Here is a 54254-nt window from a genome sequence, read left to right on the forward strand (position 1 = left end):
TCTCTTATCTGGAGATACAGCTACTGTCTGGTGTTTCAGGGGGCTACATCATACGTGATGAAACCAGCGCCAACAACCGATTGATTGTATTCTGCACGGATTCCGGTAAATAAGGTAAAAAGAAATAACCATCTTTATCAAGAAGACCAACAGTGTTTTTCTCACTGTCATGAATTTCAACAATATTTTCGCCTTCAGATTCAGAAATGCGATTATCAATTTTAGCGACGAGTTCTCCTGATGCCATTGTCCGGCCGGTAGTGGTCAGCGTCCCGCCAACGTTCATGACCTCGATAGCGAGCGCACTGTCGTCCGGGCTGCGGTAATACGTGGTGCTACCCTCTGGAATATTTGCGATATCCGCCTGGGCCGCCTCGAGCGTCATGTACTGCTTACTCAGCGGAATGATGTTCTGCCGGACTTCATCATTTTTCGCCATCATCTGACGCCAGGTATCCAGCGGTTCCCCGCCGCGATCGTTTACCGTTTCCTCCGGCCCGTTCACTAACCGATCGGCCCGCTTAACGTTATCTAAAAAGATTTCAGGCGTCGTCGTTCCCAAAGGTGGGCTAAGTTCGGCCATGTTTTTTGCTCCAAAAAGAGGCTTCGCGCAAACGAGGGTTTGTGCGAAAAGAGTTAATAAGGGGTTTTTATGGGGTATTAAGCGACGTCGCCGGGGTAGCTGGCGTCATCGTAGGCGTAGAACGATTCGAGATATTCGTTGGCGGTCACCTGGCAGGTTCCGTCCGCCTGCGGGGCAATTTCTGCCACCAGCGCATCATAGACATGCCGCGTTGAGCCGCAGAACACCAGCCTGATCGGCTCAATGGTTGCAGACGATAAATTGATTTTCAGCAGGTCATCAAACTCACTCAGATGCGGGACCGAAAGTTGATAATCCCCTGCTCTGGTCGCCACCATCAGCCCGGAGGCCGAGCCATCCTGGTAACGGATCAGCGCGCGAGGGTTTTCAAAAGACCAGTCCAGCGGCTCCGTGACGGTGAAGGTCGTTACACCGCCAGCCGTTGTCATCTCCTCAACAAGACAGGAAATCGTGTTATTCCCCGGTATATCGTCGGTCAGCACAATACGATCGCCAACGTTGTAGCAGAGTGCGTCCAGTTCGGTCGTCGTCTGGAACGTTACGCGCTGCTGCAGGTATTTCATCAGGCGCCGCATACCAATTTGATAGGCGTGATCCTGACTCAGTACCCCGTCGAGTTTGTAATCCTCGATTTTCACCGGTGTAGGGTTATCGGGAGTGCGGCATTTAACCGTCTCTTCCGCCCAGGTGGTCCCGTTGACGTAGGTCACATCAACCCCGTCGTAATCATCGTCAGATGGAGCAGTGAAACCGCTCTGCAGCTCTTCGACCATCTCATGCGGGGTGATCACACCTGTCCAGGGCTTAATCCCCTCCCTGTTTACGGTAGCCAGCCCATCACTCAACAGAAAACGGGACCTCCCGGCGTTGGCGATCTTTTGCAGCATTTCCAGCGCTGAGATACTGTCGCCGGTAGCGTAATCGAAATACTCGCCCCGTGGCGTCCAGTACGCGGATTCCAGCGCAGTGATGGTGTCGACGTCCATCTCCAGCCCCATCGAGTTCCCGACATGCAGCAGCGCCCCAGAAATAGTTCTGGCCGTTCCGGTTTCATATGCTCGCGTCCCAACAACGTTTACGCGGCGGTCAGACTGCGCTGCCAGTTTACCGCCCGTCTCGACGGTCGCCGCCATCAGCGACACACCGGGATAGGATGCTGGGCGAGCCAGCAGTCGTCCGCGCAGTGCCTGCCAGTACATCGAATCCCTGGCATTATTGGAGCCCTGTTCATTGCGCCGTCGACAGCGAACCTCTACAAGTCCCGGAGAACCGAGTGAGATCCGCTCAGTAAAGCCCAGACCGTTGACGTTTTTCAGCGCGTACTCGCCCTGTTTACTGACCCACCCTGAGCCGGAGCCGTAAATCCGGTACTGAATTTCCCACTCAACATGCCGGAGTCGTTTTTTGCCCTTGCTGTCAAAACCGCAGATGCCGTTCGGAAAGGAAAAATTCACTTCGAACATATCCACCACTTCATTTTCAGGGCAGACCAGAAACGGCCCCAGCCAGTTCAGCGTGTCGTTAAGGCCAGTGGCCTCATAGTCGATCATCGTCCTGGTGGTGAATCCCGGCCATGACTCATCAACTGCACCGTTAACCAGACGCGCCACCGTCGCCGTCGTGCCGTCAGCGGACACAATCCTGTACTCATTCCCGCGGTGAGCAAGTGAAAGCCGTTGCACGCCTTCAGGCATGCCCGAAAATGCGGTTCCCGTGGCGCTGTTATAGGCAAGCGTCAAATTTGCCGTTACCGCCGGGCTGCCGCCGGTTGATGCCGTGCCGGCGGTGTAAACAGGGGCATCACCGAAAACAGTAGCTGGCAGCGAAGATGATGTGATTGCTCCTCCCGCGAACGGACTGGCCGCCTCGGTTATCAGTACGGTGCCGCCGTTATCCTGCGCGACCAGGCCGGAGCCAGTCAGCCCTTCGGTGATGGCCGCCAGAAGTCCAGACATCGACACATAGTTCGCCACCAGCGACACCGCGTAAGCGATCCCCTGCCACGTGATCGTGAACGTGCTGGAGCTGGTCGAAAAGTCGTAGGTGGTAGGTGCTGCGCTGGCCTGAACTTTTGCCGCACTTCCCCCGGTGCCCGGCACCGCAGCCTGGCCAGGGGTATATGACGCGATAAACAAATCGTAATCGACTGAGTTAAACCCCAGCGTCACAGGCATACCAACCACCGGCGCGATCTCCGTCAGCAGCGGACTCGCGATAACGCTGTACCCGGCCGCCGTTGATATCTGGTAGTTGGCGGGAGCCTTTATCTCAACAATCGCGCCTTCTACCCAACTATCCGGCAGAGAATTGTCGTTCTCGTCGTCATCATTGCCGTCATCCGAGTCCAGCCCGGTAAATGTTACGTCAGCTCCGGCCACGGTCATGCTGTCTGCGATAATGTCGTCCGCATCCGGCGACGTCTGGGCCATGTCCAGCCCGGTGCCGGATGACGTCCCGCCGACCTCCGTACTGTTGAACCAGTTTTCACTGCGCTCATCGCCGGAAACGTCCGCACCAGGTGGATAATCCGTGCTGCTGAATCCTGGCAGGGTCGATGCCGGGGTGCTGCCAACGCGGATATCGCCATTGGTATAATCCAGAGCTCCGACACCAAGGCACAGCAGCATATGTACGCGCATTTTCGTGGGATCGTCAGCATCGAACCGGGTAACAGGCTGCACAACATAATCCGGATAAATACGCACGCGCCCAAAAACTTCACGAATCGCATCACCGAGTTTCGCCGTATTCGCCTTTGCTGGGTTCAGGTCGAGGCTTCGTCCGGTGGATGACGTGTAGCCACCAGCATCAATATTACCCATCATGAACAATGAGTAGGCTGCCGTTGCCACGGCGATACCAACCCCTATCCATGCGATCGTAGCTACTTCAAGCCCGAAAGGAACCGGGTACATGCGGACATCGCTTTCCGGCCGGATGATGCGAAACGCCCATTCGCCAGGTGATACCGGCTGACCCTCAAGCTCAATGGCCAGCGGTGGAACATCCCGATCCTCATAGTCTTTGACATTGGCAACCAGCCAGCTGCGAATGCTGGTAACGCCATGCTCATGCGTTTCGAGTGGTTCACCGGGCAGCCGCGACGGGTAAAAACGAATGGTCATTGCCAGAACTCCACTTTGACAAATCGCCGCTTAAATCGCGGCAAAGGCAGAATGGTGACGTTTGTTCCCGGATTGCATTCCGCCACGTGCAGCATGCCACCGATATTAACGACGATACCGACATGGATGACGGTGGATCCGGAATAACAGGCCACACCGGCACCTTCGCACGGTTCGCAGCGCTCCAGAGAAAGCATCATCCGGCGCGCTTCACGGTCGAGCCCGCCGTCGTCTTTGATCACCCCGGCGAACTCAGGCCAGAGAGGCAGTCCAAGGTCCGCCCGTATTTCGTTCACGATCCCGAAGCAGTCGAGCTGCGGATACACTCTGCCGCCCTTCAGCCAGGTGACTGAAAGGTACTTTTCAGGATGAAACATGTAATTACCTCGTTGATGCGAAATCAATACACTGTTGTTGCTTCCAGGTTTTCCGATGCTGCTGATTGGTGTACGCTTTTCAGAGCACAGCGATACCTCTAAAAGGAACAATAAATGTCAATCAGCTCAAACAGGACAGCGATAAGCAGGATTCAAAGAGAATTGGCTGATCTGCGAAAAAAAATAGCGGATGAAAGCAAAAAGGAAGCACAACTACTAAGCAGTATTAATCAGTTACAGAGAAGTATCACCAGTTCAACTTCCCCATCGACTGTTTCCTCCAAAATGTCTCAAATATCCCGATATACAAGCGACATATCCAAATGCAATGCAAAAAACGCCGAGTTATCAAAAAAAATTGCTGATAAAACTGCTGAACTTCATCGTTATGAGACACAATTGACTAAAGATGAAGAGTCCGAGCGCAAAAAGCTGGAAATGGCGCAAAAAAAACGTGAAAAAGAACAACAGGATTTACACAAAAAACTTAAAGAAAAAATGGACTCGCAAATACGGACCCTTCATAGTCGTATGTTCTCCAGTAAAACTGGTATCCACGATGCCATTAATGATGAAGATGAATCTCCGCAATATGATGTTTTTATTTCTCACGCCAGTGAAGATAAAGACTTGTTCGTAAGGCCATTTGCGGAGTACCTGAAATCTCAGGGCGTGAAGGTCTGGTACGACGAATTCTCTCTCGCATGGGGCGACAGCCTCAGAAAGAAAATCGACAAAGGACTCGCGAATTCACGTTTCGGAATAGTTGTTATATCTAAAAATTTCATTAAAAAGCAATGGACAGAATATGAACTAAACGGATTAATCGCATCTGAAATTGAAGGAACAAAAAGGGTATTGCCAATCTGGCACGAAATATCTAAATCAGAAGTCATAAAATTTAGTCCATCTTTAGCTGATAAGGTAGCAATGAATACCGCAATACAGACATATGAGGAAATAGCGGATCAGTTAGTGACCCTCCTCCGATAAAACCCCAATTTTACAAAGTAATTCGAGCAGACGACACATATCGTATCCCTCACCATAGGGTGAGGGTGTTAGCCCCTCAGAATAGGCAATATCTTTCGCAAGTAGAGCCCATACCGGAGTTTTATCTGGAATAAGTAGTTTTTTTATTACGGCAAGTTCATAGCGAACTTGTAATAGTTCAGATTCAAGTCTTTTTATTCTTTCTTCAGTCATACCACCTCCGGTTAAGACGAATAACGCAGACCGGGGAATAAAGGGAGGGTATAACGGTATCGCGGCCAGGCTGTATCGAGGACATTCATATAGCCCGCGGTGATCTGCACCTCTGTCGCTGTCCAGTAGCCAGATTTGACCTGCAGCGTATACGGTACCGCTGCAGGCGCCGCTAAATCTGTGGAGATATAACTCCGGTAAGTCAGCGACGCCGAAAGGCGGTTCGCCAGCGCATTGCGGATCGCCGTGGACACAACGCCGTCGATATTACACAGAGCAAATTTCAGGTCCTGCGTTCCGTCCTCGTTACGCGCCGGCAGCGCAAAATCCATCGCGCATGCGGTAAACGTTACGGTCTCGCCGTTCTCCGTCGTCGCGGTAATATCCTCATAACCCTGACACAGATAGTGAACATCTGAACCGATGGTTATCTGCAGCGTTTCAATGATCACCTCCGGCCCGCTGCTGGCATAAAGGCGGTTAATCTGCGTCATGCTTTGGCCACTCCTTATTCAGCGCAATATCGAGCAGCGAGCTACCGACTATCCATTCCGGATAATGTCCCCATCCAGCCGGAGGCAATGGGCGCTCCCATAGCTCAACAGGTGCCGTATATCTCCAGTAATACCCACCCTCCGGAGTGGGTCCCTTATAAATGTCCGTGAAGCGACATACATAATTTTTAAGCCCTACAGGAGTTAATAACGGTATGTTGAACCAGGCCGCCCCGTCAGATAGCACATCGCGAAACCACGCCTCGAAGGCCTGAGCTTGCGCATCATTAAATATCCATGCCAGATCTGTTTGGGTTGGTGTCGAGGTATAAGCACGCCGCTGCCGCGCGCGACCAGTAACCATCGAGGTTCGTTTCAGCGGAGAAACCGGAGTTAGACCAAAACTATCTTTAAGAGGCCCTGGCAGGTAATCGGAGGGATAGTAAAGCGTTGAGGTGATAGCCATCAGCCGATTTTCCTCCCAGAGTTAGTTTTGCTGGTTAATGCTCGGTGCAAATCACCCTGCCCACTTGCAACTGAGTTCACCGCCTTTCTATATCCCCGTTCAGCACCCTCATCTGCGGCTTTACGCACCAGCGCCAAAGTTGCATCGGATGGGTTCCCATTTATTGGGATATTGATAGTAGGCGAATAAATAGCGCCGCTACCGGTTGATTGAGTCGCGACCCTATCCAGGGTAGCATCCAGCTTTGCGCTGGTTTTAGCAGTAGTAACTCGCTCGCCTTTTTGCAGGAGCCATGTACCCGTCTCTGGGACACTATCAAGCCCATCGTGGGCCATCCCCACAGCAGAAATGTTGGATACGATACTCGCTGTTGAGGCTGCAACACTAGCCATAGCTGCAAGGTTGTAGGGAAATGGGTTTGCGGCCGCCATAGCGATCCCTTGCTGAATAGCAATAATTGATTGAGCTATAGCTGCAGCTTTTTGAACAGCAAATGCTGCTTTATATATGCCTGATTGCTCCCCAAAAGCAGTACGAGTCATATCAACCATTGATCCCAGACCATCAACAACACTACTTAACATCAGTTGATTGCGGGCATCGTCGAGCCTGTTCATTTCATCCTGGTGTTTTTTCTTTAACTCAAGTTCTCTGGCGTCCCATTCTTCATTAAGGTCAGAGCGTGCTTGTCGGTTCTGTTCAAGCAAATCAAGTTGGTTCTGATACCACTTTTCCTGCTCTTTCTGCGCATCATCGACTTTTCTTAGCTCACCGAGTTGCCCACCAAACATGGGGTCTATACCAGTAAAGTTAGGCATATCGGCAAATGAATCTTCGGTGATAGCTTTGGTTGCTTTTTTTACTTCTTCCTTGCTGACTCCGGGCAATCCCTGAATATCTTTCAGGACTTTAAAGCGTTCTTTCGTGGTTTTAAGGAGCTTTTCTTCAGGTGTTAATAACTCATCCTGTAAATCACGGAATTTTGACAGGGCATTGTATTTATCAATTTCAGATGCAAGCCCTTCCAGCCTAATCTGTTGCTCTTTATTAATACCTACAAGTTTTCCAGTAGATAAATCGAATCGCAGTTTTTCAAGCTCTGTGACTTCTTTCGTTTTACCAGTAAGTTGATCGGTTAATACAATCTGACGTAGATAGCTCTGCTCCACAGCTTTATACGCATTATCAAGTTTATTTACTGGTATTTTAGCAGGCTTACCATTCGTACTTCCCGCAGGTAGTGCAAACGGATTGTCAGTTCCTACTGTTGCAGCCTGAAGAGGTAGATCTACCCTGCTGGTATTAGAAAGTTTATCCCTTGTTTCTATAAGAGAAAGTAACTCATCATTGAGGGCTTTTGCGCTGTCATCTACTCCGGTAAGCCAACCAAACATCGACTCACCTTTAGAGTAAAAACCATTTCTTCCCTCAAGGCTTTTTTGCAAATAAGTAATACGTTCATTGACCTGGTCAATATTCGAGAGGTCAATTTTACCGCTAAGTGCCGCGAAACGGTTACCAGTGCTAGAGGCAAGTTGGCCAGCTCCCGCAGCCGCTTTTACAAGCCATCCGGCAAGCTTGGCAACTTCTGATACAAGATCAGAAATACCTTGAAGAACAACAGGATCAGTCAGTACATCGTGAAGTTTATCAAGTGAACTCTGTAAAGGGTTTAGATCGACTTTAGCTAACCCTGCCGAAATCTCAATTTTGAGCCCAGCGACTTGAGCCTCCATATCTTCAAAGAGCTGGTTTACCTTCACTAAATCATCAATAGAGGATGGATCGGGAGCAACACCATAATCTTTAGCAAGATCAATAAACTGTTTAAGTTTTTTATTATTGTTATCAAACAAAGGAAGCAATTTTGAAAGGTCATTACCCAAACTTTCAAGAATCGTTGTTTTCTCGGCATTAGTACTAATTTTCTCTAGAGATTCACCTATAGCGAGCAATTGTTTATCCGGACTAACTTTTGATAGTTTTTCAGCTGATAATCCAAGGGCATTAAGTGCATCTACAGCTTCACCAGATTTATTTAATACTGCATCGCCAATTTTATCGCCAATATCCTTAAAGATATCAGCCATTTGATCACCCGATACACCAGCCTTTTCAGCGGCAAACTGCCAAGCGAGAAGCTCTTGAGTAGATAGTTGTAATGATTTAGCCCAGCGATCAGTTTCTGATATTTGCCTTGATGTTGATTTAAGCAATTGAAATCCGGAGGCACCTACAGCCAGCCCAGCAGCAATAGCAGCAGCCCCTATCCCTGTAAGCGCTGCACTAGATTTTGCCACATCATCTTGTACCTGCTTACTCCACTTGGCTGATGCACGTTCAGCTTTATCCATCCCTGAAACAAATCCACCAACTTTTGCAATCAAGTCGATAGTAAGAGTACCTAGTGACTTGCCAGCCATAAATTCTCCAAGAGAAAAAAAACCGCTAAAAGCGGGCTTTATTTTAACAATTATCCTTTAACCTCCTTTTAAGGGTGGATACAAAATCTTTCCTTAATGAATCCGGGAGATCTCGTTCCAACCTATCGATTAAAGGCATGTTCATCAAAAGGATATCATTAACGCTACTTGAACCATGTTTTTTCAAAAACATAAGAGCTAGATTATCTACAGCCAATATATTTAGGCATAGCTCACCATCCTTTGAAGAAATAAAATCATTTACAGAGCACGATTCTATTTTTGTGAAGTCTATTTCTGGTAATGAACGTTTTTTCCCTGAAAAAGATATAAAAATACCAGCAAGAAAAAGCACAATAGCAATTAATAAATAATTTTGCTGTTGTGCCATTAGCCCAAGGTTATTCACCCTTGAACCATCACCAACATCAACACTCACATCCATAAAGAACAATGAATATACTGCAAGAACTACGCCAACCAGAGATAACAACTGTCCTGAACTCTTCATATCATTCCCTCGTGATAATAGTTATCAAAAGGGTAGCAGGATTTTTAAAATCCCAAAACTACAATCATTCCCACGTTTTCATCGCGTCCTCAAGCGATACAGCGGATTCATTGATATGTGGGGCGAAGTCGCTGACCTTGTATGGCGGTATGTTCGTAGACTTATTGATATTTGCCAGAACGGAAGCAACCAACGCTGCGCCCCACTCAGTACGCATCATAATGTTAAGCGGACCATACTTATCGCGGTACTTTACCCACACCTGAAACTCACGAAGACTTATTCGCTCCTGAGCCTCCGCGATCGTTCGCCCACCGATGCCGTTCATGACTAACTCACACCAGAACTCGTCTTCTCCTGTGAGTTCGTAGTCTTTCCCAGCTCGTTGACTTCCTGCATAGCCAATAGCAAAGCAACGACAATCGGGCCATCCAGTGCACCACGTTCTTCAGATGCAGTTCCAAGGATATCAGCCGCCGTGAAAATTGGCTTACCTTCTTCATCGCAAATGTTACCAGCGATGCGCTCTGCAACCGGATCGGACTTCCCGTTATAAGCCAGCAGATCGGCTTTTGTGGTATGGTAACCCATAGGACGCACAAAGACGGTTGCGATATGTTCTTTCCCGTCACGACCTTTCCATTTGATTTCTTTCTCTACCGGGCGGCCAGTGAATGCCCCGGACTCTTTTAATGTGTCGAGAGTAAGTTTCATTTCTTCTCCTGAATAGGAAAGCCCGGCAGACCGGGCAAATCATTACGCTGCTGCTTTAGGTACCCAGACCGCCGATCCGGAGCGCTGGATAGTTGCGGAGGTGGTAACCACGGCATTTGCCTGAAAATCGAACGGGAAATCGGAAACGTAGCCCTGAAAGATAAACCAGGTGCGATCAGACGGAAGCACCAGACCATCAACAGCATCTTCATCGCCGGAAGCTGCAACGGTCGGGGCGCTGGTACCATCTGACCAGCCGATAGCAAAGGTTAGCGGTGTCTGATCATCAGTTTCAGAAAGCCCATGAAGCATAATGTGGCTGGCGTTTTTCGGGTCGGCATTCAGCCCGACAGTTGCTGAAGCTGGCGTTTTCAGTCCTTTTTTATAGGTTCTGGAGTCCCGCTCACTCAGACAGGTATCTTCAATCTGATCGGCCGGGTTGCCGCCAGGGTTGAAGCTGGTGATACATTCAACCTCGCTGACCACGCCAGATTTCAGCACAAAGAGCTGCGTGCCTTGCGTTAATACAGACATTTTTTAGTCTCCATAAATAGAAAAACCCGCGTGTAGCGGGTCAGTTTGGGGTTGTTGGTTACCTGGTCGTTATCCAGTCAACGTCGAAGGAATAGCGGTATTTCATCGTGGAATCATTACGGCTTTGCTCTCCCCACCGGCTGATATAGGCTTTCCCCTCAATTGCATCACGCAATGCGCGGGCCACGGCAATTACATCTGCATCGGTATCACCGTGAACATCAACCTGAAGAGAGTAGTGATCGGCATCTGGCCGCTGGTTCAGGTAATTTTCAGGAGAGCCGCCAATGTTTTGCCAGACCGCGTAGGGGTAAACGATATTGTCATCCTGCATCCCGAAGGGATAGAGCCTGACGGGGTTGGTACCCAATAAATCCTTTACAGCCTGGCTTGCCGCGCAGACAGAGAATATTGGAGCTATCATACGGACGTTCCTTTTTTGGCTGCGCTACGGACGGCACGATCGATAGCCTTTTCCAGTTCCACAGCGAAAATATTAATTACGTCAGTATCCACGCCATTCATTGCCGGGCGTAGTATTGGCCTCGCGGCCATATGCTCGGTCCCGAATTCCAGAAATCGCCAGTACCAGGTATCACCACCGGGATTGCCTTTATCTCCGGCTGTATTATAACTTTTACCCGCCCTGCCTTTTCGCACATTGGCCTTTGTATTGGCATATTGCCTTGCTCCGCCCATTACCCCTACACGAAAGGTTGGGTCGCCCGTTCTGCGAAAGGCTTTGCTGCTGAAACTGACGACAATATTTTTATAGATGGCTTCTTTAGTAAGAAAGTCATCAACACGAGCGGCATTACTGCGGGCCCTGTCCCGGATGACGTTTGCTGCTTTACGCAGTGCTGCACGCCCGGTTTTATTGCGGGTCACCTGTGAGACAGCATCCATCTTGCCCAGCACCGACTCAAGCCCGGTAAGGTTAACCTCTACACCATCAGCCATCATTCACCCCTTCTGAGCAGGGCAGCGTCAGATATTCCCTGCCGCTGCGCGGGTCTGGTAAAACGCCTTCAATGTTGTAAATGCCATCGCGATACAGAATCCTGTGCTTTCTGGTGACGCCCGCCCGGTAGCGAATCGTTATACGCGTTGTTATCTCGCACTGTGATGCCTGGGCCGCGATAAACTCCCGCGCAGATAAGGGGGAGATTTCGGCCCAGATGGTTGCGACATCGCGCCAGGTATTGATTACGGCGCCCGTTGTCGGGCTCTGCTCTTTTACCGGCTCCTGCAGGATAACCCTGTGACGCAATTTCCCGGCCTGCATATCACCCCCTGGGTTTTCCGCTGAGATAGGTTGTCGGCTCTGCCTGCACATCCTCTTCACCGGCCAGAGACTGAATGATCACATCACACAGAGCCATGTTTGATTCAGCCAGGCGGTTTATCGCTTCCGTCTGCTCTCTCTGTGCTGCTGTTTGTTCGCTCAGCGCTGCTATCAGCGCGTTTACCTGTTGCTCGTTCATAGGAAATTTTCGTCCACTTTTTTAACCATTCACGCCGACGGCGGCACCCTTCGCAGGCCATATTTTTATACCCCCATATCGATGCGATAGGGATTAAGCAACCAACGCGCAGGGCCAGGGATATCATGACCCAGGTCATCCCCACGGTTTTCATACAGCCAGCCCACTATAAGAAGAACCGCACTCTGAATAGAGGGCGTGATAATAATTGGGCGATCGCCGGCGCCTTCATTTTCAATTGCGTTATCCAGCGCGGCCTGGTCAGCAAAAAAGCGTCGGTTAAGAAACTGCATAGCAGCATCCTCCGCAGCGGCAAGATACCCGCCCACTATCGTTTTATCGATTTCATCATCCAGCCTGAGATGTTCCATGGCTGTTTCAGTGTTGATTACCGTCATAACCATTACCCTTTGGTTTCGGGGGCGCGGTTCATTTTGTTATCAGGGACTTCACTAACTATCGTCACCAGCCCGTTACCTTTGAGCTCGGCAGCACGTAAGCGAGAGACATGAAAAGGATCATCGGCAGGCGTCCTGAAAATGTCGCCATCCATAAAACGCCGGACAGGCTGAACCTGAATAGTCCCGGACTCAGTGGGTTCTGGCGCCACATTTTTACCGTCGGATACAGACGGTTCAGCCACATTTTTTCTGGCCATCACAATCTCCTCAGAAAGAGAGGGCCGCTAAGCGGCCCTGAATTGTCAGCCGCCAGAAGCGGTTACATTACCGGTGACAAATGCTTCCGGACGATAAACTGCTAATGCCAGACGCTCTTCCGCACGAATGGTGACCATGTTTTTAATAAAGTCATCTTCGTTCTCAGTGGAGAGCAGCACTTCGATATCCATGCGATCGAAGATTTGCGCAGCCATGTTGAAGGCTCCAGTCAGGAAGTTGTTCTGCGCCATAGCCTGAGTTTCCACAACAGGAAGCCCCCAGATACGTGGAACACCACCATTGACCGGCTGCGCAATGATGTAGCGGCCTTCGTTATCTTTGGTCAACTCGATGCCTGCCCAGTCAATCGGGTTCAGTACAAAACCAGACGCCGGATATTCTGCAAGAACGGCCTGCAGAACAGCCAGGCGAAGACGGTCGATCGGCGTGGCGTTGGACAGGGTAAGCGCTGGAGCAAATTCTGTTGCCTGCGGCAGAATACCGAGGATATTCGCGCCGGTGCCATCGCCGCTCAGCAACTGCTGCTCCTCTTTAAAGCGAAGACCATACTGAGCACGGCCATCGATATAACTGGCCAGACCGGGCGCATCGTCCAGGATCTGACGGGACGCTTTAAAATAATGCGCAATGGTACGTACCGGCGCACTTTTCAGCTCAAACTTAATGTCTGATTTTGGCTTGAGGGCACCTTCCGCCACAGCTGCAGCATTATTGGTAAACCCCGTTTCCTGAACGAATTCAATACCGTTAGATGCGGTATTGCCGGGGATCAGCAGGTTACGGATGGTCAGAGTGCGTTCCGGTGGTGCGATAATGCCCTGAACACGATCGGATACAACCAGACTGTTTGTTGCGCTCACGCCAGTGCCCGTAGTCGCCGGCACGTTCATAATATCTTTCTGTTCCAGCTTGACGCGGATGCTCTTACGGGCCGAACTGTCCATGCCTTTGAACTCTTCACTTTCGACCACCAGCTCACCGAGCGATTTTCGCTGTGCAGGTGCATCGTTCGGGCGGCGTGCACCTTTTTTCTCCAGCTCAGTGAGACGTTCTTTCAGCTCGTTCATCTGATTAATGCTTTCGTCCGTTCTTTGTTTCAGTTCCAGCGAAACGGTTTCTCCTGCCTCCATTTTTCTCTTCACGTCTTCGCCGAAGTTTTTGACCTGATCAATCACCATGGTGAGCTGGGAGGAGATTTCGCCAATACTTTGTGGCTGATCGTCAGCCGATTTTTTCTGGTACATATAAATCCCTTAGAGAATTTTGGGGAGAGAAAACTGGCTCAGTTGCTGGCGCATCGCCGCAATAGCCGCTTTGGTTTCGCCGTCTTCGCCCCCGGACTCACTCCGGTCAAGCAGATAGGACAGTCCGCGGGAGGCGACCGCGGCGGACTGACTTTTCGAGAAACCTGCCTCTCGCAGGAACTTCTCAAATTCAGGTAAGGAAGGAAGATCACCGTGTGACAGCTTCGACTTAATGACGTCAATACGCGCATCATCATTGGCCGGCACGGTAACAATGGAGATTTCAACCAGGTCGAGCTTCGTTAAGGTGCGGATCCGGGTTTTCTCATCGTAATTTGACTCACGGACGTAATAGCCAATGGAAAGGCCGGTAATGGCACGGGTTTTCATGCCCCGCCAGGCGGTTTTCGCGTAGGCCGCGTCTTCAAGCCACAGGGCCCCTTCACCAAAAAGCCCATGTTTATCTTCTTTCAGGGTCGAGATGTCCCAGTTCCCGATGGGTTCGCCGGTGCGATGCTGCCAGAGAACCGGGAACGTTCTCCCCTTCGCCCGTGTTTCCTCGATGCTTTCGAGGAAAGCACCCGGCGCCACGACTTCGTTGTAGCTATCCACCACATCGAAGACAGAACCGTACCCAGAAAAAAGGCCGTCATCGTTGACGGCCTTAATGTCGAAGTCGAATGCCTTTACTTTCATGGCTGCGTTTTTCCGGTACATTCCGGCGTCTCCTCTGATTTAATGCCAAGCCATTCCCGCAATGCGTTTTTGGCCGATTCACTGTCGCCGGACTTGCCAAGCTGATCTATCGGCAGCAGGTTGGATTGAACGGTTAGTTGGTCAGCGCCGGGTTTTGGCTGAAGGTTTTCTTTTTGCCGTGCTTCATTGCGGGTCATCAGACCGTTCTGGGTCATCGTTGAGTAAAAAGCGGCACGGGCGGCGCTGTCGGCACGTAAGAGACCTTCGAGGGAAAACTCCGCGAAGTACTTATTTCTTTCTCCCGGCGCCAGGAGACTTTTACGAATCGCCTGCTCAATACGGGTCAGCCATGGACGAAGTGAAAACGTTAAAAAGCCAATCAGCATCTGTTCGACGCCACTTCCCCACATCGTCTGCCCCTGGGCGCTGTGTCCAATCAATCCCGGCCATACTCTGAACCACCGACAAATCTCTTCGATATTGAATGCTCTGGACTGCAGCATCTGGGCGTCTTCCGGGTTGAGGTCAACAGGCTGAAACTTCATTCCCGCCTCAAGAACCATCATTTTCCCGGTATTCATGGATCCAGAAAATTGTTCGACCATGCTTTCACGTACTTCATTGCGCTGCTCTTTTTTCAGGATCTGATCCATTGAGAGAACGCCGCTGGGCCGCATACCGTTTTTAAAAACTTTGGCGCTGGCTTCATCTGTTGCCATTGCCAGACCAAGTGTCTGCCGGGCATAACTGACAGGTGACAGGCCCATGACACCATTGGTGCTGAACGCACGGATGTGCATGATGTCCCGTTCATCAATGTTTCGGGATGTACCTGAAGGCCAGTCACGGTAGGTATAAATTGGATCTCCGCTCTTGCTTAAATCAACCTTCATCCTTTCTGGCCTGAGCGGTACAAGCGAGGTAATACGCTTTCCGGTACGGTCGATTTCCGCGTAAGCATTCCCCCATAAAAGAAGGCTGGCCATGATCATTTCCCAGAACTCCACAGCGGTCATGTCAGCATTCGGTTGATTATGTAGGAGCTCATAAAGCGGGTGATCATTTGCACTCTGGCGACCATCAGCTGTTTTTTCGTAAAAACCAACAGGCAACGTCGCGATGGTTTCGGATAACAGCCTTACGCATGACCACACTGCCGATAACTGCAGGGCTTTATCAACCGTAACGGATTTGCCTGCTGCGGACTGCCCACCAGCATAAGCAGCCCAGAATTCACCGTCTGTAAGTGAGATGGGTACGCCGAGCCACCGGCGAACGGCGCTTTTTATCCGGCCTGGCTTCTTATCTTTATTCATGGTGACTCACACAATGATGGGATTACTGAAAAAGTCGTCGATATCGCCAGAATCATCCTCATAGCCTTCGGAGGCACCGATTGCCATAGCGCCCGCTACAATGCCGTCGATACGCCCGGTACTTTTTTTCTTGGCAAAAATTCGGTTTTCTTTCTGATCAGCCTCCGTCACTGCTGAAGCCGCATTCCAGCGAAGACAAGGGTTCGTCCTGATGATAATGACGCTGTCATCAAGCAACTCTTCAAACAATTCGATGGAGTGAGGCATCCACAGCCCGGAATCTTTCGCTTTGTAATACCCTTGCCCATGAGGGATTAAGGGAACAGAAACAGATGCTTCCTCAAGCTCCGGCTCAAGATATTTAATGCGATACTGGTCAAAGGCGATGGCCTTGATATCAAACTTCTGAGTCAGATCTGCAATGCGCTGGGCAACAAAGCCGTATTTCACTGCTTTGCCAGGTGTGGTGTGGATGTGACCATCTCGCTCCCAGGCGTCATAAGGTACCCGGTCCGTTTTGGCCCGTTCCAGTAACGTATCTTTCGGGGTCCAGAACTCCACCAGCAACTTACGTTGTTTTGGAAAAAACAACGCCAGTGCCGTCAAATCACGCGATCCGGACAGGTCTAAACCGCCATAGCATTCCTCACCTTCCAGTTCATCTGGATCAAAGCTCTCCTCACAACCCATCCAGACATCACTGCTCATCCACGGATTAGCCGCGTCAACCCACTGACAGAAGTTAAGACGTCTGACGATGCTCTCTTTCGAAGGCATCCCGCGGGCCTGAGTCACCTGCTCACGAAGATAGCTTTCTTCAAAGGTGTGACCCAGCGAAGGGTTAGCTTTTTTCCAGCAGGACTCATCCTTGAAAGGATCGTCTCCTTCATCCAGAGAACAAATGAAGGCAAAAAAGCTGTCATCTTCTATCGAACCGGCAGAAACCTTTCGGCCGTATTCGTGATAGTCATAGCAGACGCTCGTTTTATCGTGCCCACTGTTGGTGATCATGAAAATCAGCGCCTGCCGACGACCTTTGGTACCGGCACGCATCATTTCAACAACCTGATTGCTTTTATGCTCGTGAACTTCATCAATAAGAGCGCAATGCGGTCGCGGGCCGGACTGTCCGTCATCTGAACTGATTGGACGAAAGAAGGAACCAGACTGAAGAAAAGCCAGGTTCCATTCCTTCCCGGCACCACCTGATTTCTGAATACGTGCGGAAAGAGCTGGAGACTGATCGACCATCGCCACCGCATCACGGAAAAGGACCATTGCCTGGTCTTTCTTCGTGGCAGCGGCATAAACTTCAGCGCGTGCTTCTTTATCCGCAGTGAGACAGTAAAGCCCTATACCCGCAGACAGAGGGGATTTACCGGATCCCTTCCCGGACTCCACATAGACCATTCGGAACCGGCGAAAACCTCTGGCGTTTTTCCAGCCAAAAATCGAACCGACGATGAAGCACTGCCATGGCAGCAACACGAAAGGCTCGCCTTCGAAATCACCACCATTGAGCTTCAGAACTTTCGCAAAATAGTCAATCGAGCGTTGCGCCGCCTCAACATCCCAGTGCAGACCACGGGCATGACATGACTGCAGATCGTTAAGGTGGCGCTGGCATGAGTTACGTATGTCAGGACCAGCCAGTTCTTTGCCCGAGGTTACATCCATCGCATATTGGGTTGCAGGATCAACCGAAGAACTTGTCGAGCGTGTCCTCTTCGGGGTCTTCGCCATTCACTTTCACCTTCGTCCTTGCCGCTGGCGTCAGACCGAATTCAACCAGGTAACTTTTAAAACGGCGGTCGGCATCGGCCAGCATCGAAACGGCCGGGTTAGCTTTGATAAGAAAACCACCCTCGGTCTGGACGGTATAGGTTCTTCCCTCTACTGCGATGGTGTCGCGCAACTGAAGGATATCAGCGTAAATATCGCATAGCCGTTCAAGGGCTAAGGTGTCGGCAACTGTCAACACCCCCATCCCGTCAAGGAGAACAGTCAACCTTCCCCAGGCAACCTTTCCCCAGTCGGTCAGGTGCGCCGGCGGGCTTGGAATTTCTCGCGCCGGAGTCGGTTCTTTATCGTTGAGTTTACGTTTGCCCGGGTTGCCGGAGACCACTTTGAGGTGGGTCGGTTTCGGGCGTCGTCCTGCCATCGGAACCTCCCGGAAAAAAACTTTTCATTTCGCGGTTGTGCATAAAAAGGATGGGCGGCGGTCATTTCGGGTCAGAGTTCTGAACTTTTGACCCGCCCCTCCCCTAGGGAATTGACGTCATCTGAACCAGTGAGAATTTGGATCAAGCGGAATACCGTTTTCATCGCAGCCGATAACGGTGCCGCGCTTCTCCATTCGCTGCTTCGTTGAGTCATGGTGCTGCTTACACAGCCCTTGCCAGTTCTTCCGGCTCCAGAAAAGCTTTTGCGCTTTCGCTATTGCCTGGCTGTCACCAGAGCGCAGAGCCTCTTTCAGTTTGTGCTGGATGATGTGGTCAACCACCGTGGCCGCTGTCACCCTGCCTTGCTCGTGGCACATGACGCATAAGGGGTGCGTACGAAGGAATAGAAGACGCTCACGGTCCCATTTGCTTCCGTAGATGCGGGGATCTTTGTTCATGCTCTGGTCCTATTGCTTGGATGGGCGTACGATCCTCACCTGACCGAACAGCGTCTGCCGCTTAATCTCGCCCTTTTCTGCAGTTAAATGACCACGATTATCGCGCGCTGCAACAATCAATTCGCCTTTATCATCATCAGCAGAAAAGACGTCCTTTACCTCAACGCCATTGAGATAAACCGTGATACGTTCGCGACCGGGTTCGATGCGTTCGCCCGGATCGTCGTCGAGAACAGTCAGCCGCATATTGCCTTCCAAAAAAAGCCACCCTTTAAATAGTGGCTTTCATAAATAACAGAGGGATTCTATAGAAGGTTTTGCTTTGCCATTTTTAGCTTATGTTCTAGATTACTTATTGTTATTCCTAACTCATTGACTTTCTGCTTTGTATATCGTTCTGAATATATCCAGTAGTCTGATTTCCTCTCGCATATCTCAGACAACTCAGGAGAAATATCTTGAAACAAGAGACCTACGCGTCTCCACTCCTTTGCAAGTTCAAGTTCCCTTTGAACGTCTTTAACCTCTTGGTGTGAGAAGTCCCTCAGGTAAGCCCGATTATCTATCAATAAATTTGATAGCGCTTCTAACTTGGATATTGTTAATTCCTTTTTCTGTTTTGACCATGACAAATAGCATTCCCATAATCCTGTAATGGCAGCAGTTATGTATTCACCCATATTTAACAACCTGGTTGTGTACAAGTAGTTAAACATTATCACAGGCACTCAGTTAATGCCTGCTGTAATGCCTAGCTGGACTGCTCAGCGCTGGTATCAAAGAGCGGCAGCGCTTCAGTTGCTTCCTGTACTGCTTTCATCGTCTTTGCCACCACTTCAGTCTCTGATGTGACACGGCTGTATTGCTGGATGAATAACTGGTACTTAAGCGGACTGTCCTGAACAAACTCTACAGCGATTTTTGCCGCCGCAGTGTCGTAGTCAGGGTGGAAAGTAGGTTAAGACGAATCTGCTGGGCGTCGGTGATTTCTGCCATACAAAACCTCTGTAAAGATCTTTTCAATGAATGATATGACACTGAGAATTTTCTGAATAATTACCGCTTACGCTTGTCGGGATTCTGCTGGTTTCTATACTCAAATCGATTTTGCTTCTCACGAAGCGAGGTCACTACCCGAACGGCTCAAGGATGAGCCAATCCTGTCACTAAGATTAATCGTATTACCTGCTGAATTTGCATACAGTCCAGGTTAATGCCTGTACCATCAAGTTCATTAGCTGTTAATTCAGCGCCCCGTCGCATTCTTGGATTTCCCTCCTCGGGGTTTTTTATCAGATTTCAACTCGATTTTTCGGTTTAGCATTATCGAAGCTCTTTGCTAAAAAGTTTCTGTAATGTAATGAAAAAGCCACCCGAAGGTGGCCTCTGCTATGGCAAAGAATGAAGTAGCTCTCGATGCTCACTATCACATGATTACTCAGCTATCGAGTTTAGCCTGACGGAGCTTGTAGTTTGAAAAATATTGTTTTTGTCAGGCCCTGACTGGGTTTATTGGTTTCGTAACGCCATTGTGACATTGCCGCAATGACTGCTGAGTCAAAGAGGTGCTGCGGTTCTGATCTGAGTATCCATACCTTTGATACCTTTCCATCGGCCCCTACGTTATATCTGACCCTGACATCTCCTTCAATCCTGTTAGCCAGTGCGTAATACGGGTATGCCGGAGTTGGTGAATATAGCAGTTTTGGATGCGAATTTTTAGCGGGGCTGGCACACCCCATAAGTATGCTACACAGAAGAATCGTACCCAGAAGTCCCTTTTTCATAATCACACCAGTATCGTGAATGATAATCAACCTTATCAAGGTACAGCCTTCACCTCTAGATGAGAACACCTATTAATGGTAAACATCGAAGCCTTTATCCTCTGAAAAGCTCCTGAAAAACCCAGGACATCCACTGGAAATGATAATGTCCTTGTTAATCCGGGTCTTTAGCCTAAGCTTAAAGCAGGCGCTGTCCTGCCCATATTTGGTTGTCTTTCTGTTTCTACCCGTAGGCTCAAGGATGAGCCACACCTCTGATTTACACACCCAATCGACCCTCTTTTTGATCTGCAACCTGGCGGAGTGCTGAATCGAGTGAGTATGATTTGTTCATTAGCTGTCAATTCAGCACCCCGTTAAATTAAGGATTTCCTCCTCGGGGTTTTTTATTGAGCTGCTTGTCGGTACCTCGATTCAGCATTATCGAAGCCCCTTTGCTCAGGAGCTTCTGTAATGCCTTTTGCTTAATTATTTCTTAACACTGTCCGGCATTACCGCCCCCACAACGCCAGCCAGCGCCACACCGCCAGCGATGACAGTTTCCTGAATGCCCGGCGGCATCTGATAACCAAATATGCCAGCAACAACAAGAATGATGCCGCGCCAGGTGGACGGCTCTTTCAGTCGATTAATGAAATAGTTCATAGTTCCACTCTTTCCTTTATCCAGCCATAGAGAAAATCTTCATTTGCCGCCCTGGCTTCAGCAAGCTCAAGATAGCGGGCACCCTGACTACAATTCAGCCCCTTCAGCAGCGTGTTTTCACCATCTTTGCCACGAACGGTGAGATAACTTTTCAGGGCAGCGATGGTGATGTTGCCGATCGCGCCGTCCGTCTTCAGATCCGGATATAGCTTGCCCTGCATATTCAGCGCCGATAACCAGCGCTGCAGGAATGTACTGGCGACACGCGGCCCCATGTTCACGCCGGTATCACATAACTCCTGCGCAATGGCTGGCGACAACTCAGCTACTCGGTCAAACTTCGGTTCGGTCCAGTATTGCGACAGGTAAATGGCTTTGGCTGTGTCCCGTGGTAACGCCTTCATATCGCCGCTATAGCCATATGCGCGGGCGGTGGTCTGCGTGATGCCCCAGCGCGTAGGACCGCCTTTGTCATTCGGGTTATTTACGTAACCCCCTTCTTTACCGAGAATGCCCTCGATAATGTGATCAACTGTCATGGTGCCTTAACTCCGGTGATGCGCTCCCAGAAATAGGTCAAAGCGACAGAACCCATTGCCCCGCTTATTCCGGAAGTGGCCAGTATCATGTAAATGCTCAGTCCGCTTTCAATGCTCACCAGGCCAGCAATAACGCCGGTAAACCCTGAAACCACCATTTGGGCAAGAGCATTGATCAAGCTCCATGTTGCCTTGCTCTGCTTCACATCTATCAGGTAGCGGACAAGTCCACCCCAGCAAGCAATGATCAGCAGAACCAGCCAGGACATCCCGGCAATGCTCTCTTTGTCTTGCATACGTTTAGCCATAGTTACCGCCTCCGATGAAATATCGGGAAGCTGTGTTTGAAAAGAGCCAGGTCTGTCGGGCTGAATTTAACAACGAAGTGTATCGATGATGATTCCCGTGAGCCTGAAATAGAAAAGCCGCACAAGCGTGGTGCTCTGGAGGGGGTGATTTTATTTACAGTTCAGTATAGAGCTGTTAACATTCATGAAATGGGGATAGCCTGAGACAACCCCTGAGTTCTAAATAAAGAAAGGTTCCTTCTTACAACCTACTTCCCGAAAGTAGGTTTTTTTTTGCCTGAATATAATTCCCGAATTAGTTCTTCAGGCTTGCAGGATGGTAAGTAGCTTTTTATGGTTCAGGCAGAAAAAGACGAGTTGCAGGTCTACTTCCCTGCCGTCACCGTTGGCATTGTTTAAAGTCCTACACGTCCGGACTGATGCTCAGGTAGATTCGAATCTACACCTGCTGTTTGTGGTGCCGGGTGCCTCCCGGTGAGCATGCCCCAACAGACATCACTCGCGGGGTATTCACAGGGCTTTCGCTCTATTAGTTGGACGCCCCTCCGCATAGGGGGATTCACCACACTGATACTTTAATTCACATGCATTAATGTCGTCAATCTATTGTTTTTTGTGAATTTTTGTTGATACAGATAGGTAACTCTCGCAATCGTAAGTACCCAGTTGACTGGTACCAGAGACGGCAAAAAAAGCCTGCTTAAATAGCAGGCTAACAGGTAGGTATCATGCAGGTCCAAACTGAAGCTTCATTACCCTGTTAGTTCGAGCTACCGATTTCTCAGGAAAGAAGTTTTATCTTTGTTTGCACAATTTAACTTTAGCCTAAATAAAAAAAAAGGTGACAAAGTTAGGAATTTTCAACGTGTATTCATGACATGAGCAGAACAAATAGAAACGTATAAATATTGAGCAAATCAACATTCTTTTGTCTTAAGATGATTTGTTCAAGGTTGGAACGGAAAGGTAACGCGAATTCCCGGTTTTAAAATACAAAACCCGCACTTTCAGCGGGTTTAATTACTTGTTGCTTTGTTTACCTGAACGGTGAATTCATAGAAACCTCTGCATCAGGTTCACGCGTAATCCTGTTTCGAAGATCCCTTCGGATTATCTCAATAGACCAAAACCATACTAAGTGACCAAATATCTCTGAAACGTTTTCGTACCAAGGAAGATCAAAAAGTGGTGGTGTTAATCCCATTAGCGGGAATGAAATCATATGGACAAACAGCTGTGCAAGTGCACCAGCCAGCAGCCCCTGCCATAACTTAATCTTAGGAAACACTTCTGCAACAAGACAATATCCTACAGCGAAAACGATGGAGAAGATGATATGTGTCACACCAACCCAGTTAAACGCATGCTCAGCAAAGGTGTAAACAGCCGCATTAGGGTCAGCCACTCCCAGCCAATCGCGTAAAAAAATGTATGGTGGGTTAAGGAAGTTTCTGGAGCAATCAATTTGCCCGGCAGCTCGAATTAATGACTCTGGTCCACAGGCACTGGTAAACATGTCGACGGGGCTACGCGGTGGTAATGGTACTTCAGCACCCCATTTAACAAATGCTGAAACAACCCCAGAAATAAGCCCGATAAACAATGCAACACCATAATGCCGTCTGCGAGGTTCGGTACGCACGAAAATATCTTTTAACGCCATAAGACCATCACTTATAAAGAATATTTACAGTTCCTTAATATTCCTTAAGTTTGGCGAATGGCATTTTGATTCAGATCACACTTTATAGCCGATTTCAGGCATTTGTTTTCAAAAACACAAAACCCTGCAGTAGCAGGGTTTATATGAATGTTTTCGTTCAGGCGTTTTATTCCACGATTTAAAATATACACGACAACTTCGGACAAAATCAAGCATCGTGCGCTTAAAATGCAATATAATGCGACCATTTACTCAATCAGCTGTTGCTCGTTGAAACTCTTTATCAGCCCTCTCCTCTTCCTTCCAGCATTGGTTCACCAGCGCATCGCAGAAAGGTTTCCAGTTGCGTGTCCATGTTCTGATGTGCAGGTCTGGGATAAGAGTCAGAATCGCTTTGTAAGCAGCAGTAGACGGCATCGTTGAAAAGCCATTCCCCGAACAGCGCTCACAGATTTTATATATCGGTGCTCCCTGCTCTTTTGTCGCTTTGCGGTCCAGAACCCGGCCAGAACCACCACAGCGGCAGCGTGCATTTATTTTCCCCTTACCGTCACAAGCTTCACACTTAGCGCTTATGATGGCTGTTACTTCAGTCCACTTATCCCAGTCGGAAGGAAGGACAGCACGGGATTTTTTAGCCCAATATGGTGCTTTGCCCCACGGATTAGAAACTTTGCGTTCCGTGGTAGTGGTTTCAATCTTTCCGTTGCCATTGCATACCCTGCAGGCTCCCGTTGTTTCCGCGGACCGGGAATACTCCGCAAAGGCAAACTGCGCCAAAATCAGGCAGCAGTGCCCCAGCTCTTTACCCGCGGTTTTGCGTACGTTCTTCGGTGCGGTTTCAATCGCATACCGCGCAAGCGCCTGGACGGCCAACTGCTCATCTGTCTTGCTGATGCCAGCTTTACCGAAAAATGCAGCCAGGCCGAATCGTGCACGACTGCTGGTGGTACCGATGGCCGCCATAACATCTGTTCCGGTCAGGCGATTTGGTGTTGTGCTTTTCACGTCATCGCTGATGTGCATACCCTGAGGGCTGAAATGTTTTAAGGATGCTTCGAGTTTCATGCTTTCAGTAACCCCTCTTCTTTCCATATAGCCAAAGTTCTGAGCACGCCTTCGGCATGCATAAGGCGCAGTTCGTCGCGGGTGTAATCGGTCGTTTTCTTTCTGCCATCAATGAGATCGTGGCAAGCACTACAGGCAATCGCTCCCTGGGTATCGTCCGGCTTGCATCCAGTTCCACAGGTACCCGCCAGGCGGTAATGCGCCAGAACACTGGTTTCCGGATTGCCATTGCAGTACCCGGGGATCCGTACCGTACATTCGCGGCCTCGGGCCGCTTTGCGAAGGTTCGCCATACTCACTCCCACATCCTGTTGCGCCAGCGGGAGTCTGGCCGCGGCGGATTTTTGTCCTCCACCAACTGCACGCTGACGGTCCATGTCATAAAGTCAGGGTTTAAGCTTCGTTCGACCTTTACGCCCCGCTGACGATATCTCGCTACCAATTCTTCGGCCTGCTGCGTTGTGCATTCGAGATGGTGAAACCATGAATATTTCATCGGCATCACCCCGCGAAGCTTAAAAGCTGGTTTGCGGCGTTCTCGACTTCCAGCGGGCTGTTGAACGAGCGAGAGAGGATCCACCGCCAGAGAACATCGAGCGATGCTTTGTACAGTTCCTGAAATTCGCATTCGTCCATGCTGGCGAAAGAAATGCTGCGGGGGTGTTTTTTCAGCGTGCCATCCGGCAGCTTTATGGCGTCATAGTGGCCAGCTTCGACAATGACCCACGCCCGGTAGGCGTCAAAAGATTTGCAAATACTGATACTACCGGCACGTTTCTCGGCTACGCGATCGAGGTATTGTTCTGCGGCATCAAGCAGGGCTGATTCGTTACCGCCATAGGCGGCTAGAAAACTGGCGTAGCCATACACAAGCTTGCGCTCATTGGATGAGATCGATCCGCCGGTAGGTTCCCAGTAGTCAAAGCCGAGATTGAGTAAAGCAAAGTAGCGGCGATGAAACGCCGGATTGCGGACAAGCTTATAGTCGGCTTCCAGAACGGCGCCGAGCTTACATTTTGATTGCAGAAAATCGCTGGTCTCCTGCGTTGCAGGGATCAGGATACCTTGAGACTGTTTTATCAGGTGTAATTGTTGCGCCATGGTTTCTCTCCGTGGCGCAGTAGGTTAACGGTTGTTCAGGCCGTTGATTTCATATTATCAGAAGGTGGAAAAACTCGGTAGCCGAGTCGTTCAGCAAACTTCATAAATCCGTTTAGAGTAAATATTTCTTCATCGGGCAATAATGGACGCATTGAAATTATGCCATTAGCCCTGTAAATCAGATGCCTTCCTTCGGCCGGGAAGCTACAAATAATGGCGCCATCCGATCTCCTGACAACATCGTACCAGGAATGATTAGTAGGAAACTCAATACCATCAGTCACATTACCCCCTGAGCGACACACTGACGCACTCATGAAAACGGGCGGCAGCATCAAGGGTAACGCAAATGCGATGCTCTGGGAGAAAGGCCGCCGCCAATAAAAATACTCAATAAAACCAGTCGTCGGCGCTTTCCCAGGTCTCCTGTAGAATTTCTGCAATGGTTTCTTTATCGCCATCTATGCCGCCGAAAACACTGAGCCCATCAGCACCAGCGCGACGAATAGATAATTTGCAGTCATCATATTTTTGATTTAATCGCCGTAGAAATTCGGCCTCTAACGCTGGTTCAGCACCGTTAGGCATTTTTTTAGTTTTGTCGATGGTCACTTCGATTTTCATAGCATCACCCACCAAGAGTACTGTATATATACACAGTACACCTAACTCACTGAATGAGCAACATCTTAAGAGCACAAAACGTTAATTTTTATCAGTCATGGGAAAACAAAACCCACCGCAGCGGGTTGAATCTATGGGGTTTTTTAGTCATGTTCTCTAAAGAGAGACAGGTTCTTAGGTCACAGTAAACAAAAATCGCCCGACTCATGAGTGGTACAACAAGTCATATTGACGAGACCTCATATGATTACGTAATGGCCAAATTTAATCGAGCAGTGACATCAACACTGTTCGATTAAAGTAGTCGGGCAATCGTGCGACACTCTTCGAATGTTATCCTTAGACAAGCTCAAGGTAGAAAATGTCTAACATAAACAATTAAATTAAATCCAATTTAATTAAAAAATCGTTATAACTAACTTAAACCTTACTACCTTTAAGAAAATCATTATGAAAAAGCATGAACTCGTAATCACCGCCTTTATTTTTAACCAGTTCAATTTCAAAATCTGGCCATGGATACTTATAGCGCAAAAACAAACACTTTGACTCAATATCTATCGTACCCTTAAGACCAAAAGAAAAACATTCAACAATATTGTGTTCTTTAATTTTCCCCACTATAACCAACGGGCTTAATTTCTTGTTTTTAAAGCATAAGTTTAGATATGCACGATTGAAGATCACTTCATTTCCTCGTGAATCATTAGCCATGGCAAACCCTCAATCTTCCCTAAGCGATAGACTTAAAAATCAAGTACCAGAAGGCTCTGGTACCTGATGGGTCCCTTTCATAAGAGACAATAGCAGCTTTAATGGAGAAAAGATTTAACTATTTTCAAATTGAGAGTTTTCCAAATAATTTAAACTAAAGCTATATAATGATAAGCGCGCCACATAAATTCACTTCAATAATTTCATTCAACAAATTTCAAACACAGTTGCATTCTCAGCTTTATAATATATATCAGGTGGCGGGTCTTTCTTTTGACATAATTCAGGTAAATTAGCCCTCACCAACGCCTCAGCAAACGGCGGCGGGACGGCATTGCCACAGCGCGCGACCTGCTTATCCTTTGCATATTTCACGCCGCGGTAATCCTGGTCGATGATGTACCATTCGGGGAAGCCCTGCGCCCGGTAGAGCTCGCGCGGCTGCAGCATGCGCATGCCGATATCAACGATTCGGTAAGTCACCCCGCCAATTTCCACCAGTCCGGTGCTATCTTCCCCGCAGTATTCCTGCAGAAACGCCAGCACCTGCTGCGCGCGCTCTTCGTCGTAATCCTCGACCGCCAGAGTCGTTTTAACCTCCCCTACGTGCTGGCCGCCGGCAGTGATAGTCGGCATCGGCTCGTCAGTAGGCTGGCCGTCACGGCAAGTACCGCGCAGTTTAACCAGATGAGAAGCGACTAATGCGTGGTGATCGACAGTCGTTACTGAATGCGCTGGCTCATCCAGCCCCACGCCGGCGCCCTGATAATTCCCTCCGTAGTGTTTTGCCAGAAATGCCCCAACAACCGCATGTTTCCCGCCACCAGCCACAACGGTACCCAGCGGCTTATCCAGTCCTGGCACGCGAGGTGCCTGTCCGGGCCGTTCTCCGTATCCCATTTGAATAAGCGTCGGCACTACCAGCTGCGATTTACCGCCGCCGCCCGCGGTGATTGTTGCGCTTGGTTCGTCGGCACGGTGGCCGACACTGGCACCGAATTGCCGGGCGATAACCGGAGCGACGACACAGGCGCGCGACTCTTTCAGGATTGTGTGGGCGGGTTTATCGATCGGGCGCGGTTTAGCCTGGTACTCGCTGCCGCCATTGCCAGCCAGGAACGGCGCCAGCTCTGCCTCAACAATACCCAGAGCGTGACCATTCCCGCCCGGGCGCCTTGACGTGCCAGCGGTCACTGTCGGTACCGGTTCGGTAACTGGCTTCCCGGTGGCCCCTGTTCTGAATTTTGTTAGATGAGGTACCGCAATTGCGTAGCCGTGGGTTTTCGTGATCGTCTGCAGCGGTTCATCAAGCGACTGTCCTCTGAAACAGTCATAACGCGCCCGGGTGCTGGTATGATTACACTTCACGATAAACGGCGAAGTACTGTCGATAACGAAACGCTGGATGCCTTGCGCAATACGTTTCAATGTATTGACCGCCAGCGTCTTTTTGCGATCAAAGATGCTCGGCGCCGGGATGGACCAGTCGATGCATTCCGCAGCTGTGCGCCATGGTGCCAGTTTGCCAGCTAGCACCGCCGGTGATTTCGGATCTCCATGAGTGGCTTCCGGCCATACAATCGGCTTCCCATCGCAGCGCATCACCATGAAGAACCGCTTACGGATGGTCGGCGCGCCATAATCGCATGCGCGCAGCGCGCGATACTCAACGGTGTAACCCAAACCGTTTACCAGCCGTGCTGCATCCTCGCTATCAAGCGAAATATTCAGGAATTCGCAGCATTCGGCTAGCGCCGGATGACCCGCTGAAATGCCTGTGGTCAGCATGCCAATGAATGCCTCAAAAGTTTCGCCAGCGCGGGCAGGATCTGGACGCATTTCACCAGCGAGCAGCGGCCCCCACGTTTTAAATTCTTCAACGTTTTCCAGCTTCATCACTCGGGGTTTAACATCCAGCCCCCAGCGCAGAACCATCCAGGCCAGTCCGCGGATAGCTTTCTCGACAGGCTTAGCTCCTTTCGCCTTTGAGAAGTGGCGGCAATTGTGGACGATAACCCCTTCAACAACATAACTTTCATCATCTTCAACGCCAATATTAAAAACGCGCTCAATACGGTTTAAGGGTGTATTCTCTCTTACCGGTGCCCACAAAAGTCCATCATCGTCAAATGTTTGAGTATGATTTCCGCAGACAGCTTCTCGCCACCGCACTTTGTAGCTCGCCCTAGCATTCACCATTCGACCTTCGATTACACAGGTCGGATTGGTGTTCACAAAAACTGTTCCCGAATATCCCAACGTTGATATGAGCTGCTTCATCCCAAATGCCAGCCCTTTTGAAACGGTATTTGCTTCAAACATGTCCCCTTGCTTGGCATCCTGACCATGCCATCCATCAGCACTCATATATCCGTCAATAAAGGCTTTCTTCAGTGCATTGGAAGCTCCATACAGCCAAGCGGGCAGCTTCTTGTATTCAGCCTTATGTCCGAAATGTTTACGCAGCCATTCAACCAAAGCCCGGCTGTTCGCTGTTAACTGACATGCGGTCCGAACCTCCCGCCTGCACCATGATAATTCCCCCTTGATGACTCGGTGGCCCACACGAGGCCACATATTAATGCGTTCTTCCAGTTCATCGACCTCATGCTTACCACAGATTATTACCAATTCCGCCCGTGTTTCGGTTAAACGCGTCCATCCGTCCCCAACATACCGACCGGCCAACCACAGGAGCCGTTCATCAACTGGTAAAAAAGTTCCTTTGGTATACATTGTCATTTCTGGAATAGTCATTTCAGGGACGCTGGTTGGTGTGGCCCAATAATGCCCTTTTTGCACAAGAGATGCGGGAACCCATTCAGCATTGTCGTATTCCGGACGGTATTGCCGGATATTGTTATTCCAAACGTTACGCCGAGCCTTTATATAGAATGGATGCTCTAAACTGCACGTAAGTCCCGGGTGCCCATGCCCTCTGATTTTAGTTGTCGGTCGCTCCGCGTTACTGGTTTCAACAACTTGTCGCCACCGTCGCTTGTGCGTCAAAACAAACTCACCAACGCGAATATCTTCGATCTTCTTGTATCCGCTCTGGGTGAGTACCAACGTGCCGGCTGGGAAACAGTCTGGTGAAAACCACGCCAGCGCTACCGGGCGGCCAGCGGTCGCAACTTTCGGGCGAACCGAATAAACTGACTCGCAGTAATGCAGCGTGTCGGGGTGATTAGTAGTGTGCATCGCGACAGCGTTCGGGTCATGGTTAATCGCAATATACACGCTGCGCCCAATCGCCAACTCGATGCCTGTTGAGGCGCCGCCGCCACCAGCAAAGTTATCAACGATGATTTCGCTATCCCTCACGCGTATTTCTCCAAGGCGCTGGCCAGCGAACGAGCCGCGGCGATAATTGACGGTACCGGCATTTTTTCCAGCCACATCCTGTTGATGTGGTGCTGCAGGCGGCGCTGGTGGTGCGCCGAGAGTTCCCCGGCGTTTTCTACTTCTGACAGGACCATCGCTACTTCTGCTGGCCACACAGTTTCTGGCACGTCCACCAGCAGAAGGCTTTCAAGTTCCTGAATGCGTTTGCAGGCATATTCCAGTGAAGGCTCCACTACTTCACCTCCACATCAATCCGAGCGATGGCGCAGTATCGCTCTATGGCTTCTTTCACCCATAGGCGATAAGTCACCGGATGGAATGTTTCCGTTTTTCCGGTACCGCTCCAGAATGCTTTTGAGCTCGTATCAGGCAGAGTAATGGTCAACCGTTTAACAACGTTGGTATCGTTAGCCAGAGAGTTGCCGCTGCGCGACTCGGCGTTTTTTGGCAATGAATCCAGGGCTGACGTGGCTTTGGTGCCGCAGCGCGATTCCTCAGCGACCATCTGCACTACCGGCGCTGGCTGCGCGTGGCGATAGAGCGGAACATCTCCCGCCTCTGAGTTCTGCTTACCCCAAATCAGAGAGGTTTCTCGGCCCATAACAATATGATGAAGGTTTCGTTCATCTGTGAAAACAACCGGCTCGCTGTCCATTGCGGCCAGGCAACACTCAGTCAACGCAATCACATCCTGCGGACTCATCGCCATTTCAGTTCCGTTTGCAGCAAGTCCTGTTGCGGCATAGTGGAGCCATTCGATGCGTTCTTTGGTTAATTTGCTGTTCATTGGTTGGCTCCGAAAATGAGGTGTAACAGCGGCAGGCCAGCGAAGAAAATAAGCATCGCTATTGTGGCCCCTATAATCATTGCTACGATGTGTTTAGCGATATCCATCACTCAGCCTCCCACTTGATGCCAGCGGCGGTAAGTATCCTCTCCACCTGCGCCTGATAACCCTGACCACCTGCGCTAACTGCCTGTGGCAGCTTAACGGTGACGGTGCGGGACTCCAGCTCGGCGATGCGCTTAGCGGCGTACTGATTGCCTTTCTCTAGCTGCTCGATACGGTCCTGCTGCTGCTCGATATGGTCGCCTTGTGCTGCGTTGGCACGCTGCGCCTTCTCCAGCGCCTCTTCTGCCGCGTTTGCCCTGTCACGCTCACGAACAAACATGTTGTGCGTTCTGTCTATGGCTTCCCGGCGCGCTTCGGATGTCTTCTCTGACTTATCCAGCGCCTCTACCAGCGCGAGGAAGTTATTCGGATTATCTGAGTAGTCGAGGTAGTCCTTTGTCTCTACGACGCATTCAGACAGCGTTATTTTGCCTTCAAGGTAGAGGTCATTCGCCTGCTTAGCTTTATGCGCCGCCGCTTTCATCTCCTGGGTAAGTCTGGTGATATCAGTCATGGCTGGTTTCCTCGAATAACACATCCCCCTCAATCCCACCGACCTGATAAACGATCGAACCATCTTCCCGATATTCCATCGGTGCAGCGCTCCAGCCCTCCCCTTTGGGATCGTCATCGTCACCAACTTGAACAAAACCGCCAGTAACAATGCGGGCCGGGTACATTTCGCCCTCAGTCCAGTATCCCTCGGTGTCTTTGATGCAGAGTATTTGCATTAAAGTGCTCATTTGCTACCCCCCTCAATTCGTTTGAACTCAATAACCCAAACCCATGGATTGGAATTCCAAGACTCTTCACCGTAGATTGATTTCCAGAGGGTTACGAATGAGCCGCGGGAGCTCAATTGATGCTGCGTCCAGCCTGGCTGATAGTGCTGCCAGAACCCTCCTCGTAGCTTCGCCACGCCTTCAGCCTGAGCATCGTGCTCGCTGATAGCGTTTAATCGCTCCACGCGCACATCAGTGATTTCCAGAAGAATGCGGCTGGCCCATCGCGGCATATGGATTGATGGCGTCCAGCGAATTTCATTAGCCGGCGGCACGTTTTCATAATGCGATGGAACATGCTCAGGGTAATTAGCACGATAAAGCTTTAGGTTCGGCGCGCTGGCGCCAGCCTCTGCCCACGTTTCACGCCCCCAGATACGGTCGCCTACATCACCGAATGGGCAGCGGTAATTCCGTTCGCTGGTATCAACCCAGGGTCCGTTAGTTACTTTTGCCAGACCGTCTTCATCTGGCTGCAGTTTCACTATCCGACGTGTCTGCGTCTTCCGACCGTCGAGAATGGCCCGCACCATCTCAGCGTTAAAAATCATTCCGCGCTCGATCATTTGCATGCTCCCGTATCTTTCCGATGACTGAATCTTTGAAGGTCAAAATCTATGGTCGCTCGCTGGTCGCGGAACAATCCAAGCCGTCCGTAGCGGATGACCTTTCCGGTTCTGACTGCTGCCTGGAAATATCGACCTGCGGTATCCCGGCACATGCCTAGTTCTGCACAAGCTTCTTTCACCGTCAGGCGCCCTTTCTTGCGGGTAAGCTCGATAATCGCCTGGACGCAGGCCTGTTTTTGCTCACGTGATTTGTTAGCCATGGTTACATCCTCTCCCAAGGCCAAACTTCGCGCGGATTTCAGCGATTTTGTTTAAGCCCTGCTCGTTACTCAGCGGACGTCCGCCCAACTTTGTGATTTGCTTAACAGGCTCGGGGATAGCTTCACCGGTCTTGATGCGGCGAATCATGCGCAAAAGTTCCTCGGATGCTTTGCGGCGTAATTCGGAGTCGCTTAGTCCCTTCGCGCGCATATCGGTATACAGACCGGTAACCATCCAGTAGCAGGCTTTGTGTTTCAGCGTTATCGGTTCGATTTTGTGCTCAGGCCATGGGTACGACTCAGCGTCCGGATACTGACCGCGGGTCCGGCAATACTGGTAAACCATATCAACCAGCTCACTTGCGTCTGGCAGGCCTACCGTTACCGCCTCCTCAGAACGACACCAGGCAACAAACTGACCAGGTGATGGCATAAACGGTTTTTCCTGTTTGCGGGCAACGCGCATCCCGGCGTTAATCTGCTCTACCGTGGTGATACCGTTCTCCTTGAACGCCAGGAGCCACTGGCGACGCATCTCGTTGAGGTCTTCCGCTGATTTGTTGGCAAGCACCGGGAATACCGCGAGCAACTGGCGAAACAGTTCGTTGAATACCTCAGCCGTCTTTGTCGCCTGATGTGCAAAGCTCTGTGCATCCTGGATTTCAGGCATGCCGGCGGCGATACGTTGAAAGTTATTCCGATCGAAGTTATGCATGCTTTCTGCGATAGATTTCATTCGAGTACCCCGTCGATCCAGTCGGTATTGTCCAGCGCACTGGTGCCTGATGTGGTTTTTGATGGGCCAGGGCTGCACAGGCGCTTAGTCATCAGTTGATCCCACTGCTTGCGTAGTTTTGATGGGCTGAGAATGTTTTTTTGCCAGAAATCGTCTTCATTGGCCCACTTGAACAATTCGCAGATTTCATAGTGAGTGCGCTTGTCCTGCAGTCGCATCAGGCGGATGGTGTTCGCCCATTCAACCCAGTTCGGCTCTGAGAGGGAGGCATTCACGGTGAGGGCTTTATCGAAAATCCATCGCGCGGCTTTGAGGTCGTCAGCTGTTCCCCAGGATTTACCTGCAGGGGTATAAATCCCATCGGCCGCCTCTGGATGACGAGAGAGAAACTTCAAAGTTTCCTCGTTTCGGGATTCTTTAGAATTCCGAGACGAAGAAGATCTTTTACTATTGTTCTTGTTCTTGTATTGGGTGTCTCCCGTTTCCGGGAAAGGTTTTCCCGTTTTCGGTAACACTTTTCCCGATTCCGGGAAGAGTTTTCCCGTTTTCGGTTTGTCTAAAATCCACTCAGATAGCTCAGTATTTATACCGACAATTTTCATCACTCCCTGCTTATGAGCGAAGATAATTTTCCGCTCCGCGAGAGATTTGATTGTGTCGGAAATATGCGACTCTCCGAGGTCTGTCAGCTCAGCAATCACCGTGTTTGTCACTCGGTCCTGCTTCTTGTTCCATCCATAGGTAAGCCAGATTACAGCCTCAAGACACTGCCACTCACGACCAGACATCCGCAGACGCGGCTTGAGCTTCTGTATCTCGTTTGCGATCTTGGTATACCCGTTAGCCAGGTCGGCCATTTGACCTCCCGAACGCTCGGTTTTAATCGGAAAATTGATAACTTCAGCGGTATTTGACATACTCACTCCGTGAACTAAGAGCCCTTTTTTCACACCCCGAAGACCGGCTGTGTTCGAGCACAACGGTCTTCACCCTTTCAGAACAACCCAGCCTGATTGCTGCCCTTCCGCACGGTGCGCTTTGCTTCCCGTCGCTCAGCTGCGCTGGTCTGCTTCTCAGCCCATAACTTTGCGTGTCGCATAACATCGTCAAACATTCCCCCTTTTCGGCTTGCCTATGACATCCGTTTGTACATTTCAACCGCCTGGTATGCCCCCCTGAGCCACTGGCTGCGTGAAGCCCTGGCGAAGCAGTTCCTCGCGGACGTTCTTCTCTATGAATTCGATGTGATTCATGGATGCCCCGCTTACATCACGCCCAGCATCGAGCTCACGATTGTCATCAGCGTTCCTGTCTGCTCAGGCATCAGCCTGAATAGCGAAGCTATCCCCTCGCTTACCTCCTTCAATTTCTGGTGCTCTGGCGCATTCAGCATCACTGCCTGCTTGGCTTCAGCGCATTCCTTCATGGCTGAAGACAGGCGCGACAAAACATCGTCATGGGGAACCAGCCGGTTGCGGTATTCCAGCGGGAGAACGGCCATGATTGCCGGAGTGAGAAGGCGAACGTACTCGCGATAGCGCTCAGACTCGGCCGGGTTGTCCAGGTAGCGAAAAAGCTTCTGACGGGCACGGCTGATGTCGTCAGGAAACGCGATCTCCTCGCCGCCCTGCTGCCGCCACTCATCGATGATGTGTGCCGACACAACGTCCTGCCCTTCAGCTGCTGCCCAGGCGCGAACGGCAGAGCGAATTGCGTCGTGATCCGCCTCTCTCTGTTGATTACGCTTTATCAGAGAGCCGGTGTTGAATCCGGTATTTTGTTGAAAAGATAGTGTTTGCATGGCTAATCCCCCAATCCCTGAGAGGGCAATCCATCATTCGGATTTGGATAAAGATCCGGGCGGAGTTCGTGCGGTGTAACACCTGTTGCGTTAAAGATTGGGAAAACCCGTTTTTGCGGCACAACGCCGCCATGACGTTTTTTCCAATGACTGACAGTCATTGAGGAAACATCCAATTTTTCAGCCAGTTTTGTAGCGTCACCGGCGATATGTATGGCTCTTTCAAGTGCGTTCATAAACCACTCCCTTTAAGTTACACCACAAATTAAACATTATGTTTATTTTATTGTCAACTTTATGAATGTTGAGGAGATAAACTTTTAGTTTAATATCGTGATATATGAGAAAAAATACGCACCAAGCAGATAACCCGCAGGTACAGCGGCTTAACGAAATCATTGAGCAGAAGCGCATATCTAAAGCTGATATAGCGAGGATCTGTGGTGTGAGCTCGCAATCTGTTAACAACTGGTTTGTTAGAGGAGCGATCGGGAAAAGCTCTGCAATAAAACTTGCTGATGCGCTAGGGGTAAGTCTTGAGTGGGTTTTGGGGCAGGACGTCGATTCTAAAGATGGCTTGAGGCCAGATGAGCGGAGACTGTTGGAGCTCTATAACCAGCTACCGAATGAAGAAGAGCAGCAAAACATGTTGCGGATCGTATCTCTGCGGCTGAAGGAACTTGATGAGCTGTATGCCAAGTACATGGGGCGACGGATTAAGGGTGATGGTGAATAATCATCACAACGGTTCAATCACGTAAGCGCCATATCCCGTAGAGAATTACGGAGAGGTTTGTAACTGAAATAATCAAGGCAACTGTAGCCAAGATATCAGAGCCAGACATAGGAAAACCTCCATGAGCTATAGCGACATCGTTGCAACTATTGCAATGATTGTATCTATCACAGCAGTTCCTGCAAGCGGTTACTTTAGCTACAGATATGCAATCAAAGGAGAAAAACGCAAAGAGTTCAATGCAATAAGCGATATAATAAGACAAAAATTAAGAGAGCAATTGCGACTTATTGAGAATGGAGTGTTTCCCGGAGGCGGAAATGTATCAATATCACAGCGAGAGATTGATACGTTCATTGATATCAGCAGCACCAAGAACAAGAAACACCTTTCGGAACTCTGGAGTGAATATCAGCGCTCCCTGCAAAACAGTATTGATGTCAGTGACCCGTTGAAAGATCCTGACTTTCATAACCCATCAATTATTCAATCAGCGATTGAAAAAATATTGCCGTATTGTCAGCGTCAGTAGCCCGGCCACGCGCCGGGTTTTTATTGCCCCTACTCTTCCGGCAACTTCACAGCAAGCTCCGTGCACTGTAGTTGGTCAGCACCCCACTTACCCAGCCCCTTCGATACCTCCGTTCGTATCACGTCAGCTATAGCCACTCTTTTGGTTTCATGCCCTTCAGCTACCATCGCAAATACGACATCATCTACAATCCGGCACATTTCTTGATAGCGTAGTTGCGCAGCTTCCTCATAGTCCATAGCTCACCTCAACTGTCTATTTTCCGCCCAACAAAAGCACTAAAAACATACTATCCCTGCCAAAAAACGCCCTCAACTAAACTTTTTGTTTATTTAAATAAACTCATTTTGTTGACATAAAAATAAACATTGTGTTTAATTACTCCATCGCAACAAGCCACCAAGGCAGGACGCCCACGAAGTAGCTGCCCGGAGCATACGAATGCCGGGATGAGGTGGAAATATCAATGCGCAGTAGGTAGCAACGTTCCGCTAGCCGGCGACAAGGCAGAGGTTGAAATGAGTAGAAACGGCATTCGTTCGTTGGTCATTTCGGTAGTTATCAGGCTCATCTTATGGCCTTTATTCATCATATGCATTGCGGGGGGTTATCTATGGCTAATCCAGTTCCAAACAGCGGTCGCGCAATACCAATGCGTAATCCGCGCACCGGCGCGCCCTGGTCTGTTTCATACGACCATGTTCGCAAAACCTATTTCCATGAACCGCAGGGAAATCTGCGCTTTATCCGTCAGCCCTTTTACTCAAGGGAGCTTGCGCCCTATCTCGTTCCGGCAGGTACCCACTGATGAGCACAATGTTCGCACTGGTAATCACCGTCGGCATGCTCATTGGCGGCAATCAGGATGTTTTGCTGGGTGTTTATGACAGCGAGAAAGCATGTGAGGAAGCTGCTATTGAGCAAGGTGTAAAAGGCGAATGCCTGCCATTGAAAGGCGTTCTGGCTGAACATCCCGCCGGATTCACCGCGCAGATGTAGGAGGCGTTATGCAGAAACGATGTGCGTATTGCCGCAAGGCACTGGAGGAAGGAAAAGTTGTGAAGATGACCATTCTCATCATTCACGGCACGCAGTTAGTACCACGTGAAAGAACGTATTGCTCGAAACGTTGTGGCGAATACGACGCCATGGCCAACGAGGCCTAACGTAAAACCCGCCGAAGCGGGCTGTACGTCCGGTGCCACCGACCAAAGTTACACCGGAAATTACCAAAACCAATGAACACCCAATCGGCGCTATCAATGGCCCGGGGATTCTAACACCCAAAATTGAGGCTATCACATGGAATATTTTTATCTGATAAAGGCAACTCAAAAATCGGGTAAAGCCGATGCCATTATCTGGCGTTCCGCAAAATCTGAAGCTCGTGCGCAGCTGCAGTTAGACGTTGATCTGGAAGATGCAGAAATAGAAACCGGGCGCGGCAAAGACTACCTGAAACCAATCCGGACCGATTTCCCGGTATTTAATGACCTTCCCGCTGAAGGTGTTCTGGATTTTGAATGGTGCAAGCGCTATCAGCTGGGCGACGACCAGCGCACCTGGCAGGTTATCCCGGGGGCTGTTGCTAATTCAACCACCGCTGTTGAAAGTGAGATCGTTAATGGTGATTCAGACGATAACGATTCTGATGCTTCCGCCACAGCTGTTTCAGGCGATGAAAACTCCCTCTACAACATCGCAGAAATGCCATTCCGCATTCAGCTGCTGGCACAGTACATGGCAGAAGAAGGCCACGTTTACCATATCAGCACCCCACATCGCGGTCGCCTTTCCGCCATGGAAATGGATACAGATAACTCAGCAGTTCAGGATCTCATTCTTGCCGCTGAAAGTATTCCTGAAATAAAGAAATACGACATGCCAGCTTTGTGGAAATTTACGAGCGCGAATAAAAAGGTCTTCCCTGAAGGTAAGCGCCACGAACTTGGCAAGCGTATACAGTTTGCGAAATTGTGGTTCGAAACCAATGTCATCGATCGCGGCATCCTTACCAGGGAATGGGCAGCTGGCAATCAGATTTCAGCAGTTCCCCATACTGACACTCACGCTACACCCGAACGCTATAAACGCGCCGTAACGCAAAATATCGCGAATCTGGCTATTGAGATCGCTATTGCTCAACTGTACCCGGATGCAGAGCCTGGAAAAATCAGCCGCCCTCAACTCATCGGTGCCAAAGACCTGGTAGACAGGAAAGAGGATGTGCATGTTAAGGCGCTCAAGATTCTGAGCAAAACTACAGATATTCTCGATTACGACGCAAATAGCATATTCGGCGTCACCCGGGCCATTAAATGGAATGGCGAAGAAAGCACGTCAGAACTACGGGCAATGGTTCGTAACTGGCTTGCGGCTAATGGCATGTATGAAAACGGCGAGCGCTCAAAAGGCTATCCGGAGTGGGAAGAGGATCCGCGCGCGGGCCGTCAATCAAATGTCATTGAACAACCTCACGAAGATCTGACCGAAACCAAACAACCAGAAATTGCCAAAGTCAGCGCTGGCATGTACTCCATTGAAGGCCTCATGGCCGCCCCTGCCCCAAAGAGCGACAACGAAGAGGCCACCAGCCATGTGCAGATGGAAGAGACTCAGCAGGTCAAAGACGAAACTGATAATCCGGTACCAGCAGGCGAAAGCGCTGATGCGGATGCTGAAGAAACAGATGCCGTAAACGCACGCAAAATTCTAACTGAGCGCTGCCCTGACCTGGCCGCTGCGGTTCTTCGGGACCAGGAACCAACAACCACACCGGAAGTTTGCGACGAAGAACCAGACCAGAAACCGACAACGCCAGCGTGGCCGGAATACTTCGAGCCTGGTCGATATGAAGGTGTACCGAACGAGGTTTATCACGCCGCCAACGGCATCAGCTCCACGATGGTTAAAGATGCCCGGGTATCGCTGATGTATTTTGAGGCGCGCCACGTATCCAAAACCATCCAGAAGGTACGCTCCCCTGTTCTGGATATGGGTAATCTGGTGCATGCACTGGCGCTGCAGCCCGAGCAGCTGGAAAAAGAATTCAGCATCGAGCCGGAAATCCCCGAAGGCGCCTTCACCACGGCTTCGAAGATCCGAGCGTTTATCGACGAGCACAACGCCAGCCTGCCGCCGCTGTTGAGCGCCGACGATATCAAAGCATTACTGGATGCACATAACGCCACCCTGCCCGCGCCGTTCCCGCTTGGGGCATCTGTTGACGAATCCTATGCGTCATATGAGCAACTCCCGGAAGAGTTCCAGCGCATCGAGAATGGGACTAAGCATACCGCTACGGCAATGAAGGCCTGCATCAAAGAATACAACGCCACCCTGCCCGCGCCGGTTAAAACCAGCGGCAGCCGCGATGCGTTGCTGGAACAGTTGGCAATCATTAATCCTGACCTGGTCGCGCAAGAAGCCCAGAAGGCGCAGCCGCTGAAAGTGTCGGGAACCAAAGTGGACCTGATGCAGGTCGTGAAATCCGTGAATCCTGACGCGGTATTCGCCGACGAACTACTGGATGCCTGGCGCGAGAACCCGGAAGGAAAAGTGCTGGTTACCCGTCAGCAGCTAAGTACTGCGCTGGCCATTCAGAAAGCACTCCTGAATCACCCGACCGCCGGGAAGCTACTGACCCACCCGAGCCGCGCCGTCGAAGTGAGCTATTTCGGTATTGATGAAGAAACCGGACTGGAAATCCGCGTGCGTCCCGACCTTGAGATCGATATGGGAGGCCTGCGCATTGGTGCCGACCTGAAAACCATCAGCATGTGGAGCATCAAGCAGGAAGGCCTGCGCGCGAAACTGCACCGGGAAATCACCGAACGCGATTACCACCTGAGCGCGGCTATGTACTGCGAAACCGCAGCGCTGGATCAGTTCTTCTGGATTTTCGTAAACAAAGACGAGAGCTACCACTGGATTGCCATCATCGAGGCTTCCGAAGAACTGCTAGAACTCGGCATGCTGGAGTATCGCAAAGCAATGCGTGCTATCGCGAACGGTTTCGACACTGGCGAATGGCCGGCGCCGATCACCGAAGACTACGCAGAAGAACTTAACGATTTTGATGTGCGCCGTCTTGAAGCATTGCGCGTACAGGCATAAGGGGAAAAACAATGTCCAATTTAGTCGCAACCACAGACAACCAGACCCAGAAGATCGACAACGTTTCTATCCTGACAAACGGTGAGTTGTTCAACCGCCTGCGCACGCTCTCGGAGGTAATGGCAAATAGTGGAAATTTCGTGCCTGAGCATTACCGCGGGAAACCAGATGCGTGTATGGCTGTTGTAATGCAGGCTGCTCGCTGGGGCATGGACCCATTCGCAGTGGCACAAAAAACATTCATCGTGGGTAATTCAGGTGTTCTTGGATATGAAGCGCAATTGGTGAATGCGGTAATCAACACCATGGCGCCAACAAAGGATCGAATCCACTTCGAATGGTTCGGAGAATGGGAAAATATCGTTGGGCGTTTCGTGGAGAAGACAAGCAGCCAGAACAAGAAATATATCGCACCGGGCTGGAATTTAAAAGACGAAGCGGGGGTGGGCGTTCGCGCCTGGGCAACGCTCAAAGGAGAGTCTGAACCTCGCGAGCTTGTTCTGATGCTTTCGCAAGCACAAGTCCGGAATTCAACACTGTGGGCAACAGATCCCCGCCAGCAGTTAGCATATCTCGCCGTTAAACGCTGGGCGCGGCTGTACTGCCCGGATGTAATTTTGGGCGTCTATACTGCAGATGAGATTGACGAGCGCGAGGAAAAGATAATCAACCCTGGCCAGACAGAAAAAATCACGCTGAATGAGATAACCAGTACCGTATGCGCTGTTGCCAGCGCGCAGGAATCAGCATCTAACATTGATGCTGTTGCCGACGAACTACGTGATCGGATTGACACAGCAAGCTCCGTTGATCAAGCCAAAGCCATACGCGCAGATATCGAATCGCAAAAAGCATTACTGGGTACGGCACTTTTTACTGAATTGAAAAACAAGGCAGTGAAGCGCTACTACCTCGTTGATGCACGTAACAAGCTTGAAGCTGCGATCAACTCACTGCCAAATCCTGGCGAACCTGAAGCCGCCGAGCTGTTTGCTAAAGCTGAAGGCACCCTCACCGCCGCCAAACGCCATCTTGGTGATGAACTGTATGACCAGTTCCGCATCACCCTGGACGACATGAAACCGGAATACGTTAGCTAACCAGATTGGGAGGGGCGCCCTCCCGATTAAGGAATGTTTATGCGACTAATAAACCGAAGCAAGCAATCTCCTCTCGGACGCCAGGCATGCGAAACGACACTGGCGAAGCACGTTGAGCTGTACGGCGATTATGGACGTCAGAAGACAAAGCTGACCTACACCATTGAGGTTAATGGCTCAAAGATTACGGTTGAGGTAGTAAACAGAAAATGCAGTTATGTGGCCACAGCAATGAACTGCGCACGCAGGCTGCAGCATCTGCCAGGACAATCTAACTAAGGTTTTTTTATGAATAACACATCGCATTTTAAAGATGAGATATTGATAACCGATGACGTTTTGTCCAGGTACAAAATTTCACGCAGCACGCTGTATTTCTGGAGTACCCCCTCCCGGATGCCGGCCTATTTTTCTCAGCCATTCCCCAAGCCGAAAATAAACGGCAGTCCTAAGAGGTGGAGACTTTCAGACCTTCTGGCCTGGGAAGATAACGTGGGTATCAAACCAGAGGCTGACCAATCAGCTTTTCAAGATGAGTCTGCCATACCCCAAGCCAATGGCGCTGATCATCAAGGTAATCATGCAGGTTATATCTCGCCATGACGCCGGACATATGATGGCCGAGCAATTTTTCTATAACATGTGGCGGCGCGCCGAGCTCGGACAGGCGTGTCGCTATTGTTCTTCTCAGGTCATGGAGCGACCATGTTTTCATTCCCGTTCTGGCTATGATTTGAGCTGAAAACAAGGCGACATTAGGTTGAAGCGGGGGGCGATCATCTTCCGGCCCCTTATATCGTGACAGTGTCACAACATGATTTGAAACGGATGTTTCCTTTTCTGTCTTCATCATTTTGACCACCGCTTCAGGTAGCGCCCGCCTTACTGACTTACCGGTTTTGTAATCACTTGCTGGAATAGTCCAGGTTCCCTCCTGGAAATCAAACCATTCCCATTTAGCCGTTCTTATCTCAGTACTCCGGCAACCGGTCAGGATAAGAAACTTCATAATCAGCTGCTGCCTGTACTTCATTTCCGGTAGCGTATTCCAGACCGTTTTGATTTCTTCGTCACTTAACCAGCGATCTTTAACCGCAGCAGTAAGCCCAACATCAGAACGCCTTAAGCTTTCTATAGGGTTTACGTTAATAACCCCTCGATTGGAGCAGAAACGGAATGTACGCTGCATTAAACCCAGCATCTGACCGGTAACCACCCTTCTTCCCATATCATCAAAAAGGCTTAGCCAGTGTGCCTTCGTTGTCTGGTCAACGATCATGTCACCGAGCACAGGAGCGATATGGTTATTAAAGTCCCGGCGATTAACTTTTATTTTGACCAGTCCTTCTGGAATGCAGTAATACTTTTCCCAGTAGTCGAACGCTTCTTTAACTGTCAGCGCTTCTGTTTTTTTCTGTTTCTCCAGCACTGTTTTCCGTCTCGGATCCAGTCCTTCCGTCAACCACGCCCTGAACTGCTGCCGGCGCTCTCGGGCCTGAGATAATGATATGGTTGGATAATCGCCAATCGTCAGCTGAACGGCTTTCCCGTTCCATCTGTAACGATAAAAGAATGTTATACTGCCGGAAGTAGACAACCTGACATTCAAGCCGTGAGCGTCTGAAATGACCTCAATTTTGTCTCTTTTTTTGCCAAGAGCTTTTCTTAGTTTTGTGTCGGTAAGCAATGTGTACACTCCGGAAGATGATATACACATCAGTGTACACATTATACGTAAATTGATAACCTTCAAATTAATGCAAAATAAAGAATTTTAAAGCACAAAATGGCAGTAACGTGTTGCTGGTATTGAAGAATTTAAAAAGACATCAATCATGACTAACAAACATAAAACAGGTTCATATGCCCTACGATAGCGTCTATCTGGAGAAGCGCCCGCCGGGTGCGCTGCGCACCGTTTGGCGAAAATTCTATGGCGATACTACCGCTATGATCGGCCTGTACGGCTGCGCGGCGCTGGTGCTACTGTGCGTTTTCGGCAGCTGGTTCGCGCCTTACGGTATCGATCAGCAGTTCCTTGGCTATCAACTGCTGCCGCCGTCATGGTCGCGCTACGGCGAAGTCTCGTTCTTTCTTGGTACCGACGATCTGGGCCGCGACGTTCTTAGCCGCCTGCTGAGCGGCGCGGCGCCAACGGTCGGCGGCGCGTTTGTGGTGACGCTGGGCGCTACCCTACTGGGTCTGGTGCTTGGCGTGATTGCCGGTGCGACCCACGGCCTGCGCTCGGCAGTAATGAACCATATTCTCGATACCCTGCTGTCGATCCCGTCACTGCTGCTGGCCATCATCGTGGTCGCCTTCGCCGGACCTCACCTCAGCCACGCGATGTTCGCCGTCTGGCTGGCGCTTCTGCCGCGCATGGTACGCTCGGTTTACAGCATGGTGCACGACGAGCTGGAAAAAGAGTATGTTATCGCCGCACGCCTTGACGGAGCGTCAACCCTGAATATTTTATGGTTCGCGGTGTTGCCAAATATTACCTCTGGGCTGGTTACGGAGATCACCCGAGCGCTATCGATGGCGATTCTGGATATCGCCGCGCTGGGTTTCCTCGACCTCGGCGCTCAGCTACCTTCCCCGGAGTGGGGAGCGATGCTCGGCGACGCGCTGGAGCTGATTTACGTTGCGCCGTGGACGGTGATGCTGCCGGGCGCGGCCATTATGATTAGCGTCCTGCTGGTTAACCTGCTGGGCGACGGGATCCGCCGCGCAATTATCGCCGGGGTGGAATAATGCCGTTACTCGATATCCGAAATTTAACCATTGAATTCAAAACCAACGAAGGCTGGGTGAAAGCCGTCGATCGCGTCAGCCTGACCCTCGCTGAGGGGGAAATTCGCGGCCTGGTCGGAGAATCCGGCTCGGGTAAAAGCTTAATTGCCAAAGCGATTTGCGGCGTCACCAAAGACAACTGGCGGGTGACCGCCGACCGTATGCGTTTCGACGATATCGATCTGCTGCGTCTCTCAGTGCGCGAGCGGCGTAAACTGGTGGGCCACAACGTCTCGATGATTTTTCAGGAGCCGCAATCCTGTCTCGATCCTTCCGAACGTATCGGCGAACAACTCACGCAGAATATCCCCGGCTGGACCTTTAAAGGCCGCTGGTGGCAGCGTTTTGGCTGGCGCAAGCGGCGCGCCATTGAGCTCTTGCACCGCGTGGGGATTAAAGACCATAAAGATGCGATGCGCAGCTTCCCCTACGAGCTGACGGACGGTGAGTGTCAGAAGGTCATGATCGCCATCGCGCTGGCTAACCAGCCGCGGCTGCTGATCGCCGATGAACCGACTAACGCCATGGAGCCGACAACACAGGCGCAAATCATCCGCCTGCTGACGCGGCTGAACCAAAACAACAACACCACGATTTTGTTGATCAGTCACGATATGCAGATGCTCAGTAAATGGGCGGACAAAATTAACGTCATGTACTGCGGGCAGACGGTGGAAACCGCGCCGAGCGAGGAGCTGGTGACGATTCCTCATCATCCCTATACCCAGGCGCTGATTCGGGCGATTCCCGATTTCGGCAGCGCCATGCCGCATAAAAGTCGGCTCAATACCTTGCCGGGCGCTATTCCGCTGCTCGAACAGCTGCCTATCGGCTGCCGGCTCGGGCCGCGCTGCCCTTACGCCCAGCGTGAATGTATCGAAACGCCCCGGCTGGTGGGCGCGCGTAACCACCTCTATGCCTGTCACTTCCCTCTGAACATGGAGAAAGAGTGAAATGGTCGAAACATTGCTTGAAGTACGCAATCTGAGTAAGACCTTTCGCTACCGCACCGGCTGGTTTCACCGGCAAACGGTAGAGGCGGTTAAGCCGTTAAGCTTTACCCTGCGCGAGCGCCAGACTCTGGCGATTATCGGCGAAAACGGCTCCGGCAAATCGACGCTGGCGAAAATGCTCGCCGGGATGGTCGAACCCAGCACAGGCGAACTGCTGATTGATGACCATCCGCTGGCGTTTGGCGATTTCTCTTTCCGCAGCCAGAAGATTCGCATGATTTTTCAGGATCCGTCGACCTCGCTCAATCCACGGCAGCGAATTTCGCAAATCCTCGATTTTCCTCTGCGTCTCAATACCGACCTCGAACCCGAGGCGCGGCAGAAGCAGATTATCGAAACGTTACGCATGGTTGGTCTGCTGCCTGACCACGTCAGCTATTATCCGCATATGCTGGCACCGGGCCAAAAACAGCGTCTGGGCCTGGCGCGAGCGCTGATCCTGCGCCCGAAAGTAATCGTCTGCGATGAAGCGCTGGCGTCGCTGGATATGTCAATGCGTTCCCAACTGATTAACCTGATGCTGGAGCTGCAGGAAAAACAGGGTATCTCCTACATTTACGTTACCCAGCATTTGGGCATGATGAAGCACATCAGCGATCAGGTGCTGGTGATGCACCAGGGTGAAGTGGTCGAACGCGGCAGCACCGCCGATGTACTGGCCTCTCCGCTGCACGAACTGACAAAACGTCTGATTGCCGGCCATTTCGGCGAGGCGCTGACCGCCGATGCCTGGCGTAAAGACGGTAAATAATCCGAGGCGAAAATTGCGATGATTGTTCCGGTTCAGTTTTCTACCCTGCCGGTCACGCCGTGGAAAAAGGGCGGTGGGGAAACGCGTGAAATTGTCAGCGTTGCCTCGCCAGATGCGCCGTTTCTCTGGCGCGCCAGTATCGCTACGCTGGAAAAGGATGGCCCGTTTTCTCCTTTTCCCGGCGTTGACCGAGTCATCACCCTTCTTGAGGGCCAGCCGCTGTGGCTACGGGGCGACAATATTGCTCAGCGCCTGATGCTCTGGCAGCCATGGGCTTTTGCCGGCGAATGGCCTCTTGCCAGCGAAGGCATTAGCGGACGCGGTCTCGATTTCAATATTATGACCCAGCGCGCGCGTGCCGCCTCGCGGGTTAGCGTCGTCGCTGAGCCGCAACGGCCAGGCGCGGAGGGTATCGCATGGGTTCTGCGGGGACACTGGCGGATGGCGGATACGATTTACCAGGCCGGCTCGGGGATCTGGTGGCAGAATCAACCGCCTGGCGAGCTGATCCCGCATTCTGAGGACGCCCGGCTTTTACTGGCGGAAATCGAGCGCCGCTAACCCCAGATCGCCGCAATATCAGATGGTATACTCTTGTACGCACGGTAGCCAAAGCGCGCCAGACCGTGGCAAATGGCAGAAAAATATCGTGACACAAGGGGTCGTCAGTGGGATATAATTCCCGGCTAAATTTGAGTTATTTTGAAATAACAACGCTAACCAGATGATTGTTAAAGTAAAAATACGCAATAACGATAAGGATTAAAAGCTATGGGTTTTCTTTCCGGTAAGCGCATTCTGTTGACTGGCCTTGCCAGCAAACTGTCCATCGCCTGGGGCATCGCACAAGCAATGCACCGTGAAGGGGCTGAACTGGCGTTCACCTATCAGAACGAAAAACTGAAAGGTCGTGTGGAAGAATTTGCCGCCGCGCTGGGTTCTAACATTGTCCTGCCGTGCGATGTGGCGGAAGACGAGAGCATCGAGTCTCTGTTCACCGAGCTGGCAAAAGTATGGCCTAAGTTTGACGGTTTCGTACACTCTATCGGCTATGCTCCGGCAGATCAGCTGGACGGCGACTACGTTAATGCGGTTACCCGCGACGGTTTCAAAATCGCTCACGATATCAGCGCCTACAGCTTTGTGGCGATGGCGAAAGCCTGCCGCGGTATGCTGAACCCGGGCTCCGCCCTGCTGACGCTCTCCTACCTGGGCGCAGAGCGCGCCATCCCGAACTACAACGTGATGGGTCTGGCGAAAGCCTCCCTCGAAGCTAACGTCCGCTACATGGCTAACGCCATGGGTCCGGAAGGCGTGCGCGTTAACGCCATCTCTGCCGGTCCAATCCGTACCCTGGCGGCTTCCGGTATCAAAGATTTCCGTAAAATGCTGGCGCACTGCGAAGCGGTCACTCCGATCCGTCGCACCGTCACCACTGAAGACGTGGGTAACAGCGCAGCATTCCTGTGCTCCGACCTGTCTGCCGGCATCTCCGGCGAAGTCGTTCACGTTGACGGCGGCTTCAACATCGCCGCCATGAACGAGCTGGAAATCAAATAAGCTGTTCACCCTCCTTACGTCCGTGAGGAGGGGTCTTTTCTGCATATTTACCCTTCTGTTATTCCAATCCGCTATTTGTTAGCACGTATCAATATTTTCTCCTGCACCAGGGTTAAGCCAGGATAGTTCCGCATAGCATGACCGCGAAACGGCGGTTTGCCACATACCGAACAAGGAACGCCCATGGAGCAACGCCGCGTTTACGGCAAAAACCACTGGTATCATGAGACCCAGTCAACAATCTGCCCGGTGGATGTATTGCCGCTCGTCCCTGAAGCCGCCCATGTCGAAGATCGTTTTCTCCTCGATCTCACGCTACCTGAAGATCTGCTTAAGGCGCATGCGCACTGGCTGGCACCCGCCAGACGGCTGGCTGATGCCCTGTTCCCCGCTTCTGTGAGCGTAAATCGTCTACAGACATTTAGCGCCTATGACCGGCTTAGCACGGCGCTGACCGTCGCCCAGGTTTATGGCGTTCAGCGGCTATGCAATCACTACGCAGCCCGCCTGGCGCCGCTTCCCGGCCCGGACTCCTCGCGTGAAAGCAATCGACGCCTGGCGCAAATTACCCAATACGCCCGCCAGCTGGCGAGCTCTCCTTCACTGATCAACGCGCTCTCCCGCAGCCAGCTTGACGAAGTCGGCCTGACCAGTCGCGACATTATTCTTATCAATCAGATTATTGGCTTTATCGGCTTCCAGGCGCGCGCTATCGCCGCCTTTCACGCCGCGCTGGGTTACCCGGTGCGCTGGATCCCCGGGATGCCGCAGCAGGAAGATGCGCCAGAGGCGCTTTTCATTGCCCGAGAGAGCGACTGGCGGCCCGGTCTCGACGACTCAGATTTACGCTATGCCGATGATGAGCGTCAGTCGCTGCTGGCAAAATGGCAAAAGTATCCCGGCCTGTTTGAACTGGCGCCGCTGCTGGCGACCCAGGAACCGCCGCTGGATCTGCAGGAGCTGCTCCTGAGCCACCTCAGCGATCAGCCGCCGTTCGCCGCTCAGGTGGCGCTGATCGCAGCGCGGATTAACGGCAGCATCAGCTGCTTCAATGCCTGGGCCTCGCGATGTCCGGATTTTGCCGATGCTTTACGCGGTATCGTTCCTGACGCGCAGTCGCGCAGAGAAGAGCATGTCATCGAGCACCGGCTTTTACAGTCCGTACAGCTTTTAACCCGCTCCCCTGACCGTTTTAGCGCCGCCCACCTAAGCCCATTGACGGAATGCGGGCTTTCCCGCACCGCCGCCATCGATCTTCTCGCCTGGTGCGGGCTATGCGGTTGGATGAATCGTCTGAAAATCGCCCTCGGCAATGGATGTCAGCAGACGTAAAATGCTGAAACAGCGCTTGCTGCGGCAGGCATATTCGCGTAAAAATGTCAGCCGCTCTTTTAGCCACGAAAATAAGAAATTATGTTTCAGGACAACCCGCTGCTAGCGCAGCTTAAACAGCAACTGCATTCCCAGACTCCGCGCGTTGAAGGGGTCGTTAAAGGGACGGAAAAAGGGTTTGGCTTCCTCGAAGTCGACTCTCAGAAAAGCTATTTCATTCCGCCGCCGCAAATGAAAAAAGTCATGCATGGCGATCGTATTATTGCCGTGGTCAATACTGAAAAAGAACGCGAAAGCGCTGAGCCGGAAGAACTGGTTGAGCCGTTCCTGACGCGTTTTGTCGGCAAAGTTCATAAGAAAGACGACCGTCTTTCCATCGTTCCTGACCATCCGCTGCTGAAAGATGCCATCCCCTGCCGCGCTGCTCGCGGCGTAGAGCATGATTTTAAAGAGGGTGACTGGGCCGTTGCCGAAATGCGCCGTCATCCGCTGAAAGGTGACCGCGGTTTCTACGCTGAGCTCACCCAGTACATTACCTTCGGCGACGATCATTTCGCACCATGGTGGGTCACCCTGGCGCGCCATAATCTGGAAAAAGAAGCGCCGGATGGGGTAGCGACCGAGATGCTTGATGAGGGTCTGGAACGCCGCGATTTAACGGCGCTGACTTTCGTGACCATCGACAGCGCCAGCACCGAAGATATGGACGATGCGCTGTACGCCGAGCTGGCCGCTGACGGTAAGCTGCACCTGACCGTCGCCATCGCCGATCCAACCGCCTGGATTGCCGAAGGCAGCAAGCTGGACAATACGGCAAAAATTCGCGCCTTTACCAACTATCTGCCGGGCTTCAACATTCCGATGCTGCCGCGCGAACTCTCTGATGACCTCTGCTCCCTGCGCCCTAACGAAGTTCGTCCGGTTCTGGCCTGCCGTATGATCCTGGCTGCTGACGGGGCCATCGAAGACGATATTTGGTTCTTCGCGGCGACCATCGAATCGAAAGCGAAGCTGGCCTACGATGATGTGTCCGACTGGCTGGAAAATAACGGCGGCTGGCAGCCGGAGAGCGAGATAATCGCGCAGCAAATTAACCTGCTGCACGATGCCTGCCTGCGCCGTAGCGAATGGCGCAAAAACCACGCGCTGGTGTTCAAGGACCGTCCGGATTATCGCTTTGTGCTGGGCGAAAAAGGCGAAGTGCTGGATATCGTTGCCGAACCGCGTCGTATCGCTAATCGCATCGTTGAAGAGTCGATGATTGCCGCCAACATCTGCGCCGCCCGCGTGCTGCGCGATAAGCTCGGTTTCGGCGTGTATAACGTCCATACCGGATTCGATCCGGCCAATACCGAGCAGCTCGCGGCCTTGCTGAAAACCCACGATGTTCACGTTGATCCGGTGGAAGTATTGACGCTGGAGGGCTTCTGCAAGCTGCGTCGCGAACTGGACGCGCAGCCGTCCGGTTTCCTCGACAGCCGTATTCGCCGTTTCCAGTCCTTTGCCGAAATCAGCACCGAGCCGGGCCCGCACTTTGGCCTGGGTCTGGAAGCCTATGCAACCTGGACCTCCCCGATCCGTAAGTACGGCGATATGATCAACCATCGTCTGCTGAAAGCGATTATCAAAGGGGAAACCATCTCTCGTCCGCAGGATGACGTTGCGGTGCAAATGGCGGAACGTCGCCGCCTCAACCGCATGGCGGAGCGCGACGTCGGCGACTGGCTGTACGCCCGCTATCTGAAGCCGCAGGCCGGCACTAATACTCGCTTTGCTGCTGAAATTATCGATGTCAGCCGCGGCGGTATGCGTGTGCGACTGGTTGATAACGGCGCAGTTGCCTTTATCCCGGCCCCATTCCTCCACGCCGTACGCGATGAGCTGGTTTGCAGCCAGGAAAGCGGTACCGTGCAAATTAAAGGCGAGGTCGTGTATAAGGTGACGGATGTTATCGATGTCACGATTGCCGAAGTCCGCATGGAAACCCGTAGCGTGATTGCGCGCCCTGCCGCCTGATAGACTGTTCAATGCGGCTCCCTTACCCGGAGCCGCGTTTTAGCCCTTCCCGTAGGTGTTCCGCGCGTTGTCCGCTAATTATCGTCGATGAGTAAAGTTGTGCGTTTTTTTCGCTTCTCTTTTTCATCCGTTTTTAGCATCATTGATTTTATTCACATTTGTAACCAGGATAACGCCATGTCAGATCTGAATGCTCGCCTGCTCGCCCAACGTATCGATACCGTGCTGGATATTCTGGTTGCCGGGGATTATCACTCCGCGATCCATAACCTCGAAATTCTGAAAGCTGAACTTCAGGCGCTTTCGAACGACGAACAGGAAAACAAACCCGGCCAGCCTAAGGCCCCGTGGGAAATTTGATAATCTACACCGCCGCAATCGGGCATCCTGGCCCGATCGCTCGCCCAAACAGCCCTTAACTGCGAAGTTGCTATGAACGCCCGACAACAAAGTATTTTGCAAATGGTCATCGATAAAGGCCGTATGAGCGTGGCCGATCTCGCGAAAATGACCGGTGTCTCTGAAGTCACCATTCGCCAGGATTTAAACTCATTAGAAAAGCAGAGCTACCTGCGACGTACCCACGGCTTCGCCGTTCCGTTGGACAGCGAAGATGTGGAAACCCGCATGATGACCCATTTCGCCATTAAGCGAGAGCTGGCTGCGCGGGCCGCTACGCTCGTCTCCTCCGGGGAAACGGTATTTATCGAAAACGGCAGCTGCAACGCCCTGCTCGCCCGTACGCTTGCCGAGCGCGGCGATATCACTATCATCACCGTCAGCAGCTATATCGCTCACCTACTGAAAGAAACGCCCGGAGAAGTGATCCTACTGGGTGGAATCTACCAGAAGCGCAGCGAAAGCATGGTTGGTCCTCTCACGCGGCAGTTTATTCAGCAGGTTCACTTCAGCAAGGCCTTTATCGGCATCGACGGCTGGCAGGCCGAAACCGGATTTACCGGACGAGATATGATGCGCGCAGATGTGGTGAACGCGGTGCTTGAAAAGGGCTGTGAGGCGATTGTGCTGAGCGATAGCTCGAAGTTCAACGTTGTGCACCCATATCCGCTCGGGCCGATCGGCCGATTCAACCGCATTATTACCGACGACAATCTAAACGATGCCGTGCATAACCAGTTAACGCAGTGCGGCTTAACCGTAAATATCGTCAACCATCCCTGATCGTTCTCCCTGCTTTGCCTTTAGTATGCCGGGCCGTACCCGGCATAGCTCTCGTCTGAGACTTATCTGACCGCTGAATTCAGACTTTTTACCTGCCTGAAAAATTTATTGAAAGTAGAATTAATGTTAGCGATATAACAGGAAGTAACTATCACCTGCGTGAATAGAGCAACACCTGCGCAACTAAAGCTTCATGGAATACTCCCCGAGCTGGCGTAACAAGCTATGCTTAAGGGAAGTTGTATCCATGAATAGATTATTCAGGAGAAAAAAAATGATGACTTCAATGAACAAAAAAATGGCCGCTGTGGTTCTGGCCGTCACTGTTGCAATGTCTCTGAGCGCTTGTTCGAACTGGTCTAAACGCGATCGTAATACCGCTATCGGCGCAGGCGCCGGTGCGCTCGGTGGCGCGGTGCTTACCGACGGCAGCACCCTGGGTACCCTGGGCGGCGCGGCAGTCGGCGGTATTATTGGCCACCAGGTAGGTAAATAATTTAACCGCAAGCAATTAAATTAAAGTTTATATTAGCTGACCAGTACACCAGCAAAAAATTGCAGGCCACGATAATTATCGTGGCCTTATTATTGATTAACCGCCAGCCAGCTTAACCTTCATCCCTTTGGCTTCAAGAAGCGTTTTTAGCAGGTCGCGCTTATCGCCCTGAATCTCAATCACACCGTCCTTTACCGACCCACCGCAGCCGCATTTCTTTTTCAGCTCGGCGGCAAGTTTAGCCAGCGCTTCATCATTTTCATCAATCCCACTAATCAGGCAGACGCCCTTACCCTTACGACCGCTTGTCTGCCGCTGGATGCGCACGATACCGTCCCCTTTCGGGCGCGCTTGTACCGGTTTGGGTTCATCAATACGACCGCGGTCCGTTGAGTACACCAGTCGGCTATTGGAATCGCTCATCATGCCTCCTTATTCAACGATGCGTTGATGCTGCGCAGCGTAGCGGCAGGATCGGCAGACTGCGTGACCGGGCGACCAATGACCATATAATCCACGCCAGCTGCCTGCGCCTGCTCCGGCGTCATAATTCGCCGCTGATCGCCGGCGTCGCTGCCTTGTGGACGAATGCCAGGCGTCACCAGCCTGAACGCCTGGCCCCGTTCTTGTTTAAAGCGAACCGCTTCCTGCGCCGAGCATACCACGCCATCCAGACCGCAGCGCTGGGTCAGCTCCGCCAGCTTCGCGGCGTAGTCGGCTGGAGAAAGCGTAATCCCCAGATCCTGTAGATCGCTGGCTTCCATGCTGGTTAGCACGGTGACGGCAATTAACAGCGGGGCGTCTTTGCCGAAAGGTTGCAAGGCTTCACGTGCGGCGGTCATCATACGCGCCCCCCCGGAAGCGTGAACGTTGACCATCCAGACGCCGAGCTCAGCCGCTGCGGCGACCGCGCGGGCGGTGGTATTCGGAATATCGTGAAATTTTAGATCGAGAAAAACTTCGAAACCGCGCTGATGCAGGTCGCGAACAAACTGCGGCCCCAGTAGAGTAAACATCTCTTTACCCACCTTCAGGCGACAGTCGCGCGGGTCGATACGGTCGACAAACGCCAGCGCTTTATCACGGTTATCATAATCAAGAGCAACGACGACGGGAGAGGATGTGACAACGCGGGAAGAAGATGTAGCAGTAGACGTCATGACCGGACCTTAATTGTTGATGAGCGCCGGTTCGGCGCAAAAAAGGTAAACGGGCAGCATTCTACCTGCGATAAGGCAAAAATAACAGGCTGCATTTCCCTGTCTGCCGGACGATTCGGCTACCGTAGCCGGAGGAGAT

Annotated in this window: 69 protein-coding genes and 3 pseudogenes; 19 read left to right on the forward strand and 53 right to left on the reverse strand. The window is 51.2% G+C overall.

Going from position 1 to position 54254, the window contains the following annotated elements; translation table 11 throughout:
* Positions 1–225: 225 nt before the first annotated feature.
* The 3 genes and pseudogenes from IAE27_RS21080 to IAE27_RS21090 all read right to left on the reverse strand — a co-directional run.
* Positions 226–583: pseudogene (locus IAE27_RS21080) on the reverse strand (hypothetical protein); the annotation flags it as partial.
* Between the two features lie 77 nt (positions 584–660).
* Positions 661–3729, reverse strand: a complete 3069-nt coding sequence (locus tag IAE27_RS21085) for a host specificity factor TipJ family phage tail protein (RefSeq protein WP_200092839.1) — start codon at positions 3727–3729, stop codon at positions 661–663.
* Positions 3726–4106, reverse strand: coding sequence for a nitrite transporter (locus tag IAE27_RS21090; protein WP_200092840.1), 381 nt, complete (start codon positions 4104–4106; stop codon positions 3726–3728). The genes IAE27_RS21085 and IAE27_RS21090 overlap by 4 nt, the downstream gene beginning before the upstream one ends.
* A gap of 114 nt (positions 4107–4220) precedes the next feature.
* Here IAE27_RS21090 and IAE27_RS21095 point away from each other — a divergent pair, with 114 nt between their 5' ends.
* Positions 4221–5099, forward strand: a complete 879-nt coding sequence (locus IAE27_RS21095) for a TIR domain-containing protein (protein WP_004139340.1) — start codon at positions 4221–4223, stop codon at positions 5097–5099.
* Here IAE27_RS21095 and IAE27_RS21100 read toward each other — a convergent pair.
* The 46 genes and pseudogenes from IAE27_RS21100 to IAE27_RS21330 form a co-directional block, all read right to left on the reverse strand.
* Positions 5079–5312 carry a hypothetical protein gene (locus IAE27_RS21100; protein WP_200092841.1) on the reverse strand — a complete coding sequence of 78 codons (234 nt, stop codon included), beginning with the start codon at positions 5310–5312 and terminating at the stop codon, positions 5079–5081. The genes IAE27_RS21095 and IAE27_RS21100 overlap by 21 nt on opposite strands.
* Positions 5313–5323: 11 nt before the next feature.
* Entirely contained in the window at positions 5324–5806 is a 483-nt protein-coding gene (locus IAE27_RS21105; protein WP_200092842.1) for a DUF1833 family protein, read from the reverse strand.
* Positions 5793–6272 (reverse strand): hypothetical protein, encoded by a 480-nt coding sequence (locus IAE27_RS21110; RefSeq protein WP_109213031.1) that lies wholly within the window; start codon positions 6270–6272, stop codon positions 5793–5795. Before IAE27_RS21110 ends, IAE27_RS21105 begins: the two co-directional genes overlap by 14 nt.
* Positions 6272–8695, reverse strand: coding sequence for a phage tail tape measure protein (locus IAE27_RS21115; RefSeq protein WP_196549985.1), 2424 nt, complete (start codon positions 8693–8695; stop codon positions 6272–6274). The genes IAE27_RS21110 and IAE27_RS21115 overlap by 1 nt, the downstream gene beginning before the upstream one ends.
* 43 nt (positions 8696–8738) lie before the next feature.
* Positions 8739–9206, reverse strand: a complete 468-nt coding sequence (locus IAE27_RS21120) for a hypothetical protein (RefSeq protein ID WP_200092843.1) — start codon at positions 9204–9206, stop codon at positions 8739–8741.
* A gap of 64 nt (positions 9207–9270) precedes the next feature.
* Positions 9271–9534, reverse strand: a complete 264-nt coding sequence (locus IAE27_RS21125) for a hypothetical protein (RefSeq protein WP_053064753.1) — start codon at positions 9532–9534, stop codon at positions 9271–9273.
* Positions 9535–9536: 2 nt separating this feature from the next.
* Positions 9537–9920, reverse strand: coding sequence for a phage tail assembly chaperone family protein, TAC (locus IAE27_RS21130; RefSeq protein ID WP_053064752.1), 384 nt, complete (start codon positions 9918–9920; stop codon positions 9537–9539).
* 42 nt (positions 9921–9962) lie between these two features.
* Entirely contained in the window at positions 9963–10454 is a 492-nt protein-coding gene (locus IAE27_RS21135; RefSeq protein WP_017146242.1) for a phage tail tube protein, read from the reverse strand.
* A gap of 58 nt (positions 10455–10512) precedes the next feature.
* On the reverse strand, positions 10513–10878 hold the full coding sequence (locus tag IAE27_RS21140; protein ID WP_196549983.1) for a tail completion protein gp17: 366 nt from the start codon (positions 10876–10878) through the stop codon (positions 10513–10515).
* Positions 10875–11414 carry an HK97-gp10 family putative phage morphogenesis protein gene (locus IAE27_RS21145; RefSeq protein ID WP_064398063.1) on the reverse strand — a complete coding sequence of 180 codons (540 nt, stop codon included), beginning with the start codon at positions 11412–11414 and terminating at the stop codon, positions 10875–10877. Before IAE27_RS21145 ends, IAE27_RS21140 begins: the two co-directional genes overlap by 4 nt.
* On the reverse strand, positions 11407–11739 hold the full coding sequence (locus IAE27_RS21150; RefSeq protein WP_200092844.1) for a phage head closure protein: 333 nt from the start codon (positions 11737–11739) through the stop codon (positions 11407–11409). The genes IAE27_RS21145 and IAE27_RS21150 overlap by 8 nt, the downstream gene beginning before the upstream one ends.
* A 1-nt stretch (position 11740) precedes the next feature.
* The gene (locus IAE27_RS21155; protein WP_123828223.1) at positions 11741–11938 is read right to left on the reverse strand and encodes a hypothetical protein; all 198 of its coding nucleotides are present in this window, start codon (positions 11936–11938) and stop codon (positions 11741–11743) included.
* A 65-nt stretch (positions 11939–12003) separates the two neighbouring features.
* On the reverse strand, positions 12004–12336 hold the full coding sequence (locus IAE27_RS21160; RefSeq protein ID WP_115239630.1) for a head-tail connector protein: 333 nt from the start codon (positions 12334–12336) through the stop codon (positions 12004–12006).
* A 5-nt stretch (positions 12337–12341) separates the two neighbouring features.
* Complete coding sequence (locus tag IAE27_RS21165) at positions 12342–12596, reverse strand: hypothetical protein (protein WP_196549982.1); 255 nt, start codon at positions 12594–12596, stop codon at positions 12342–12344.
* A gap of 45 nt (positions 12597–12641) precedes the next feature.
* Positions 12642–13862, reverse strand: a complete 1221-nt coding sequence (locus IAE27_RS21170; protein ID WP_064402552.1) for a phage major capsid protein — start codon at positions 13860–13862, stop codon at positions 12642–12644.
* A 9-nt stretch (positions 13863–13871) separates the two neighbouring features.
* Entirely contained in the window at positions 13872–14579 is a 708-nt protein-coding gene (locus tag IAE27_RS21175) for an HK97 family phage prohead protease (protein ID WP_014838140.1), read from the reverse strand.
* Positions 14555–15874: a phage portal protein gene (locus tag IAE27_RS21180; RefSeq protein WP_064402549.1), complete on the reverse strand. Its 1320-nt coding sequence runs from the start codon at positions 15872–15874 to the stop codon at positions 14555–14557. The genes IAE27_RS21175 and IAE27_RS21180 overlap by 25 nt, the downstream gene beginning before the upstream one ends.
* A 6-nt stretch (positions 15875–15880) precedes the next feature.
* Complete coding sequence (locus IAE27_RS21185; protein WP_014838138.1) at positions 15881–17551, reverse strand: terminase large subunit; 1671 nt, start codon at positions 17549–17551, stop codon at positions 15881–15883.
* Between the two features lie 19 nt (positions 17552–17570).
* Positions 17571–18035 (reverse strand): phage terminase small subunit P27 family, encoded by a 465-nt coding sequence (locus IAE27_RS21190; protein ID WP_014838137.1) that lies wholly within the window; start codon positions 18033–18035, stop codon positions 17571–17573.
* 117 nt (positions 18036–18152) lie between these two features.
* A complete protein-coding gene (locus IAE27_RS21195) occupies positions 18153–18494 on the reverse strand; it encodes an HNH endonuclease signature motif containing protein (RefSeq protein ID WP_196549980.1) in 342 nt (113 codons plus the stop codon).
* Positions 18495–18503: 9 nt separating this feature from the next.
* The gene (locus IAE27_RS21200) at positions 18504–18752 is read right to left on the reverse strand and encodes a hypothetical protein (RefSeq protein ID WP_227629432.1); all 249 of its coding nucleotides are present in this window, start codon (positions 18750–18752) and stop codon (positions 18504–18506) included.
* A gap of 47 nt (positions 18753–18799) precedes the next feature.
* The gene (locus IAE27_RS21205) at positions 18800–19174 is read right to left on the reverse strand and encodes a hypothetical protein (RefSeq protein WP_196549979.1); all 375 of its coding nucleotides are present in this window, start codon (positions 19172–19174) and stop codon (positions 18800–18802) included.
* A 71-nt stretch (positions 19175–19245) separates the two neighbouring features.
* Positions 19246–19490 (reverse strand): annotated as a pseudogene (locus tag IAE27_RS21210) (DUF2560 family protein).
* Positions 19491–19945: 455 nt separating this feature from the next.
* Positions 19946–20281, reverse strand: coding sequence for a TonB family protein (locus IAE27_RS21215; RefSeq protein WP_306462304.1), 336 nt, complete (start codon positions 20279–20281; stop codon positions 19946–19948).
* Positions 20282–20749: 468 nt separating this feature from the next.
* On the reverse strand, positions 20750–20926 hold the full coding sequence (locus IAE27_RS21220; RefSeq protein WP_181879916.1) for a hypothetical protein: 177 nt from the start codon (positions 20924–20926) through the stop codon (positions 20750–20752).
* Entirely contained in the window at positions 20923–21465 is a 543-nt protein-coding gene (locus IAE27_RS21225; protein ID WP_115239636.1) for a glycoside hydrolase family 108 protein, read from the reverse strand. Before IAE27_RS21225 ends, IAE27_RS21220 begins: the two co-directional genes overlap by 4 nt.
* Complete coding sequence (locus IAE27_RS21230) at positions 21462–21761, reverse strand: phage holin family protein (protein ID WP_031280382.1); 300 nt, start codon at positions 21759–21761, stop codon at positions 21462–21464. Before IAE27_RS21230 ends, IAE27_RS21225 begins: the two co-directional genes overlap by 4 nt.
* Positions 21762–22809: 1048 nt before the next feature.
* A complete protein-coding gene (locus IAE27_RS21235; RefSeq protein WP_115239637.1) occupies positions 22810–23436 on the reverse strand; it encodes a YagU family protein in 627 nt (208 codons plus the stop codon).
* A gap of 252 nt (positions 23437–23688) precedes the next feature.
* Positions 23689–24504, reverse strand: a complete 816-nt coding sequence (locus IAE27_RS21240; protein ID WP_196549978.1) for an antitermination protein — start codon at positions 24502–24504, stop codon at positions 23689–23691.
* Positions 24501–24797 (reverse strand): DUF1364 domain-containing protein, encoded by a 297-nt coding sequence (locus IAE27_RS21245; RefSeq protein WP_200092845.1) that lies wholly within the window; start codon positions 24795–24797, stop codon positions 24501–24503. The genes IAE27_RS21240 and IAE27_RS21245 overlap by 4 nt, the downstream gene beginning before the upstream one ends.
* A gap of 2 nt (positions 24798–24799) precedes the next feature.
* Entirely contained in the window at positions 24800–25006 is a 207-nt protein-coding gene (locus IAE27_RS29670; RefSeq protein ID WP_227629431.1) for a hypothetical protein, read from the reverse strand.
* Positions 25006–25605, reverse strand: coding sequence for a DUF1367 family protein (locus IAE27_RS21250; RefSeq protein ID WP_049083820.1), 600 nt, complete (start codon positions 25603–25605; stop codon positions 25006–25008). The genes IAE27_RS29670 and IAE27_RS21250 overlap by 1 nt, the downstream gene beginning before the upstream one ends.
* Before the next feature lie 35 nt (positions 25606–25640).
* On the reverse strand, positions 25641–25889 hold the full coding sequence (locus IAE27_RS21255; RefSeq protein ID WP_200092846.1) for a hypothetical protein: 249 nt from the start codon (positions 25887–25889) through the stop codon (positions 25641–25643).
* A gap of 106 nt (positions 25890–25995) precedes the next feature.
* Positions 25996–26229: a DinI-like family protein gene (locus IAE27_RS21260; protein ID WP_196549976.1), complete on the reverse strand. Its 234-nt coding sequence runs from the start codon at positions 26227–26229 to the stop codon at positions 25996–25998.
* 420 nt (positions 26230–26649) lie between these two features.
* A complete protein-coding gene (locus IAE27_RS21265; RefSeq protein WP_004103033.1) occupies positions 26650–26943 on the reverse strand; it encodes a hypothetical protein in 294 nt (97 codons plus the stop codon).
* Between the two features lie 207 nt (positions 26944–27150).
* Positions 27151–30267: a DNA cytosine methyltransferase gene (locus IAE27_RS29675; RefSeq protein WP_320159731.1), complete on the reverse strand. Its 3117-nt coding sequence runs from the start codon at positions 30265–30267 to the stop codon at positions 27151–27153.
* Entirely contained in the window at positions 30264–30521 is a 258-nt protein-coding gene (locus tag IAE27_RS21285; protein ID WP_115239641.1) for a hypothetical protein, read from the reverse strand. The genes IAE27_RS29675 and IAE27_RS21285 overlap by 4 nt, the downstream gene beginning before the upstream one ends.
* Positions 30521–30691 (reverse strand): annotated as a pseudogene (locus tag IAE27_RS21290) (ATPase); the annotation flags it as partial. The gene IAE27_RS21285 and the pseudogene IAE27_RS21290, both read right to left, overlap by 1 nt.
* A 490-nt stretch (positions 30692–31181) precedes the next feature.
* Complete coding sequence (locus tag IAE27_RS21295) at positions 31182–31694, reverse strand: ead/Ea22-like family protein (RefSeq protein WP_115239642.1); 513 nt, start codon at positions 31692–31694, stop codon at positions 31182–31184.
* Positions 31687–31923 (reverse strand): hypothetical protein, encoded by a 237-nt coding sequence (locus IAE27_RS21300; protein WP_227629429.1) that lies wholly within the window; start codon positions 31921–31923, stop codon positions 31687–31689. Before IAE27_RS21300 ends, IAE27_RS21295 begins: the two co-directional genes overlap by 8 nt.
* Positions 31920–32528 (reverse strand): hypothetical protein, encoded by a 609-nt coding sequence (locus IAE27_RS21305; RefSeq protein WP_196550243.1) that lies wholly within the window; start codon positions 32526–32528, stop codon positions 31920–31922. The genes IAE27_RS21300 and IAE27_RS21305 overlap by 4 nt, the downstream gene beginning before the upstream one ends.
* Positions 32525–32791, reverse strand: coding sequence for a DUF977 family protein (locus IAE27_RS21310; RefSeq protein ID WP_115239645.1), 267 nt, complete (start codon positions 32789–32791; stop codon positions 32525–32527). The genes IAE27_RS21305 and IAE27_RS21310 overlap by 4 nt, the downstream gene beginning before the upstream one ends.
* Positions 32784–33527, reverse strand: a complete 744-nt coding sequence (locus tag IAE27_RS21315; protein WP_115239646.1) for a replication protein P — start codon at positions 33525–33527, stop codon at positions 32784–32786. Before IAE27_RS21315 ends, IAE27_RS21310 begins: the two co-directional genes overlap by 8 nt.
* Positions 33524–34444: a replication protein gene (locus IAE27_RS21320; protein ID WP_115239647.1), complete on the reverse strand. Its 921-nt coding sequence runs from the start codon at positions 34442–34444 to the stop codon at positions 33524–33526. The genes IAE27_RS21315 and IAE27_RS21320 overlap by 4 nt, the downstream gene beginning before the upstream one ends.
* Before the next feature lie 347 nt (positions 34445–34791).
* A complete protein-coding gene (locus tag IAE27_RS21325) occupies positions 34792–35328 on the reverse strand; it encodes a toxin YdaT domain-containing protein (RefSeq protein WP_200092848.1) in 537 nt (178 codons plus the stop codon).
* A gap of 2 nt (positions 35329–35330) precedes the next feature.
* Positions 35331–35564, reverse strand: coding sequence for a transcriptional regulator (locus tag IAE27_RS21330; protein WP_064408218.1), 234 nt, complete (start codon positions 35562–35564; stop codon positions 35331–35333).
* A 104-nt stretch (positions 35565–35668) separates the two neighbouring features.
* Between IAE27_RS21330 and IAE27_RS21335 the strand changes: the two genes are divergently transcribed.
* Entirely contained in the window at positions 35669–36064 is a 396-nt protein-coding gene (locus IAE27_RS21335) for a helix-turn-helix domain-containing protein (RefSeq protein ID WP_049082400.1), read from the forward strand.
* Positions 36065–36185: 121 nt separating this feature from the next.
* Positions 36186–36596, forward strand: coding sequence for a hypothetical protein (locus tag IAE27_RS21340; RefSeq protein ID WP_200092849.1), 411 nt, complete (start codon positions 36186–36188; stop codon positions 36594–36596).
* Positions 36597–36625: 29 nt separating this feature from the next.
* On the opposite strand, the gene fumD is transcribed toward IAE27_RS21340, so the two are convergent.
* Positions 36626–36835 carry a fumarate hydratase FumD gene (gene fumD / locus IAE27_RS21345; protein WP_196549973.1) on the reverse strand — a complete coding sequence of 70 codons (210 nt, stop codon included), beginning with the start codon at positions 36833–36835 and terminating at the stop codon, positions 36626–36628.
* Positions 36836–37209: 374 nt separating this feature from the next.
* Between fumD and IAE27_RS21350 the strand changes: the two genes are divergently transcribed.
* The 6 genes from IAE27_RS21350 to IAE27_RS21370 all read left to right on the forward strand — a co-directional run bounded on the left by IAE27_RS21350 (position 37210) and on the right by IAE27_RS21370 (position 42091).
* The gene (locus IAE27_RS21350; RefSeq protein ID WP_048257997.1) at positions 37210–37404 is read left to right on the forward strand and encodes a hypothetical protein; all 195 of its coding nucleotides are present in this window, start codon (positions 37210–37212) and stop codon (positions 37402–37404) included.
* Positions 37404–37595: a DUF1482 family protein gene (locus IAE27_RS21355; RefSeq protein ID WP_196549972.1), complete on the forward strand. Its 192-nt coding sequence runs from the start codon at positions 37404–37406 to the stop codon at positions 37593–37595. The genes IAE27_RS21350 and IAE27_RS21355 overlap by 1 nt, the downstream gene beginning before the upstream one ends.
* 8 nt (positions 37596–37603) lie before the next feature.
* The gene (locus tag IAE27_RS29680; RefSeq protein WP_004121647.1) at positions 37604–37762 is read left to right on the forward strand and encodes a YdaE family protein; all 159 of its coding nucleotides are present in this window, start codon (positions 37604–37606) and stop codon (positions 37760–37762) included.
* A gap of 136 nt (positions 37763–37898) precedes the next feature.
* Positions 37899–40712 (forward strand): RecE family exodeoxyribonuclease, encoded by a 2814-nt coding sequence (locus IAE27_RS21360; protein WP_200092850.1) that lies wholly within the window; start codon positions 37899–37901, stop codon positions 40710–40712.
* 11 nt (positions 40713–40723) lie between these two features.
* On the forward strand, positions 40724–41812 hold the full coding sequence (locus IAE27_RS21365) for a RecT family recombinase (RefSeq protein ID WP_200092851.1): 1089 nt from the start codon (positions 40724–40726) through the stop codon (positions 41810–41812).
* Positions 41813–41851: 39 nt separating this feature from the next.
* The gene (locus IAE27_RS21370) at positions 41852–42091 is read left to right on the forward strand and encodes a DUF4060 family protein (protein ID WP_200092852.1); all 240 of its coding nucleotides are present in this window, start codon (positions 41852–41854) and stop codon (positions 42089–42091) included.
* Between the two features lie 220 nt (positions 42092–42311).
* On the opposite strand, the gene IAE27_RS21375 is transcribed toward IAE27_RS21370, so the two are convergent.
* A complete protein-coding gene (locus IAE27_RS21375) occupies positions 42312–43529 on the reverse strand; it encodes a tyrosine-type recombinase/integrase (protein WP_200092857.1) in 1218 nt (405 codons plus the stop codon).
* 146 nt (positions 43530–43675) lie between these two features.
* Between IAE27_RS21375 and sapC the strand changes: the two genes are divergently transcribed.
* The 10 genes from sapC to osmB all read left to right on the forward strand — a co-directional run bounded on the left by sapC (position 43676) and on the right by osmB (position 52955).
* Positions 43676–44566: a putrescine export ABC transporter permease SapC gene (gene sapC / locus IAE27_RS21380; protein WP_004101427.1), complete on the forward strand. Its 891-nt coding sequence runs from the start codon at positions 43676–43678 to the stop codon at positions 44564–44566.
* Positions 44566–45558 (forward strand): putrescine export ABC transporter ATP-binding protein SapD, encoded by a 993-nt coding sequence (gene sapD / locus IAE27_RS21385; RefSeq protein WP_004101425.1) that lies wholly within the window; start codon positions 44566–44568, stop codon positions 45556–45558. Before sapC ends, sapD begins: the two co-directional genes overlap by 1 nt.
* Position 45559: 1 nt before the next feature.
* Positions 45560–46369, forward strand: coding sequence for a putrescine export ABC transporter ATP-binding protein SapF (gene sapF / locus IAE27_RS21390; protein ID WP_064344777.1), 810 nt, complete (start codon positions 45560–45562; stop codon positions 46367–46369).
* Positions 46370–46387: 18 nt separating this feature from the next.
* The gene (locus tag IAE27_RS21395) at positions 46388–46930 is read left to right on the forward strand and encodes a HutD family protein (RefSeq protein WP_200092858.1); all 543 of its coding nucleotides are present in this window, start codon (positions 46388–46390) and stop codon (positions 46928–46930) included.
* Between the two features lie 210 nt (positions 46931–47140).
* The gene (fabI, locus tag IAE27_RS21400) at positions 47141–47929 is read left to right on the forward strand and encodes an enoyl-ACP reductase FabI (protein ID WP_004101419.1); all 789 of its coding nucleotides are present in this window, start codon (positions 47141–47143) and stop codon (positions 47927–47929) included.
* Positions 47930–48112: 183 nt separating this feature from the next.
* On the forward strand, positions 48113–49261 hold the full coding sequence (locus IAE27_RS21405) for a carboxymuconolactone decarboxylase family protein (RefSeq protein ID WP_135800378.1): 1149 nt from the start codon (positions 48113–48115) through the stop codon (positions 49259–49261).
* Between the two features lie 81 nt (positions 49262–49342).
* On the forward strand, positions 49343–51277 hold the full coding sequence (locus tag IAE27_RS21410; RefSeq protein ID WP_200092860.1) for an exoribonuclease II: 1935 nt from the start codon (positions 49343–49345) through the stop codon (positions 51275–51277).
* 177 nt (positions 51278–51454) lie between these two features.
* Positions 51455–51637 (forward strand): hypothetical protein, encoded by a 183-nt coding sequence (locus IAE27_RS21415; protein WP_004101405.1) that lies wholly within the window; start codon positions 51455–51457, stop codon positions 51635–51637.
* A gap of 72 nt (positions 51638–51709) precedes the next feature.
* Positions 51710–52459, forward strand: a complete 750-nt coding sequence (locus IAE27_RS21420; protein WP_004101403.1) for a DNA-binding transcriptional regulator YciT — start codon at positions 51710–51712, stop codon at positions 52457–52459.
* A 277-nt stretch (positions 52460–52736) separates the two neighbouring features.
* Positions 52737–52955: an osmotically-inducible lipoprotein OsmB gene (gene osmB, locus IAE27_RS21425; protein WP_004139496.1), complete on the forward strand. Its 219-nt coding sequence runs from the start codon at positions 52737–52739 to the stop codon at positions 52953–52955.
* 96 nt (positions 52956–53051) lie between these two features.
* On the opposite strand, the gene yciH is transcribed toward osmB, so the two are convergent.
* Both yciH and pyrF read right to left on the reverse strand, forming a co-directional pair.
* The gene (yciH, locus tag IAE27_RS21430; RefSeq protein WP_108703920.1) at positions 53052–53378 is read right to left on the reverse strand and encodes a stress response translation initiation inhibitor YciH; all 327 of its coding nucleotides are present in this window, start codon (positions 53376–53378) and stop codon (positions 53052–53054) included.
* The gene (gene pyrF / locus IAE27_RS21435; protein ID WP_017146059.1) at positions 53378–54115 is read right to left on the reverse strand and encodes an orotidine-5'-phosphate decarboxylase; all 738 of its coding nucleotides are present in this window, start codon (positions 54113–54115) and stop codon (positions 53378–53380) included. The genes yciH and pyrF overlap by 1 nt, the downstream gene beginning before the upstream one ends.
* Positions 54116–54254: the final 139 nt, after the last annotated feature.

This window comes from Klebsiella sp. S69 (assembly GCF_016516145.1).
Taxonomy (GTDB): Bacteria; Pseudomonadota; Gammaproteobacteria; order Enterobacterales; family Enterobacteriaceae; genus Klebsiella; species Klebsiella oxytoca.

Coding starts and splice junctions, on each gene's coding strand:
- IAE27_RS21085 (WP_200092839.1), bottom strand. CDS start 3,729: ATGACCATTCGTTTTTACCCGTCGCGGCTGCCCGGTGAACCACTCGAA.
- IAE27_RS21090 (WP_200092840.1), bottom strand. CDS start 4,106: ATGTTTCATCCTGAAAAGTACCTTTCAGTCACCTGGCTGAAGGGCGGC.
- IAE27_RS21095 (WP_004139340.1), top strand. CDS start 4,221: ATGTCAATCAGCTCAAACAGGACAGCGATAAGCAGGATTCAAAGAGAA.
- IAE27_RS21100 (WP_200092841.1), bottom strand. CDS start 5,312: ATGACTGAAGAAAGAATAAAAAGACTTGAATCTGAACTATTACAAGTT.
- IAE27_RS21105 (WP_200092842.1), bottom strand. CDS start 5,806: ATGACGCAGATTAACCGCCTTTATGCCAGCAGCGGGCCGGAGGTGATC.
- IAE27_RS21110 (WP_109213031.1), bottom strand. CDS start 6,272: ATGGCTATCACCTCAACGCTTTACTATCCCTCCGATTACCTGCCAGGG.
- IAE27_RS21115 (WP_196549985.1), bottom strand. CDS start 8,695: ATGGCTGGCAAGTCACTAGGTACTCTTACTATCGACTTGATTGCAAAA.
- IAE27_RS21120 (WP_200092843.1), bottom strand. CDS start 9,206: ATGAAGAGTTCAGGACAGTTGTTATCTCTGGTTGGCGTAGTTCTTGCA.
- IAE27_RS21125 (WP_053064753.1), bottom strand. CDS start 9,534: ATGAACGGCATCGGTGGGCGAACGATCGCGGAGGCTCAGGAGCGAATA.
- IAE27_RS21130 (WP_053064752.1), bottom strand. CDS start 9,920: ATGAAACTTACTCTCGACACATTAAAAGAGTCCGGGGCATTCACTGGC.
- IAE27_RS21135 (WP_017146242.1), bottom strand. CDS start 10,454: ATGTCTGTATTAACGCAAGGCACGCAGCTCTTTGTGCTGAAATCTGGC.
- IAE27_RS21140 (WP_196549983.1), bottom strand. CDS start 10,878: ATGATAGCTCCAATATTCTCTGTCTGCGCGGCAAGCCAGGCTGTAAAG.
- IAE27_RS21145 (WP_064398063.1), bottom strand. CDS start 11,414: ATGGCTGATGGTGTAGAGGTTAACCTTACCGGGCTTGAGTCGGTGCTG.
- IAE27_RS21150 (WP_200092844.1), bottom strand. CDS start 11,739: ATGCAGGCCGGGAAATTGCGTCACAGGGTTATCCTGCAGGAGCCGGTA.
- IAE27_RS21155 (WP_123828223.1), bottom strand. CDS start 11,938: ATGAACGAGCAACAGGTAAACGCGCTGATAGCAGCGCTGAGCGAACAA.
- IAE27_RS21160 (WP_115239630.1), bottom strand. CDS start 12,336: ATGACGGTAATCAACACTGAAACAGCCATGGAACATCTCAGGCTGGAT.
- IAE27_RS21165 (WP_196549982.1), bottom strand. CDS start 12,596: ATGGCCAGAAAAAATGTGGCTGAACCGTCTGTATCCGACGGTAAAAAT.
- IAE27_RS21170 (WP_064402552.1), bottom strand. CDS start 13,862: ATGTACCAGAAAAAATCGGCTGACGATCAGCCACAAAGTATTGGCGAA.
- IAE27_RS21175 (WP_014838140.1), bottom strand. CDS start 14,579: ATGTACCGGAAAAACGCAGCCATGAAAGTAAAGGCATTCGACTTCGAC.
- IAE27_RS21180 (WP_064402549.1), bottom strand. CDS start 15,874: ATGAATAAAGATAAGAAGCCAGGCCGGATAAAAAGCGCCGTTCGCCGG.
- IAE27_RS21185 (WP_014838138.1), bottom strand. CDS start 17,551: ATGGATGTAACCTCGGGCAAAGAACTGGCTGGTCCTGACATACGTAAC.
- IAE27_RS21190 (WP_014838137.1), bottom strand. CDS start 18,035: ATGGCAGGACGACGCCCGAAACCGACCCACCTCAAAGTGGTCTCCGGC.
- IAE27_RS21195 (WP_196549980.1), bottom strand. CDS start 18,494: ATGAACAAAGATCCCCGCATCTACGGAAGCAAATGGGACCGTGAGCGT.
- IAE27_RS21205 (WP_196549979.1), bottom strand. CDS start 19,174: ATGGGTGAATACATAACTGCTGCCATTACAGGATTATGGGAATGCTAT.
- IAE27_RS21215 (WP_306462304.1), bottom strand. CDS start 20,281: ATGAAAAAGGGACTTCTGGGTACGATTCTTCTGTGTAGCATACTTATG.
- IAE27_RS21220 (WP_181879916.1), bottom strand. CDS start 20,926: ATGAACTATTTCATTAATCGACTGAAAGAGCCGTCCACCTGGCGCGGC.
- IAE27_RS21225 (WP_115239636.1), bottom strand. CDS start 21,465: ATGACAGTTGATCACATTATCGAGGGCATTCTCGGTAAAGAAGGGGGT.
- IAE27_RS21230 (WP_031280382.1), bottom strand. CDS start 21,761: ATGCAAGACAAAGAGAGCATTGCCGGGATGTCCTGGCTGGTTCTGCTG.
- IAE27_RS21235 (WP_115239637.1), bottom strand. CDS start 23,436: ATGGCGTTAAAAGATATTTTCGTGCGTACCGAACCTCGCAGACGGCAT.
- IAE27_RS21240 (WP_196549978.1), bottom strand. CDS start 24,504: ATGAAACTCGAAGCATCCTTAAAACATTTCAGCCCTCAGGGTATGCAC.
- IAE27_RS21245 (WP_200092845.1), bottom strand. CDS start 24,797: ATGGCGAACCTTCGCAAAGCGGCCCGAGGCCGCGAATGTACGGTACGG.
- IAE27_RS29670 (WP_227629431.1), bottom strand. CDS start 25,006: ATGCCGATGAAATATTCATGGTTTCACCATCTCGAATGCACAACGCAG.
- IAE27_RS21250 (WP_049083820.1), bottom strand. CDS start 25,605: ATGGCGCAACAATTACACCTGATAAAACAGTCTCAAGGTATCCTGATC.
- IAE27_RS21260 (WP_196549976.1), bottom strand. CDS start 26,229: ATGAAAATCGAAGTGACCATCGACAAAACTAAAAAAATGCCTAACGGT.
- IAE27_RS21265 (WP_004103033.1), bottom strand. CDS start 26,943: ATGGCTAATGATTCACGAGGAAATGAAGTGATCTTCAATCGTGCATAT.
- IAE27_RS21295 (WP_115239642.1), bottom strand. CDS start 31,694: ATGACTGATATCACCAGACTTACCCAGGAGATGAAAGCGGCGGCGCAT.
- IAE27_RS21300 (WP_227629429.1), bottom strand. CDS start 31,923: ATGAGCACTTTAATGCAAATACTCTGCATCAAAGACACCGAGGGATAC.
- IAE27_RS21305 (WP_196550243.1), bottom strand. CDS start 32,528: ATGATCGAGCGCGGAATGATTTTTAACGCTGAGATGGTGCGGGCCATT.
- IAE27_RS21310 (WP_115239645.1), bottom strand. CDS start 32,791: ATGGCTAACAAATCACGTGAGCAAAAACAGGCCTGCGTCCAGGCGATT.
- IAE27_RS21315 (WP_115239646.1), bottom strand. CDS start 33,527: ATGAAATCTATCGCAGAAAGCATGCATAACTTCGATCGGAATAACTTT.
- IAE27_RS21320 (WP_115239647.1), bottom strand. CDS start 34,444: ATGTCAAATACCGCTGAAGTTATCAATTTTCCGATTAAAACCGAGCGT.
- IAE27_RS21325 (WP_200092848.1), bottom strand. CDS start 35,328: ATGCAAACACTATCTTTTCAACAAAATACCGGATTCAACACCGGCTCT.
- IAE27_RS21330 (WP_064408218.1), bottom strand. CDS start 35,564: ATGAACGCACTTGAAAGAGCCATACATATCGCCGGTGACGCTACAAAA.
- IAE27_RS21335 (WP_049082400.1), top strand. CDS start 35,669: ATGAGAAAAAATACGCACCAAGCAGATAACCCGCAGGTACAGCGGCTT.
- IAE27_RS21340 (WP_200092849.1), top strand. CDS start 36,186: ATGAGCTATAGCGACATCGTTGCAACTATTGCAATGATTGTATCTATC.
- fumD (WP_196549973.1), bottom strand. CDS start 36,835: ATGGACTATGAGGAAGCTGCGCAACTACGCTATCAAGAAATGTGCCGG.
- IAE27_RS21350 (WP_048257997.1), top strand. CDS start 37,210: ATGGCTAATCCAGTTCCAAACAGCGGTCGCGCAATACCAATGCGTAAT.
- IAE27_RS21355 (WP_196549972.1), top strand. CDS start 37,404: ATGAGCACAATGTTCGCACTGGTAATCACCGTCGGCATGCTCATTGGC.
- IAE27_RS29680 (WP_004121647.1), top strand. CDS start 37,604: ATGCAGAAACGATGTGCGTATTGCCGCAAGGCACTGGAGGAAGGAAAA.
- IAE27_RS21360 (WP_200092850.1), top strand. CDS start 37,899: ATGGAATATTTTTATCTGATAAAGGCAACTCAAAAATCGGGTAAAGCC.
- IAE27_RS21365 (WP_200092851.1), top strand. CDS start 40,724: ATGTCCAATTTAGTCGCAACCACAGACAACCAGACCCAGAAGATCGAC.
- IAE27_RS21370 (WP_200092852.1), top strand. CDS start 41,852: ATGCGACTAATAAACCGAAGCAAGCAATCTCCTCTCGGACGCCAGGCA.
- IAE27_RS21375 (WP_200092857.1), bottom strand. CDS start 43,529: ATGTGTATATCATCTTCCGGAGTGTACACATTGCTTACCGACACAAAA.
- sapC (WP_004101427.1), top strand. CDS start 43,676: ATGCCCTACGATAGCGTCTATCTGGAGAAGCGCCCGCCGGGTGCGCTG.
- sapD (WP_004101425.1), top strand. CDS start 44,566: ATGCCGTTACTCGATATCCGAAATTTAACCATTGAATTCAAAACCAAC.
- sapF (WP_064344777.1), top strand. CDS start 45,560: ATGGTCGAAACATTGCTTGAAGTACGCAATCTGAGTAAGACCTTTCGC.
- IAE27_RS21395 (WP_200092858.1), top strand. CDS start 46,388: ATGATTGTTCCGGTTCAGTTTTCTACCCTGCCGGTCACGCCGTGGAAA.
- fabI (WP_004101419.1), top strand. CDS start 47,141: ATGGGTTTTCTTTCCGGTAAGCGCATTCTGTTGACTGGCCTTGCCAGC.
- IAE27_RS21405 (WP_135800378.1), top strand. CDS start 48,113: ATGGAGCAACGCCGCGTTTACGGCAAAAACCACTGGTATCATGAGACC.
- IAE27_RS21410 (WP_200092860.1), top strand. CDS start 49,343: ATGTTTCAGGACAACCCGCTGCTAGCGCAGCTTAAACAGCAACTGCAT.
- IAE27_RS21415 (WP_004101405.1), top strand. CDS start 51,455: ATGTCAGATCTGAATGCTCGCCTGCTCGCCCAACGTATCGATACCGTG.
- IAE27_RS21420 (WP_004101403.1), top strand. CDS start 51,710: ATGAACGCCCGACAACAAAGTATTTTGCAAATGGTCATCGATAAAGGC.
- osmB (WP_004139496.1), top strand. CDS start 52,737: ATGACTTCAATGAACAAAAAAATGGCCGCTGTGGTTCTGGCCGTCACT.
- yciH (WP_108703920.1), bottom strand. CDS start 53,378: ATGAGCGATTCCAATAGCCGACTGGTGTACTCAACGGACCGCGGTCGT.
- pyrF (WP_017146059.1), bottom strand. CDS start 54,115: ATGACGTCTACTGCTACATCTTCTTCCCGCGTTGTCACATCCTCTCCC.